We start from the raw sequence: 57,671 nt of genomic DNA on the forward strand, positions 1-57,671 counted from the left end.
TGGGTGATAAAATGAGCCCTTTTTATATGATTGATTACCAGCCGGAAACTTATTATGAACCGAGCGATAAGAAACGTGGGGTCAATGTACATCCACATCGTGGGATAGAACCGGTTACCATCGTTTATCAGGGCGCCGTAGCTCATGCAGACAGTGCCGGACATAGCGGAATCGTTGGCCCGGGTGATGTGCAATGGATGACGGCCGGAAAAGGAATTCTTCATAAGGAGTATTTTGAAAATGAATTTTCCCGCAAAGGAGGCAACCTGCAAATGATCCAGGTCTGGACGATTTTACCTAAGGCGAGTAAATTTGTGGAACCCAATTATCAGACGCTGCTGAAAAATGAGATTAAAAAAGTAACGTTGGAAAACGGCGAAGTCAGGGTGATCGCAGGAAGTTATCAGGGAACTGAAAGTCCGGTGCATACCTATAGCCCGATGAATCTTTTTGATGTAACCTTGAATCAGGATGGGGGAATGAAAATTGATTGTCCGGCCGAGGATAACATGGGGATTTTTATCCTGGAAGGGCAACTGAAACTGAATGATACCGAAGCGGGCAAAGAGCAGTTTGTATTGTTTGAAAATGAAGGTGATGTAGTAGAGATTCTGGCGACAGCGGATGCTAAATTTTTAGTGTTGAATGGAAAGCCACTTAATGAACCTGCAGTCCATAAAGGACCTTTTGTGATGAATACGATTGAAGAAATTGAACAGGCTTATGCTGATGTGGCAGCTGGTAAATTCGGATACCTGGAAGCAGAGGAAATCTAGGACCGAAACAATGCCAGCGTGATGATAATCGTCCCGATTTCCTGGTTCTTATGCAGGTATTCTTTGATAGAACGGATGGAAGTCACCATGTGGCTGTTTACCGTGGCTACCGTAATCCCAAGTATATCTGCTGCTTCCTGGTAGGATTTACCTTCCATCTTACAGAGTATAAATACTTTTCTGCGGGATTCAGAAAGCCGGGAAATCGCCTGCTGAATGATATCTGAAGTTTCTTTGCCAATAAGCGCTTCTTCTGTTTGCATGTAATAGTCTACGGCATTCAGGAGCAAACGTTCATGGAGGCGCTTATCTTTGGAAATCTTTCTAAAATAGTCGTAAACAAGGTTCTTAGCCACGGTATGCAGAAAAGAAACAAATGATTGTTCGGGCCTGATGTCCGCTCTCATTTTCCAGACCTTCAAAAACAAATCCTGCAGCAACTCATCAGCAACAAATTCATCTTTGACTACCCGGTTTATCTTTTGATATAGCATTTTGCTATAGGCCAGATACAACGCGTTAAAAGCGGGCTCATGACCTTGCCTCAATTGCAATAGCAAAGCCTGCAATTCTTCTGCTTCCAAAAATTTCATTGACGTTTGTATACTGATTTTCCCCTTATGCTAAATTACATATTTCGTGATAAAGCATTTTCAATGATATCGATTATTTTTCTATAAACCAGCTGCTCAGGAAAAATGCATTTATTTTAGATTTTAATTATCTGATTGTTAGCTTCTTATTAAATAATTGTAAATATTTCAAGAATCACATCAATGTATTTGTGCTTTGCTCCGTATTGGTTTATATAAGGACATCCCTAAAGGCCCTGTTAAATTATGGATCAATTGAAAGCACTTTTCGCAAAATATCTGGACGACCGTTGTACTACTGTTGAAATTAAGTTATTGATGCAGCACTTCAGTGAACTGAAAAATGAAGGCGAACTCAAAGCCTTGATTGCTGGAGAAATGGCTAAGGAGGGGATGGCTACGGATGTGATTGCTAAGGATGTGATGGTCAAAGATGGAATGGCCAAAGATCCAGATGAACAAAGCGCGGAAGCCATGCTTGATGAACGCATGTTGAGGATTTATGATCAGCTAAAACCAAAGCTCAGCCCTGTTCTACAAGCGCAAACGATCATCCGTCCGATCCGCAGTTATCTAAGGTATGCTGCCGCAGCGGCCGTAATCCTGATGGTTTCGGCAATGTTCTATTTTTACACAAACAATCATCAAAAGGATAAATATCTGAACCTAACTGCTCAGCATCAGGGCAATGATGTAAATCCTGGCGATAATAAAGCCGTTCTAACCCTGGCAGACGGCTCTGAAATCTCCTTAACGGATGCCGGAAATGGCGAACTGGCGAGTCAGTCGGGCATCACCATTACCAAAACCAGAGATGGAGAGCTGGTTTATGAAGTCGGAAAAGGGAATGCTGCCAACTCAAAACAATACAACACGATCAGTACACCTGCGGGAGGACAATACCAGATTAACCTTCCTGATGGAAGTAAAGTCTGGCTAAATGCGATGTCTTCTTTAAAGTACCCCACCGTGTTTGACGGAACCGACCGTAAAGTAATCCTTAGCGGAGAGGCTTATTTCGAGATTGCCAAAGATGCCTCCAGACCTTTTGTGGTCAGCTCCAACAGAGCTGGGCTTGCACAGGAAGTAACCGTTCTTGGTACACATTTCAACATTGACAGTTATGCCGACGAAGCCGCTATCAAAACTACTTTGCTGGAAGGTAGTGTTAAAGTGGCGACCGGAACGGCTTCCAAAATACTCAAACCAGGTCAGCAATCCGCTGTATCAAACCATATCCATGTCACTGAAGTAGATGTAAACCAGGTGCTCGACTGGAAAAACGGGAATTTTTACTTTTACGATGAAAACATCAGAACAGTGATGCGCAAACTGGCACGCTGGTATGACGTCGATGTCGTGTACCAGGGCAAAGTACCCAATTACGGCTTCGATGCAGAGATCTCCAGGACCAAAAAGCTCTCTGAGATCCTGAAAGGTTTTGAAACCACCGGACAAATTCACTTTAAAATTGAAGGAAGGAGGGTTACCGTTATGCAGTAAATCTACAAACGTGTTTTTCTACAACGGTAAATCAAAAAGAGGTCAGGAGTGCTTGGACCCACCCCTGACCAGATGATCTGATTTACTTAGAATAATGTTTCGCACACTATAATTAACTAGAACCAAACCAACGCCCTAAACCTAATCAGGGACCTAAAATTCAAATGTATGAAATTTTATGCGCTATTTAAACGCGGGTATTTTGCCTGCGTGGCCCAAACTATTTTGTGTATTATGGATGCGGTAATACAGCTGGCTCGTAATACAGATCAAAGAAAACTGATTATGCGAATCAACCTAACCGTAATCCTGTTAACCAGCTGCTTGCTCCAGGTAAGCGCCAGCAGTTATGCACAGAAAATAAACCTGACTAAAACCAATGTTTCCCTGACAGAGGTATTTAAAGAAATCAGAAAGCAAAGTGGCTATGATTTCATCTATGCCACACCACAGCTTAAACTGGCCAGAAAAGTAGATGTATTTGCCCGCAATGCTTCTTTGAACGAAGTGCTCGAGAAATGCTTTGCCAATCAGCCATTTACCTATGAGGTACAAAACAAAACCATCGTGATCCGTGAGCGGAACGACTTTACAGCAGTAAAGATCATCAGGGGAAAAGTCGTCGACAATGTCGATGGTAAACCATTGCCAGGCGTAACGGTACTCATTAAGGGGACAAAGAATGCTGTGCAAACTGATGAAAAAGGATTGTTTACCCTAAACGTTCCCGATGGTGCACAAACGCTTGTCGTCCGTTTTATCGGTTATAAAACACAGGAAATACCTTTGGCAAACTTCCTCCTGTTTAACATCCGCTTAGTCGAAGATCAGCAGTCGCTGAACGACGTTGTGGTGATGGGGGTATTTGAACGCCCGGTAGAAAATTTTACCGGTGCCGCCAGGACAATTGAAGGGCAGGAACTGAAAAGAGTCAATTCCAACAGTATCTTTTCTGCAATTGCCGCACTGGATCCCGCATTGCGATTGGTGCCGAACAATGTGATGGGTGGAAATATTAACCAGTTGCCTGAGATCCAGCTCAGAGGAGCCAATTCCCTGCCTAACCTGACAGGCGAGTTTGCGGACAACCCGAATGCACCTTTGTTCATCCTTGATGGTTTCCAGGTAGGTTCCCAAAGAATTTTTGACCTTGATATGAACATGATCAAATCGGTGACGATTTTAAAAGATGCTTCTGCAACTGCGATCTATGGTTCAAGGGGAGCAAATGGGGTTCTGGTGATTACCACGATCACCCCAAAGGCCGGAAAGATACAGGTGACGGTAAACAACGATTTCAGGTTAACCACACCGGATCTTTCTGTTTACAACCTGCTCAATGCCTCAGAAAAACTGGACTTTGAAAAAAGAGTCGGCTTTTACACCGCTACGCAGTCCAACCAGCAATTTACACTGGACGAGATTTACAACAGCAGGGCAAGGGCCATTGCCTCGGGAGTGAATACAGATTGGTTGTCCTTTCCGGTACAAACCGGAACGAGCAACAGGACTTCCGTATATGTAGAAGGTGGAGATGAGTTTATCCGCTATGGTCTGCAGATGACCGGGGATCTTCAGAAAGGCGTGATGAAAGGGCAGAACCGCAACAATTACTCCGGGCAGTTCGACCTGAGCTATAACGTGAAAAAACTGCGCTTCAGGAACTCCATCAGGCTGTTTCAAAATACATCCAATGAATCGCCTTATGGCGCTTTCTCTCAATATGCATTGATGAACCCTTACTGGAAACCTTTTGATGAAAATGGCAATCCGATAAAGATCATGGAAAGCAACAGCATCGGAACTTTTAGCAACCCGCTATACGATGCAAGCTTAAACACCATTAATAAATCACAGTATTTCGGGCTTTCCAATAACCTGCAGATCCGCTGGAACATCATGCCTGCACTTTATATGGAAAGCGCTTTTAGCTTAAATAAGCAAACCGGTTCTTCTGACCGCTTTTTCCCGGCGCAGCATTCGCAGTTTAACAATGAAAAGGATTTGAAACGAAAAGGTTCTTATGATGTTGGCAACAACAACTCCCTGGGCTTTGAAAATTTAACGACCTTCAATTATAACAAAAGCATTGGCAAGCATTTGATCTATTCTACTTTAGGACTCAATATTGCCAGCACTTCCAGCAATTTCTATAACATATCGACTGTAGGTTTTCCTTTTGATCAGTTAGACAACCTGTTGTTCGCCAGTCAGTATAAACCAGATGCACGCCCTACCGGAGATGAAAGCACGGTGAGAAGATTAGGGCTGCTGCTAAATGCCAATTATGCTTACGACAACCGTTATCTTGCTGATGTTTCTGTAAGGAGGGATGGTTCTTCTCAGTTTGGCGCCAATAAGCGTTATGGTACTTTCTGGTCTGCAGGTATGGGCTGGAATGTTCATAATGAACGTTTCTTTAAAGGGAATCCCAATGTGAACCGCCTTAAGTTAAGGGCCAGTTATGGTTCTTCAGGTTCCCTTAATATTCCTGCTTACCGTGCACAAACCCGCTATACCTTTGGCGTGGAAAATGTCTACGACGGAGACCTGGGTGCAAGCATCATGAGCCTGGGAAATACAGAACTGGGTTGGCAGGATGTACGTACTTTAAACCTCGGTTTGGATGTTACCCTGTTTAAGGAACGGTTGGATATGCGCTTCGAGCATTACAGAAGCCTGACCCACAATACCATTACCAATGTTTCACTCGCTCCCTCCAATGGTTTTGCAGACTATTCCGAAAACCTGGGCAAAATCCAGAATACCGGATACGAGTTGTTCGCCCGTTATAAGATCATCGATAACAAGCAAAAAGGCCTGATCTGGTCTGTTAATGTGGCAGCGGTAACCAACAAGAATATACTCAAAGAGCTGTCCAATAAACTGAAAGCCAGCAATACCAAAGCAAATGCAAGCAGCCTCCAGAAAACCCCAAATCTGATTCTGGAAGAAGGGCAGGCCATCAATACCCTTTTTGTGGTACGGTCGCTGGGCGTAGATCCAATAACGGGAGCAGAGGTATTGCTTAAAAAAGATGGAACCACCACTTTCACCTGGGCTGCGGCCGATAAGGTGGCTGTCGGGGTAACCGATCCGAAATGGAACGGTACGTTTGGTTCTAATCTGAACTACCGTGGGCTGGAAGTCAGTTTGATTTTTAGCTATCGTTTTGGCGGACAAATTTATAACCAGACACTGGTAGATAAAGTACAGGGTGCAGATACCAGGTTCAATGTAGACCGCAGGGCCTACGATCTGGGCTGGACGAAAGCTGGTGATGAATCCATGTTTACCAAATTCGGAACCAATCCCGTATCCACCAGACTCAGCTCCAGGTTTGTACAGGACGATAATTCCCTGAACCTGAACTCCGCGGCCATAGGCTATAATTTTCAAAAACACGCCTTTGTGAAGAAAATGGGACTGAGTAATTTATCATTTACGGCAAGTACCAATGATCTGTTTACCCTGAGTTCTGTTCAACTGGAACGGGGTACAAATAATCCATTTTCGCGGACATACTCCTTATCCGTAAGGGCAGGCTTTTAACATGAATCGTATTGACATGAAAACAAACATTAAAATATATGCTACACTGACCATGTTGCTATTGGTCCTGAGCACAGGATGTAAAAAATTCCTCGAGGTGGACCCTAAATCCACCATTGGTGAAGAGGAATTGTTTAACTCAGAAATCGGCTTTCAGCAGGCATTAACGGGAGTGTATTCGCAAATGGCAGGCAGAGAGTTATATGGGGATAACCTTACCATGGGATTCAGTAGTTTAATTGCACAAAATTATAGCGCTAGTTTAAGCGGTGTTTTTGCCTTTCCAACTACTGTAGCCCTTAACTTTAAAGGCAATGATGCGATTCCGCTGGTCTCCGGAATCTGGACAAAAGGTTACAATACCATTGCTGCGACAAACAATATCCTCGGAAAAATAGACGGCAAACAAAGCATTTTTACTGGTGATCATTTTGCGCTGGTAAAAGGCGAAGCCCTGGGCCTGCGTGCTTACCTGCATTTCGACCTGTTGCGTTTGTTCGGTGCAAACTTTGCCACCAATCCAACAAAAAAAGCCATTCCTTTTCGTACGGAATTGAATGCGTTGTCTAAAGTTCCTTCTACAGTGGATGAGGTTTCTGCTTTGATTTTGGCAGACCTGAAGACAGCCGAAACGCTGATGAAAGGCAAAGATCCCATTTCGACAGAAAAAAACAGACGCTTCCGTATGAACTATTATGCCATTAAAGCCCTTCAGGCCCGGGTATACCTATTCAGAGGTGATAAAGTTAATGCTGCTGCTGCTGCAACTGAAGTGGTTAATTCGGGCATATTTACCCTGATCGATCCTAAAAGTGTAGCTGCACCTGCTGCCAGTCGTAACCGTACCTTTTCAACGGAACAGGTCTTTGCCATCCGGGTAAAAGACATGAGGACCTGGGTAGAAACCGACAATGCTTACTTCAAGTCGGTTAGCGACAACAGGAAAAACCTGACCCGCATCCTGACTGATTTTCAGACGCTCTACGAAACCGGCTCAGGTGGCGGTACGGATATCCGTTTCGCAAACCTGATCGAGGCAGATGGATTGACCTATTTTTGTACCAAATATTGGCAGACCTGGCAAGGCACCGTTGAAAACGACCGCCTGGATCAGAACGTTTCTTTAATGCGCTTGTCTGAACTGTATTATATCCTCGCAGAAACTGCTGCAACACCAGACGAAGGCCTGATCTTCCTGAACAAGGTTCGGGAAAAACGGGTGATCCCGGTAATCGCCGCAGGCATCACTGCCCAACGTCTTAGCGATGAAATTACTAAAGAATACCAGAAGGATTTTTATGCGGAGGGGCAGCTGTTTTATTATTACAAGCGCAAAGTCGCCAACAGGATGCAGTTTTCAAGCAGGAACCTGACAGAGGCCAGTTACATTGTGCCGGTGCCGGACAATGAGCTCGAATTTAATCCCAATTACAACTAAAGCAAGAGGACATGAAATACCTATCAATCATATTGGTGATGCTGATCTTAGCATCCTGTAAAAAAGATCCGGAGGCCGTGTTTTCCGGAAAGGATGGCATTACTTTTTACTATAAATCAGGTGCAGAACAGGACAGTGTCAGTTATTCTTTCAAGTTTAACAAGGTGCCAAAAACCAGGGACACCATCTGGATTAAAATGCGCCTGGTGGGCAAGCTATCCCATCAGCCAAGGAAGATTAAGGTGCTTGCCGGACCGGGGAGCACCGCCAGCCTGGGCAGCCATTTTATACTGCCCGAAATTTCCCTTCCTGCTGATTCTTTCCGGGTGAAATATCCGCTGGTATTGCTCAGTAACGACGACTTAAACACTAAGACCGTTAGGCTCGTTCTGCAGATTGCGGACAGTGAAGATCTGGTGGTGGGCACCAAAGGACAGGCAGACATGACCACTGCAAATACCGTTCAGTTTAAGGTCAATTTTAGCAACCGCCTGATCAAACCGGATTATTGGAGTTACATCGCTTATTATATAGGAGAGTATAGTGCCGTAAGGTATCAGTTTATGATCGATGTTTTTGGGACGTCCGACTTCAGGCCGGATACCAAGGGAGGGGTCATCGGTTATGCCCAATGGGTAAACATCAAAGGGAAGCTAAGAAATGCATTGGATGCATATGTTAGTCAGCATGGGCCATTGTTAGACGAAAATGGCGCAAAAGTAGAATTTCCACTGTAAAAACGAACTTTATGCGAATCAAACAAATCATATTGGGAACCTGCATTTGCAGCCTGATGTTTGCCTGTAAAAAGGAAGACAATAAATACAATTATAATAAAGTCAATGAGTTGAACATCACCGGTCCGAAAGACGAGGTTCTGGTTGTTCAGCGGGATACCATTCGTATTAACCCTGTCATCATTGAATCTGAAGCGGGGAGTGGCCCGTATACTTATAAATGGGAAATTTACCGCTCCGCGGATTTGAACAGCTGGGAGATCACGCCCATTAACCCTGCTACCACTTCAACGGTTCTTTCTACGGAAAAGAATCTGAAGGTTCCGGCATTGGTTGCCCCGGGGACGTATCTGTTGCAATACACGGTAACAGATGCCAAAACAACTTTGCGTAAATCGGTCCGTTTTCCGCTTACCGTGAATGGTAAATATTATGAAGGCTGGCTGGTGATGGCTGATAAAGGCGGAAAGGCCGAGCTTTCTTTTGTGCGCCAGGACGGAACTGTTTTTCCTGATGTAATTGGTACTTCTAATCCCGGGCTTACCTTAACTGGTAAACCGCTGGCTGCATTTTCCGGTATTCAAAGCAAACTGGAAGATGTAAATGTATTTACCGATCAGGGAATGTACCGCTTCAGTGCCAATGACTTTACCTTTACCGGTAAATCTCCGGATCTTTTTGAAAGTCCGATCAGCCCGGTATCCAATCCTGCCTACGCGGTAAACAGCGTTAATTTTGACCAGTATGTAGTGAGCAATGGCAACGTATACGGGACTTTAGCACCCAATCAGGGGATTGCAAAGTATTCTGAGCGTTTTAACGGACCTTCAGGTTACTCGGTATTCCCTTATTTTATGAGTGGAAACCAGTTTTGGACCCTGTTTTACGACAACAATGGCAAGCGTTTTCTGCATGCCACGTATACCAGCAGGTCCTTTAGTACCTTTCCTGCAAATACGGAAACCGGGATCGCTTTTGACATGAGTAATGTAGGTAAAACGATGATCGGTGGCGATAGAGGCCCGAATACAGAGTATTTCCTGGTGATGAAAGACGAAAGCAGTTATTACCTCTGCTCGGTATTGCCCAATAATAAAAAACCTGCAGGTGTGATGGACAAAATGGACGCGGCAGCTGAAATTGATAAAGCGGTTCTTTTTGCCGCTTCAGGAGTGAATAAGCAATTGTATTATGCGGTTGCCAACAAAATTTACCTGTACGATGTGCTGGCCAAATCGGCGAGATTGGTTTACACTTTTCCTGTTGGCACACAAGTCAAAGATTTGAAAATGTTTAAAGGGCAGGAATGGGGCAAATCCAATCCATTGTACAATACGCGCCTGGTCGTGGCAACTTACAACGGAACCGAAGGCGAGCTTTATTACCTTGATCTTTTACCTATCGGCGATATCGCTAATGGTACCTATAGCAAGAAATTTGGCGGTTTTGGCAATATCCTTCAAATCAATTACCGTAATCCTAACCTGTAAATTATGAAAACCATTTTTTCAATTTTTCTGCTCTTGCTGAGCGGTGCTGTCATGGCACAGCAACCTTCAGCTGCAGCAGCTGCCCAATGGGACAAAATTCTTGGCGAAGCCAAAGCGCAACATAAAATCATTTTAATAGATTTCTCTACCTCCTGGTGTGGGCCATGTAAGGCCATGGATCAAAGGGTATTTCCAGACCAGGCAGTGGCTTCAACGCTTCAGCAACACTATCGCTTCATTAAGCTGGATGCTGAAACAGATGAACTGGGACGGGTTTTGGCGGCGAGATACATGGTTCGCAGTTATCCCAGCTTTCTGATTATTGATCCTTCATTGAAGGTATTGAGGAAAGAATCCGGTTATAAAGCTGCTGATAAATTGAATAGCTGGCTGCTGGATGCCACAACAAATCAGCAACAGAGAGTGCCAGGCTTTAGTCAGAAAAAATACCTGGATTTCCCTTCGTTCTACCTCTCGGCTTTTGGCGAAAAGAAAGACCGTAAGAAAGCGGATAGCAATGTGGTGCGCAGTTACCTTGACCAACAGAAAGACCTGACTGCCGAAAGTGCCTGGGCAGTCATGAATGCTTTTGAAATGCCGGAGAAATATTTTAAATACTTCATGGCCAATTATCCTGTTTATAAAAAGAAGTATGGCAAGTCTATTGAAGGTAAAATGGCCTACGGCCTTTTTCCTGAACTGCAAAAGGCGATCAATAGCAAAAGTACGGAGGCATTTGTAGCGGTATTAAACCGCATTCCCCAATTCTTTGACGAGGCGGGGGTACAGCAGTCTACCTATCTTTTTAATATTCCCCGGGAACCTGCTTTCTTTATCATGAAAGCCAACTTTTTAGATACAGCGAAAACCATTACTCCGGAGATCAGGATGGAGTCTGCTACAGGGATATTGATGGATGAGCATCTGCCTGCTGCAGTATATGAGAAGGCTGCAGGCTGGCTGCTTAATTATCCCGGAATAGAACAATCAAACGATATTTCTATACTCATGAGCCTGGCTTTGGTCTATCAGCGCAATGGAAATAAAGACAAAGCGCTGGCCTTTTTCCAAAAGGGCGAAAAGATTGGCGGAACTGAGGAAGGCAACAAAGAATTTATCAACTACTACAAAAAAAGATTAACCCTATAAACTATTGAAACCATCATGATCTTACAGATCACATAACGAAATGATTATTAAGATCATGATAGCTTCATAACCATAAAAAAACAATATATACTGATGAAAATGAAAAAACTATTGATCATAACTATGCTATCAATCCCGGTCATGGCGATGGCACAAAGCAATACCTATACCTTAAAAGGCAAATTTAAATCGGCCGCTGCCGGAGGTAAAGTTTACCTGAATTACTATAAAGATGGCGCAACAAAAAAAGACAGTGCTCTTGTTCAGAACGGTGTTTTTGAATTCAAAGGACCTTCTGATGGCCCTCAGCAGGTTTATATGACCTTTGTGAGCAAAGATAGCCCTGCGGATAAAAAATCGAGAGGCCGTGATTCGAGGTCGATGTACCTGGACAAAGGCCTGATCTTAATGAAGGTGACCGACTCTATAAAAACGGCGACGATCAGCGGCTCCGCGATCAATACGGATTATAAAAAATACACGGAGCTGCTAAAGGCATCGGAGACAGCAATCAGTGGCTTGAGAAAGGAATATTATGGCCTTAGCGCTGAGCAGAGAAAAGAAGCTGCTACAGTTAAGCTGATAGAAGACAAGATGGATAAAGCAGAGGCCGGTCAGAAAGAAGCCCTTGTAACTTACGTTAAACAAAATCCTGGTTCCTATTTCTGTTTTGAAGCCTTGCAAAAAGTAGCGGGTCCATATTTTGACATCAGTAAAGTAGAGCCTCTTTTTAACGGACTCCCAGCGGCTCAGCGCAATGCGAAGGAAGGTCAGGCTTTTGCAGCTTCTATTGCAGCCAACAAATCAACGGCAATTGGAAAAGCAGCACCTGATTTCACACACCTGGACATGGGAGATAAGCCTGTAAAGCTGTCTGATTTTAAAGGGAAGTATATCCTGTTGGATTTTTGGGCTTCCTGGTGCGGCCCTTGCCGTGCTGAAAACCCCAATGTATTAAAAGCTTACAATGCCTATAAAGACAAAAACTTCACCGTGCTGGGCGTATCTGTTGATCAGGAAAAAGATAAAGACAAATGGTTAAAAGCCATCAAAGACGATGGCATGCAATGGACGCAGCTGATCGATTCGGATCGCAGCAATAAAAAAAGAGCGGGAGATTTATATGCTATAAAAAGCATTCCATCCAATTTCCTGATCGACCCAAGCGGTAAGATCATTGCTAAAAACCTGAGGGGGGAAGCTTTGGAAAAGAAACTGGCAGAAGTGATTAAATAATCACATTTCCATAAATAAAATTTCTACAGATCATAAAAAAGACCAGCATTTGCTGGTCTTTTTAGGTTAACGTCCTTTTAGAAATTGGTGTTCACAATTAACTGGCTTCTGGTTGCGTCAATGAAATCCAGAGGGATGATTCCATATCTTCCATGAGCAGCGCTACTGAAATAAGTATTGATCTTCGGGTTAATAGAATTGGCTACGGTATTGATGTTCGGAATTCCGAAAATCCCTGGCTTATAGCCACTGCCATAATTCACATATAACTTTTTAACTGTGCTGTTTTTTGCCTCATTTAAAAGGCTTTCTACTTTTGTCCATTTTGCATTCAGGTCATCTACCTTGTAGTAATCCTGAATCTTCAGATTGGCTGCAGGATTGTTGATCTCAAAGGTCGTATTGTCTGCCCAGTTGGTGGCATCGATTCCTTTGGTATTTCCTGTGCTGAATCTTCTCAGAAGTTTGATCTTTCCACGTACAGCTCCTAATGTAGAAATGCTGTTTCCTAAATCCCATTTTGAAGCATTCTGCGCCACGTAGGCATCAAAGGTCTGCTCAAAGCTGCGGGTGTTATCAGAAGGGGTGTGTTCTTCTTTTACGCTCATGATGATCGTTTCGCTGGGGTTGCTGTTTAGAAAACTGATGCAGGCATTCAGGACATCATCAAAGTTTAAGTTCTGATAAATGGCGCCATGATGGATGGTGAAGCTGTTGCCAATGTGTCTGCAGCGGATGTCCAGATACCTTACTCCAGCGCTCAGCTGATCTGCGATACTTAAGTTCTGTGTTTTTGCTGTTCCGGAAATGGGTTCATTCCTGGCACCGGAATCATGCGTACCGGGAATGGATAGCTGGGCAAGGCTCATCGTGTCTGATAGTGCGCCCATCCAGTTGTTCATGGTAAAGCTGGCGACAGAAGGAAGGGCCATAGCAGATTTTTCCAATCTGATCTGCTGTGGTGCATTTTCGGAGGTTTGCTTTTTACAGGCGGTAAATGAAATGGCTGCGGCCAGGATTAACTGGACTTTTAAGGGATTGATGTTCATCGTGATTTAGGGTTTGATTTAAATATTAAGATAGGTAATTAATTGTTTCTGCTTAAGCGTTTTAGTATTTCAAAGAAACCTTCTTGCCATTAAAATGATGTTAATCAGTGATTAAGGTTTAATGCGGTTTTTATAGATGATGAAGGTCAGGCTAATTCGGATCACCAGGAGATTAATATCCCTGTTTGTATAAAATTTTATTAATTTGTATCATTACAATTACAAAGGCTAAATAAAAACTATGTCTGTATATGCTACAAACACTGATCAGGAACTGGCTATTCTTTTAAAAAAAGGAGAGCGGGGAGTATTTGCTTTTGTCTATAACAGGTATAAAGCCGACTTGTACCTCCATGCGCTTCGGATCATAAAAAACCAGGATGATGCTACTGATCTTGTTCAGGAAGTATTTACCAATTTGTGGGAAAAGCGAAAGAACTTTGTTTTAAGTACTACAATAGCAAATTATCTATATGGGGCGGTAAGAAACCGGGTGTTTAACTTTATTGAACACAGGAACATTACGGAAAGGTACGCGCGGTCGATGCAAAGCTTTTTCGAGAAAGGGGAGTTCTTTACTGATAATCTGATCAGGGAAAAGGAATTGGCAGTCATTATTGAAAGGGAAATTAATGCATTACCAAAAAAAATGCGTGAGGTATTTCTGATGAGTAGAAACACAGACCTTTCACACAAAGAAATTGGAGAAATCTTGGGTATCTCAGACACCACGGTAAAAAAACAGATAGTGAATGCCGTACGTCTGTTAAGGCTCAAAATAAACCTGTCTATCCTCTTTTATTATTTTTTTTAAATTTTTCTACTCCATTTTACACCTTCACCTGTCTGACGTTTTAAAGGGGGAATAATCGACCTCTTTAAACGATTATGAAAGAACTGGATGTAAAATCACTTATCGAAAAATACAACAATGGCACCTTGTCTGAAAAAGAGAAGGCAATGCTTGAAAGTTGGTATATTCATGAGATCAGTATCAATAAGGATTTCCATGGGCTTGAAGAAAACTTAAGCAAGCTGGATGATCGCATGGTCCAGCTTTTATATACGCCTATTAAACGCAGGTTATGGCCAAAATATGCGGGCATTGCAGCTATGCTGACATTATTTGCTTTTGGCATTTGGTTCTTTGCCCTTCGTTTGCCAGGTTCAAACCATAGACAGGCAGTAGCAGTTCAGAACGACGTTGCACCAGGGAAAAATACAGCGACGCTTAGCTTAAGCGATGGGGAGGTCATGCAGTTAAGTGAGGCTCACTCAGGTGTGATCATAGGCCAGGATAAACTGACCTATAATGATGGCAGTAAGGTAGGTGTAAGTGCAACCGGATCAATATCCCGCATGATGACCGCCGCTACCCCCCGCGGCGGCACCTATCAGTTTATCCTTCCCGATGGAAGTAAAGTCTGGTTAAACGCTGCATCATCAATCAAATTCCCATCAACTTTTAGCGGGGCAAAAACACGAAATATTGAACTGGTTGGTGAGGCCTATTTTGAAATTTCCAAGAATAAGTCTCAGCCCTTTATTGTAAACTCCAAGAATCAGATGGTAACCGTATTGGGTACTCATTTCAATATCAGCAGCTACACAGACGAAGTCCGGTCAAAAACCACGCTTCTGGAGGGAAGTATCAAAATAAACAATACCATGTTAGTTCCTGGACAACAGGCGACTGTGAATGGGACAAAAATTATAGTTGACAATGTGAACGTTGAAAAAGCTGCAGCCTGGAAAGATAACCGGTTTGTATTTGAAAATGATAACATCACTGCAGTGATGCAGGTATTGCAGCGTTGGTATGATGTGCAGGTTGTTTACGAAGGTAAGTTGCCGAAAGACTCCTTTGGAGGGATTATTTCCAGAAATGAACCGCTTTCAGAAGTATTAAAATATCTGGAGCTGACATCCAATGTCCGTTTTAAAATCGAAGGGAGGAGGATCCGTGTGATTAAATAATAAAAACACCTGAAAACAAAAAATGAGCTGTCAAAAAATCAGAAGTGCGGTCGTAACGCACTTCTGGTAAAGCCTGGCGGTTCTTAGTCAACAATCAACTTAAACTGGCAATGTATGCGTGTATATCTCGTCCATACATTGTGTAACCAAACCTGATGTAAATGTATCAAATTTATAACTCAAAAAAGCCTGCTTTTTATAAGATTCGATGTAAAATATTACATGTGAAGCGGTTAGCCCCGCTGATACTTATCGTAATTTTTATGCAGGTGAGTGCCAATGTATTTGCCCAAAAAATCAGCCTTTCAGGCAAAGGCGCGACCATAAAATCAATGCTCAATGACATTAGCAGGCAGAGTGGCTACAATGTAGTTTATAACGAGCAGGTACTAAAGCTTACAACGCCGGTAAATATACAGGTAAACAATGCGGAGCTGATAGATGTGCTGAATAAATTATTTGAAGGGCAGCCTGCGGGTTATGTCATCTATAACCGGGCCATCATTGTTAAACCAAAAACTGAAAAACAAGACATTCAGGATTTAAGGTCTGTTCCTTTAAATGATGCTGCCGGTTATGTAGTGGATGAGCAGGGAAAGCTCATTGAAGGCGCTTCGATAAGCCTCAAAAGAACAAAGAAAGCAGTCAGAACCGATGAAACAGGAATGTTTATGATTAAGGGAGTGATGGATAATGATGTGCTGATCATTTCCTGTATTGGCTATAAAACCCTTGAAATCACTTTGTTTCAAAGTCAGGTGGGCTTTCGTGTAGTTCTTGAAATAGAAGAACGTAGTATGAAGGAAGTAGTTATTACCGGAATGTACGAGCGGAAAAAGGAAAGTTTTTCGGGAAGTTCAGCTTCTTTCTCCGGACAACAACTAAGGGATGTTGGCAACCAGAATGTCATCCAGTCGTTAAAAACACTGGACCCTTCTTTTGTTGTTCTGGATAATGCGCTTAATGGCTCAAACCCCAATGCCCTGGGCAATATTGAGGTTCGGGGGAAAACAAGTGTTAACAGTAAGCGAAATGATTTCGGCGTACTAACCGATCAGATTGCTTCTGATCCGAATCAACCTTTGTTTATCCTTGATGGTTTTGAAGCGACTTTAAGGCAAGTAACAGATCTGGACATGAACCGTATCGCCAGCCTTACCATCCTGAAAGACGCGGCTTCTACTGCGCTTTATGGATCAAGATCAGCAAACGGGGTAATCGTGATCGAAACAATAAAGCCTAAAGCAGGTGCACTTACTTTTAATTATTCGGCTAATACTACTGTAGATGTAGCAGATCTTAGTAGTTATAACCTGATGAACGCGGAGCAGAAGCTTGAATTTGAACGTTTGGCAGGAAGATATGGAAATGGAAATTCAGCTTCATCTGGCACGCTGGATGCTCAAAGATTATATAACGAGCGGTTAAAGAGGGTTAAGCAAGGAGTTAATACTTATTGGCTTAATGTGCCCTTACGAACAGGTTTCACACAAAAGCATTCTATTTATACCAATGGTGGAAGTGAATCTTTTCAATTTGGTGCAGGGATTGATTATCAGGATATCAATGGGGTAATGAAAGGTTCTGGGCGTAAAAACTGGGGGGGACGTGCAGATATGAATTACCGGACGGGTAACCTGAATATTTCCAACCGTATTTATATCAACGGATTTAAATCGAAGGAATCTCCTTTTGGTAGTTTTAAAGATTATGCACAGCTTAATCCCTATTACCCGAAAGATTATGCAGATAAGTATTTTGAGCGTGGAACGGTATCGGCATCGGCTTACGAGGGAGGCGGTATCACAGAGAGTCGGAACCCGCTTTATAATGCCGCTTTGAATTCATTTAACTATAAAAAACAGACCAATATCCAGAATAATCTGGCCTTTAACTGGGACGTTAATTTTGCTTTTAGAATTTCAGGAGGACTGCAGTTATCCAAGATTTTTGGAAGCCGTGTAGATTTTGTTTCACCGGAAAACACAAAATTTGATGGGCTTCCTGCTTTGCAGAAAGGAAGCTATGTTAAAGTTGATGAAGAAAAGCTGTCTTACGATGGTAATCTTATGCTTTCTTACAATAAGGTTTTTAATGAAAAACACGTAGTTACGGTCAATTTAAGGGGGGACATTCGCAATGAAGAGGGGAGTGCGACCGGGTTTTCAGCTCAGGGCTTCCCCCAGGGAGTGCCTGGCAACCCGGTTTTTGCCCATAGTTACCAGACAAATTCCAAACCCATAGTGGAGATGTCAGCTACCAGCAGAAAGTTAAATGGTTTAATAAGTACAAACTACGTATATGACAATCGTTATTTTGTGGATGCAACCCTCAGACGGGACGGTTCTACTGCCTTTGGGACATTTAACAGGTATTCGACATTTTGGTCGGTTGGCGCAGGCTGGAGCCTGAAAAATGAAGCCTTCCTGGAAAATGCAGATTGGCTGAATATGCTGACGTTAAGAGCAAATACCGGCTCTACCGGAAATCAACAGCTGGGAAGTTTTGCTTCCACCACTATATACGAGTTGGAAAATAATACCAACCTCTTTGGACAAAGCCTCTACCATTCAGGTCTGGGAAATCCAGGTCTGAAGTGGCAAAAGACGCAGCAAAGTAATCTTGGGTTGGATTTTTCACTATTGAACAACAGGCTTTCAGGAACGTTCAACGGATATGAGAAGTTTACAGATCCACTAATCGTGAACATTGATTTGCCAGGGTCAAACGGGGTAGCCAATTACCCTATAAATGTGGGAAATCTGACCGTCAGAGGCTTTGAGGCCAGCCTGCGCTATGCGGTGATTAACAATATAGCAGCAAGAACACTGTGGACTATAGGCTTAACAGGTCAAACCTATAAAAGCAATTATGGTGGATTTGATAAACGGCTGGAAGGCCTGAATGAGCTTCAAAAGAAGAGCCGTTCAATCATCAGGTATCGTGATGGTTATAGTCCTGATGATATCTGGGCAGTACCCTCCCTCGGTATTGACCCTGGTACGGGGGAAGAGATGTTTCTGAAAAAAGACGGTTCCCATACTTTTGATTATGACCCTGAAGATGCCCGTGTAGTGGGCAGCTTAAGACCTAAGGCTGAGGGAATACTAAGTTCATCCCTAAGATTAAAAGGACTGATCCTTTCTGTAGCTCTGCGTTATTCGCTGGGTGCCTCAATTATAAATTCTGCCCTTTATGAAAAAGTAGAGAACATTAGTCTCCCATCATTGGCTTATAATCAGGACTTACGGGCGTTGCAAGACCGGTGGAAGCAACCAGGCGATCGGTCACAGTTTAAAGGGATAGGCCTTACCTCCAGGACAGAAATGTCATCACGCTTCGTGCAGAAGGAAAATGTAATTACAGGTGAGTCCTTTTCTGCAGGCTACGAATTCCAGTCGAGAACAAGCCCCTGGTTAAACAGGTTCGGATTCAGGAGTTTAAGGTTCACTGCATTTATGAATAATATGTTCCGTATATCTAATATCACTACGGAAAGAGGATTGGATTATCCGTTTGCGAATTCTGTTTCATTTAGTCTCAACGCTTCATTTTAAACTTATGAAAAAATATTTCTTTTTGATGTTTTGTTGCAGCATGGCATTGAGTGCCTGTAAGAAATTTCTGGATGTTCAGCCCCAGGACCGTTTCCTCTCTGAACAGGTATTTAAGGATGAAAAAACAATAAATGCTGCCTTAAACGGGATTTATCTGAATATGGCTAAATCTGATTTGTACGGAAGCCGCTTAAGTATGCGCGATCTTGACCTGATGGCGCAATACTATAATACAAGCAGTAATGCCAGCTATAGGCTGTATACATCCTATAATTATGCTGAATCGGGAATGCGTGCTGATTTTAGTAAAGTTTGGCAATCTGCTTACCGTGTAATTTTAAATGCCAATAGTTTTATCGGGCAACTGGAAAAAAGTCAGAATGTGATAGATGATTCCCGTAAGCATATTTTAATGGGAGAAGCTTATGCCATCAGGGCTTACCTGCATTTTGATATGCTCCGTTTGTTCGGACCGGTTTATGCCCGCGACTCATTAAAAAATGCCATTCCCTGCTTATTGGCAGTTACTGATCAGATCCAACCGATTTTACCTGCCAATAAAGTAATTGATAGTGTGCTGAAGGATCTAAACCTTGCTGCTGCATTGTTGCAGAATGATCCGGTAAGAAAAGAAGGTGTGGTGGTGCAAACGGATGCGGATCCTGGCAGTAATTTTTATAAGATGCGTAACCGGCGTTTCAACTACTATGCAGTTCAGGCAATAAAGGCCCGGGTATTGCTTTACCGGGGTAATAAAGCCGGAGCTTTGTCTCTTGCCAGAGCTGTAATCACTGAAGGGGGGAAATACTTCCCATGGTCGCCGGAGGCAGTCAGCCAGCCCAATACAGCTAATCCTGACCGGGTTTTTTCATCAGAAGTGTTGCTTGGATTTCAAAATATTGAGCTGTATAACCAGCAAAGAGATTTTTTTGCTGCCCCTTTACAAAACGATGTAATTTTAGCCCCTCTTCAGGATAGATTGGATGAAATCTATGAAAATCTTCCCAACGACTATCGCTTCAGGGTGAACTGGCGGGACGGTGGCAGCGCGGGGAAAACTTATAAAACCTTTGTGAAATATGAGGAGGTAACTGATCAGGCCAAGACATTCCGCAATTTTCAGAGCTTGTTCCGGCTCTCCGAACTTTATTATATCATCGCCGAGTGTGAGATAGACAACGATTTGGCTGTGAAGGCTTTAAATGTTTTGCGTTCCAGTCGTGGCCTGCCTGCTTTAATTTCAACTGCTAACGTGCCGGCAGAGCTATACAAAGAGTATCGTAAAGAATTCTGGGGTGAGGGACAGACATTTTTCTTTTTTAAACGCAAGATGCTAATGACTATCCCAAGTGGAAGTGTCAATGGCTTAACCGTAAATATGAGACTGGAAGATTATGTTGTGCCCCTGCCTTTAATTGAAACACAAAGCAGATAGATCAAACTTAAAGACATGAAGATGAAATACACTAACTATCTGATCATAACTGGAATTATCCTGATTACCGGTACCCATTTATCTTGTAAAAAGAGTGGCTTAATCGTTTACGAATCAGCCCGTAGTTTATATTTTGATGTGACCCCCAAAGAAGCCTTTTTAAATCCAGAGGGTGATCCTACGAAAACTACAGATTCTGTGATGGTACTTTTTTCCTTTATGGAGAATGCAGTGACAGAAACTGAGCTCAAAATCCCAATAAAAATGGCTGGTATACAAAGTGAGGTGCCACTTGCTTATACCATTGCCATAAATCCTGTCGGGAGTAGCGCAACAGATGGCGTTGATTTTGAGTTGCCGAAGCAGCTCCATTTCCCGTCCCGTCAAAGTGTCGACACACTTAGGATAAAGGTTAAACGTACCAAAGGTATGTTGCAAAAGGCCCTTACGCTGGCATTGGAACTTAAACCAAATGAGAATTTCGAGGTCGTGCTTAAGCCAAATATTTTAAAAACCAGGGCAACAAATGTGAGGTGTTATTTTAGTGATATCCTGTCTCCGCCACCTGGTTATGTAAGTACGGAAACTGTAAGTGGCGCTGATTTTTACTATGGTACATTTTCAAGAAAAAAATTATCAGTTATTACAACTGCTGCAGGTAATATCTTTCTACCCCCGCCTACAGAGCGTACAGTATACTATACTTTGCTTATGCGTGATCCATCCTTTCTGAGTTCGGTACTGAACAGCTATCTGCAAATGCAGAAGCTGACAGGAAATACAATTTATGAGGAAGATGGAACTGAAATGGCAGCTGGTCCTTTTTATAAAAAATAATGCAAATGTTATGAAGAATTTGTTGAAAATAAAGATCCTTTTTTGTTCAATCGTATTCCTGGCAGGTTCCTGTAAAAAAGATCCTGGCAACTATAAATATGACGACATCAATGAGGCGGTGGTGAAGTTGGATACATTGTATGTTGTAAATACAGGTGAAAGTCCACAGATATCGCCAACGATAAGCTATACCAAAGACCCAACCGGTGATGAGAGCCGGTATGCCTATCAATGGTTACTGATTCCGCAGGGAGAAACTACTAGTGTGGCACCTCGGTTAATGGACGATGACAAAGTGTTTGATACTCCTATAGAGCTACCTGTTGGGGTACATGAAATGCTTTACCGTATCACTGACAAGGAGACCGGAGTATGGAAAGAATTTCCATTCAAACTGCTGGTGACTATACCAACATATGAGGGCTGGCTGTTATTGTCAGAAATCGCGGGACAGCAGAGCAGGCTGGATATGATGAGCTATCAATTTAAGACAAAAACCTATACCCCGTTGATAAACGTCTTGGCAGCGATGAATTCAAACCTGGTACTAAGTGGCTTGCCCAATTTTATTTGTTATAATAAAATGAGCATTGGGGCTGGAGGCACGGGCCTTAAAGACAGGCTGATGATTGCCACAACTAATCAAGCTGCTTTTCTGGGAGCCGACCTATTCGATTATGGCGGCTTTTTCAATGATTTTGAATTTTATATGCCGGGGGAAGAAAAGGCGACGGATGCCGGGGCAAACCTGGAAGGCACAGAACAGTATGCTTACTTAACAGTTAAAAATAGCATCTACTATGCCGGAAGCTTTGCTCAAAACCCATTTTTTGTCAAAATAAATAAACTAAAAACTACAGGAACATTGTTCAAATCTGCAGCTGATGTTTCTTTCAATGCTCAGGATGCCATAGCTTTTGATGAAGACAATTCAAGGTTTGTTTGGAGCAATAGCGGTGATTTGGGTTTTTCTCTTTACGCGGATCCTAAATTGAACAACCTGGATAAAACCCTGTTGTTCATGGTCCGTACCACTTACAATGGGGGGGAAACATTTGCGATAATGAAAAATAAGGCAGACAACCGGGTTTTTCTCTACAGACTGACTTCAAAGGTGCTTAACGATATCAGAGAAATAACTGGTACTACATTGACCCAGGCAGAAAATATAGCCGTCAACAGTGAGTATGGGTACATTTTTTACAGTGTAGGTGCTAAGGTTTATGAATATGATTTTGGTCTTGGTCTGGCCGTAGAAATGGCTGATTATGGAACAAGGAAGATTAGCCTCTTGAAATTTCAGGACATACAAGCTGGCACTCCTATGAATGGAGCCAGGTATGCGGAGCTACGTAAACAATTGCTGGTTTGCAGTTATGAGGAAAGTAACCTGAATACTTCTGGCATAATGGATGTGTACAACGTACCTGGAATAAATGCTCCTCTGTCGAAGACCATTTCATTTACAGGGCTGGGTAAGGTCGTGTCGGTTACTTATAGAAGCAGGTAGCCGGATAGAAAGGATAATGAAGAACTGTAAAGTGTTAAATTAAATAAATTAGATAAATATGAAAATTCAGAAGATTTTATTACTAGTGTTGTTTTTTTCAAATGTGGCCTGCCGGGGACAAAAACCAGAGGTGATTACTTCAGGTGTGATTAATTACGAAGTCACCTGGGATCTGGAGAAGGTAAGAGAGGGGATGATAGATGACAGGCTTCCGGAGTTGAGGGCCAACAACAAAACTTTGGAGATCAACGACTTCAAAGCCTATTTTGCAGACGATATGGTTCGTGTGATGATAGAACCCAGGAGAGGAGATCATATCTTTTTTCCTTCTGCATATCAGTACAATGCAAAAACCGGAAAGGCGATTTTACACGCCTATAACGGAACAAGTGAACATGCCATGAAACCGTTTAAGAACAGAAGGGAAACGGGTAAAACAAAAAAAATATTAGGGTATGACTGCAAGGAAATTGTGGCTACTGTTGAGGAGCCGGATGATTTTGTTTTCTGGGAAGCTGCAGCACTTCCGGCTATAACACCACTTAATCCTACGTTACCCGGCTTTAGTTATAAAGGTGCGGTGCTGGAAGGGCGTTTTAAAGAGTCTATTTATAAAGCTATATCAATAGAGAAAGGCCTGAAAGATAAAGGCATATTCGAAAGGGGAGCTAAAGCACTGACTGGAGGTACTTCTGTCTCAATGAACGGTGGTCAGGATGTTTCTGGTGGTGGTGATATGACAAATGTAGATATTCGTCCTGACGGGAGTATTGTCGACAAAAACGGAAAGGTTCTTGGTAAAACCGGGCCTGGAAGTGATGTTAAAAAAGACGATAAGGGTATAAGTGGGTTTGCTGATATGGCTCCTGTCACTGGTCGGACTTCCGGTAATCCGGGCTGGGATGGGAAAGTTCCGCCGTCGTTTGAAGCCGTAGATATGAAAGGAAAGAAGGTGTCATTGGATCAGCTAAAAGGTAAAGTGGTCATGCTGAATTTTTGGTTTATTGCCTGCCATGGCTGCGTTTTGGAAATGCCTATGCTAAACGAACTTGTCGATGAATATAAAGGTAAAGATGTGGTATTTATTGGCATTACCGGATACGATAAAAAGGCGGCGGTAGAGCGGTTTTTAACAAAAAAGACTTTTAAATTTGATATTCTGGCTGATGCGGGAAGCATTGTGAAGGATTATAATGTTACGGTTTTTCCGCTGAGTATGATCATTGGAAAAGATGGTAAGGTCGTGTATTCGGTTATCAGCGAAGAAGATTCAAAGACTAAGTTAAAAATGCATATAGACAATAGTTTAAAAAATTAAATAATAACCATCTACCTATTAAAAGCGGTCGTATGCTAAACTGAAAATGGTTTAGCTGCGACCTTAATTAAACAGTTATGAAAAAACTATTGATTACAATCATGTTCCTGGCTCCGATAATAAGCCTCGCACAAGAAGGCGCTTATACTTTAACGGGCAAGTTTAAATCGGCTGGTACCAGCGGAAAAGTTTACCTGAATTACAATAAAGGTGCTGCCAGCAAAAAAGACAGTGCGATTGTTCAGAATGGCAGCTTTGAATTAAAAGGTACATCTACCGGTCCTCAACGTGTCTTTCTGACATTTGTAAGTAAAGATACACCAAATGGTAAGAAACTGAGTGGCGGTCCCGATACCAGATCTATGTATTTGGATAAGGGAACTATTTTAATGAACATTGTTGATTCTGTTAAAACGGCAGAAATCAGCGGCTCCGTGATCAATACGGATCATAAGAAATATACAGCAGTACTAAAAGCATCTGAGGCAACGATGGCCGGACTAAATAAGGAGTATTCCAGTCTTAGTACAGAAAAGAAAAATGATCCTGCTACGTTAAAAGGTATGGAAGAAAGGTGGGCTAAAGCAGAGGAACAACAAGGACAGGCACTAACGGCTTATGTTCAACAAAATCCCGATTCTTATTTTTCCTTTGAAGCTTTACACAAGGTAGCTGGTCCTTATTTTGAGGTCAGTAAAGTGGAGCCTCTTTTTAATATTCTTTCAGCAAGTCAGCGCAGTTCTAAGGAAGGTTTGGCCTTTGCTGCTTCAATAGCAGTGGCGAAAACAACTTCTGTCGGGGCAACAGCACCTGATTTTACCCATCCAGATACAGGAGATAAAGCAGTAAACCTGTCTGATTTTAGAGGGAAATATGTGCTGCTGGACTTTTGGGCTTCATGGTGTGGACCATGTCGTGCCGAAAATCCTAAAGTACTAAAAGCTTACCAGGCCTGGAAGGACAAAAATTTCACGGTATTAGGGGTGTCCATTGACCAGTCAAAAGATAAATGGTTAGAGGCGATCAATGAGGATGGGATGCCATGGACGCAACTGATTGACCAGGATCAAAGTAATAAAAAGCGTGCAGCAGAGTTGTATGCGGTAAAAAGTATTCCTGCCAATTTTTTAATTGATCCCAGTGGTAAGATCATCGCTAAAAATCTGAGAGGAGAAGCCCTGGAAAAGAAGCTTGCAGAGTTGGTAAAATAACTTCCTTATGAGCTAATTAATAATTGTTTTTTGTCAGGAGTGAAGGTAAAGGTCAGCAATAGCTGGCCTTTTACATTTATCTGTTTTTTGAAATGTCAGCAGCCAGTTTGAATTTCTTAATCTGGATTAAGTTTTTTCCGATCACTTCTTATCCTATATCAATGTGGGAGAAAAGATTGCTGGGTATCTTTGTATACAATAATTCAAACAGCAAATGGTTAGCGGAGCTTAGCAATGTATAAGCTTTGAAAAGCCGTAAATTGTTTGGGTGATGACCTAAAAAACAAGGAGAAACAAAATGAAAAAGTTAATTGAAAAAATCGTGACAAATTCTGGCAGACCACATATGGTTGGTGATGGATTCAGGGTATTTAATTATATCCCCGGAGCAGGTATTCCTCAGGAGAGAATAAGTCCGTTTTTACTTTTGGACTTTAATCCTGAATATGATTTCGGTCCTTCAAATCACATGAGGGGAGTGGGCGTCCATCCACATAAAGGTTTTGAAACGGTAACCATCGCCTATAAAGGAACGGTTGCACACCATGACAGTACCGGAGCCTCAGGAATCATCAATTCCGGAGACGTGCAATGGATGACCGCAGGAAATGGAATTTTGCATAAAGAATACCATGAAGAAGCCTTCTCAAAAAAAGGTGGCCCTTTTGAAATGGTGCAGTTATGGGTAAATCTTCCTAAAAAAGATAAATCCACAACGCCACATTATCAGGAGTTGACTGCTGCGGGAATGGGCAAAATCGAATTGGCGGATAATGCCGGTGTAGTCAATGTCATTGCAGGAAACTTTAATGGCGTTGCCGGACCTGCAGAAACGTATAGCCCGGTGAATTTATTCGATTTAAAATTGAATGAAGGCGGAGAGGTCATTACGACGATTCCGGCCGGACACAATACCGCATTATTGGTGGTTAATGGCAGCGTGGAAGTAAACGGAGAGATTGCCGGAGAACATAGCTTTGTCTTGTTCCGAAACGAAGGAGAGGAAATCCATATTAAAGCCAATCAGAAAAGTGTTATCTTGGTGTTGAGCGGGGAACCTTTGAATGAGCCTATCGTAAGTTACGGTCCCTTTGTAATGAATACTGAAGAAGAAATCAGTCAGGCTATCGTTGATTTCAATATGGGTAAATTTGGTGTATTAGCTGATTAATTAATATTTAAAGATATGAATGAGGAATATGAAGTACTTCCGCTGGTTAAGAACTCAGAGGAGAAACGTTTTGAACTGAAGGTAGGTGAGTATACTACATTTATCGACTATAAGGAGCATGATAAAAAGATCTGGCTGATCCATACAGAAGCTCCTGCCGAATTGCAGGGCAAAGGTGCGGCGACAGCGGTGATTGAGAAAACCCTGGCTTATCTTGAAGAAAACGGATATACACTTATTCCCATCTGTCCGCTGGTAGCAGCTTATCTGAAACGCCATCCGGAATGGAATAGAATTTTAGACCCAAGCGTTAGACCTCATTAAGGGGTTTAACACTTTAAATGAAACGCAGATGCCGGAGACTTTTGAAGTAACTCACAATAAAGAACAGCTCCAGTTTGAAGTCGCCCTGAACGGAGAGAAGGCGATCCTCTCTTATCGTTTGTATAAGAAAGATATTGCAATGATGCACACCACGGTGCCTAAAGAAATGGAAGGTAAAGGCATTGCTTCTGCGCTGGCAAGGTATGCTTTTCAGTATGCCGCTGATCAACATAAGCTGGTCATGGTTTATTGCCCTTTTGTTTCCGGTTTTATCAAGAAACATCCGGAATACCGTCAGCAGCTTGACCCGGAATATCACCGCAATAAATAAATGATACACCCATTGCCTCAACAGGCCTGATAAGTCTGCTGAGGCAATGTCATATAAAACGAATTGACGCGCTTATAAAAATGGAAAAAAAATATATTCTGACCGAACCTTTGGTGGCCAGCATTGCTGAGATAAAATACCAGACAAAAATAGAATGGCGAAATGGCGTATTGCTTTCGGATGAGCCGGTAAGTTTAGGTGGCCAGGACCTTGGGCCTGATCCTTACACCTTACTGCTGTCCTCACTGGCAAGTTGTACCCTGGCAACCCTTCGCATGTATATTGACCGTAAGGAATGGACCGTTCCCGAAATTACAGTGCAAGCAAACCTCTTCCAAAGAATTGTAGAAGGAAAATTGCTAACGACCATTGAAAGGGCCATCTTTTTCAATCAGCCGATGGAAGCTGAACAAAAAGACAGGTTGCTGAAAATCGCGCAATCCTGCCCGATTTCCAAAATTCTAAAGAACGAAGTGCAGATCATAGACGATGTTTTTTAGTCCCGGCTCTTCCAACTGTCACCCTCAAAATAAATAAATCTGCATTGTCTTTATGCAGATTTATTGTTGAAGATTTGTGTTGTCGATTAACAAGAAATAACATGAACGAGATTTTAAAGGGGGACCTGAATGACCTGGAATTGATTTTAAATCAGGTGAAAGCCGAAGGGCTGGAGTTTTTAAAAGGGATCAACGACAGGCGGACAAGCACTAACGCTGAGCCGATGGAGTACAGTAACCTGGAAGCACAAGGTTCAGGTGCGCTTGCTGCGCTCGCGGCATTTAAAACCCGTTTCGATGATCTGATTGTGGCGGCTACCGGCCCCAGGTATTGGGGTTTCGTGACCGGAGGATCAACTCCCGCAGCAATTGTGGGGGATTGGCTGGCTACGGTTTATGATCAGAATACCCAGACGGTTAAAGGACAGGGAGACATTTCCGCCAATATTGAATTGGAAACTATCCGGTTATTGCTGCAATTGCTGGGGCTTCCGGAAGATGCTTATCTTGGTGGTTTTGTAACCGGCGCAACGATGTCTAATTTTAGCTGCCTGGCTGTCGCCCGCCAATGGCTGGGCACGCAACAAGGTCAGGATATCGCTAAAACAGGAGTCTCCGGAACATTGAAGGTCTTATCGGCAATGCCACATTCTTCCGCAGTAAAGTCGCTGGCTTTATTGGGGCTTGGCAGTCAGAACCTGATCAAAGTAAAGGTGATGCCAGGCAATAGGGAGGCGATGGATATGAACGATCTGGAGCAACAGATTTTGGAATTAAATGGCGCTCCATTTATTCTGATTTCCAGTGGAGGAACGGTAAATACTGTAGATTTCGATGATTTTGAAGCGATCTCTAAATTAAGGGGCAGGTATAATTTCTGGTGGCATATCGACGCGGCTTTCGGTGCTTTTGCGGCCTGTGCCCCGGCATACGCGCATCTGTTAAAAGGATGGGAGCAGGCAGACAGCATCACGGTAGATTGTCATAAATGGTTAAATGTTCCTTATGAAAATGCTTTTTTCCTGGTTAAAAAAGAACATCGGTTATTGCAGATGGCCAGTTTCCAGAATTCCAATGCTCCTTATCTTGGAGACCCCCTGGACAACTTTAATTACCTGAATTTCCTGCCTGAAAATTCCAGGCGCTTAAAAGCTTTGCCGGCCTGGTTTTCCCTGAAAGCTTATGGATCTAAAGGATATCAGGATATTGTGGAAGGTTGCATTGCCAGGGCAAAAGAACTGGCGGCTTTTGTAGAAAATGGAGCGTCTTTTGAACTTTTGGCACCTGTTCGGTTAAACACGGTTTGTTTTACGTTAAAAGGGGAAGAACGTCAGGATCAGGTGTTCGAATTTCTAAGGATCCTAAATGATCAGGGAGTGGTCTTTATGACGCCAACTGTTTACGGAGGGCAGCACGCAATCAGGGCTGCTTTTGTGAACTGGAGAACTACAGCAGATGATGTGTTGATGGCGATTGAACAATTAAACCAGGCCTTAAAAAAGATTTAAGACCTGTTCCTATGGCTTTAATTTTCTGTTCTTGCAGACCAGATGCCATTTTCTTTTGTGGCGATGAGCAGGGCTTCACCTGTTCCTTCAACCTCATGCAGGAGCGTTCCGCCGGCAGTCCAGATGGCATTTCTTCCTGCAGCATCATAACCTCCGGAAGGAGCGCCATAGTTGGACAGGATTACGGTCAGCTGAAATTCTGAGGCATAACTTTTTAAGAAGGCCGCATCTGTTGCATAGCCGTTCTTACTGATCAGGGCACTTGGGAAATAAATGCTGCTCTTGCTTTCAAAGGCTTTTGCTGCATGTTCATGATGCGTGAGATCAGCACAGATGGCACAGAAAATTCTTTCCTCATTCAAATGGATGATGACGTCCTTTTGATTTGCCTGAGCGGTAAAAAAGGCATCTTCAGAACCCAGATGGAGAAATTGTTTGGTGTACAAGTCTGTTCTCCCATCCGGATAAAAGAGGAAAGAACCGATATGAAGACCTGAATCCGATCGTGCCGGTGCACCAACGATGATGATCATGTTATGTTGCCGGGCTGCCTGAGCCAAACCTTCCAGTCTTTGATCATTTAACGTAAATGCCAGTTCATCTGCCAGGTCCATCTCATAGCCTGTTAACGACAATTCAGGAAAGCAGATTAATCCTGCCTGATGTTGCGCTGCACGCGCAATCAGTTGCAGGTGACTATCGGTATTGGCGGCTACATCACCTCTTTTAGAAATGGATTGGGCAGCCGCTATAATGGTTTTATTATTCTTCATTTTGTTTCTTTAACCAGTCTTCTTTAGAGATCTCAAACCAATCACAGGCGATGCCTTCATGGTCAAATTGTTCGGTGATTTTAAGACCGGACTTTTGCAAGGCATGCCTTGATCCTGCATTTTCCCCATGTGCCATCGCGTAAACATGGCTTAATTTAAGTTCTTCAAAAGCATATTTTAATGCTGCTTTAGCCGATGCTGTGGCATAACCTTTTCCCCAATGTTGTTTAAGAAAGCGGTAACCTACTTCATAAAAATGAACGCGGTTATTGATTTCTGTTGTGATGAATTTTAAACCACCCCAACCTACAAATTCGTTACTTTCTTTATCGATTACTGCCCACCGGCCAATGCCGTTTTCTTCATATTGCTGTCTGATAAACCGGATGTTTTCCTCGCTTTCTGAAAGCTGCGTATAAGGCTTGTTTCCTAAATATAAATGGACTTCAGGATCGGAATCCATCTCAAACATTTTCTGACTGTCGGACAACAGAAGCTCCCGCATGATGATCCGGTCTGTTTCTGCAAAAATTTTCATATCTATTGTTTTTATGGCGCTACTGGCCAAAATCGGCATAATCTTCTGCAATTTCAATGGAGTGATGTTTTTTATTTGTAAATAAGTTTTTGTTTCTATAGTTTAAGGAAGAAAAATATTCTTAATATTGAGCGCTCAATCACTATGAAAATCAAGAAGATAACTACAGAACGTCTTTACTTAATTCCATTTACAATCCCCATTGCACAGGAAGTGCTGAATCAGCAGTACACAATTTTGTCGGATATGGGGCTGAATCTTAGTCAGGGTTGGCCCGATGAAGACATGATGGAAACCTTGCCCAGAATTGTAACCAACCTGGAATTGGTGGAAGAACCTTCAGGGTTTGAGTCCTGGTTAATCGTTGAAAAAGAAAGTAAGGCAATTATCGGAGATATCGGTTTTAAAGGGAAACCAGATCCGGAAGGATCAGTAGACCTTGGCTATGGGATTGTTGATGCCGCAAGGCGCAAAGGTTATGCCGTTGAAGCCGGAGCAGCACTCATCAAATGGGCATTTAAGCAACAGCAGGTGAAAGTGATTACCGCCCGCTGCATGCATGTAAATGAAGGTTCTACCAAAACCCTGGAGCGTCTTGGCTTTTATCAGAAAGTGATCAAAGAAGAGATGGTTCATTGGTTTCTGCTAAGGGAGCCAGGTTCAAAAACAATAAACGCGCTATCTCAGTTCAAGATATTGTTCCATTTTAAGCCATAAAAAAAGGCAATACCAGATTTGGTATTGCCTTTTTAGATTCAACTAATTTATATCGTTTTTGGTGTGTATACTTTGACTACACCATCTTTCTCACTGCTGACCACAAATAAACTCTTTTTGGTAGGGCTGTTTTTAGCGGAGATGAAAAGTACGCCTTCCGGTTCTACACCAGTTTTTAATATTTGATAAAAGACAGGAGCAGCAGGATTGGTCACATCATAAGTAGCGACTGAAGTAGCTCTTTCCATTCCAACGAAAGCCAGCTTTTTAGTGCCTACTGTTCCAATCGCTATGCCTTCCGGCTCTACACCTTTATCGTCACTTCTGTTGTCGTCGTAAAATCCTGCAGCGATGGCTTTTACTTCAAGTTCGTTTTTACTATCGAACACCTGAGTACCGCTATTGCCGTTCCATACGCTGAACGAGCGTGCACCAAAGGAATAAAGTGCATCAAAATCTCCGTCTCCATCGGTATCTCCCAAGGTTGTGGTGATGTTGAGTCTTCCCAATTGATCTTCTTTTTGCAATAAGCTGGCGGTAGGGAATGCCGTTGGATCGAGCTTTATATCTTTGATTCTTTTCGACTCCACAAAAGCACCGGTATATTCCCTTACATCACCTTCGTTGGCGGTGAACAAATAAGGTGTTCCTCCGGATTCCAGCAGTGCGATGGCATCAGGAAGGTACATGCCTTTCAATGGCCATTTTCCTAAGGTTGTCGAGCTGTTGTCTTTGTCGCTTGGATTGATCCCGTTTGCATCTGTATTGTAGTCTTTGAAGCCCAAAGGGAAGATATCCGTAACAGTTTTCGATGCAATGTTGATTTTAGCGATCGCATTGTTTTCCTGCAAAGTTACCCATGCAGTTTTTGAATCTTCAGAAATGGTGATGTATTCGGGTTCGATGTCTTTCAGAAAGTCTTTGCCAGGGCCAAAAATGCGGAATCCCTTTGCTGCCAATGCCTCTTGTTGTCCGGCAAATGCAGAGAAATTAATCGTGTTGACTGCATAGTTCTCATTTACTGAAATGATGGACACCGTGCCCACAGGATCTACCGTATAGTCTGCACTCGGTTCTCCTTCATTTGCTGTCAAAATGTATTTTCCATCAGGAGAAAAGGTGATCATGTCTGGAAGTGCGCCTACCGAAATCACTTTAATTTCGCTGTAATCACTCGTTTTAAAAACAGCTACTTTGCCATTTTCTGTTTTGTTGACCGCTTCAATGGCAGCGGCAAGTTTCCCATCGTACACGCTTAAACTGTTTACCAGACCGCCATAAGCTGCGATGCTGATGCTCCCGATCTTTGTCATGTTTTTCGGGTCTTTGAAGTCGATCACATCGATCCTGTTGTTGTTCGCGGTGTTGTTGACCACAAATAACCTGTTGGTGGTCGGATCAAAGGCGGTAATCTCTGCCGCTCCTTCATCACCAATATCAAGGCTGCCAATCTCTGCAAAGGTCGCAGGATCTTCGTTGACGATGATTTCCGGGGTTTCTTCTACCGTCTTAACGTTGTCTTTTTTACAACCCAGGAAGGCGAGTAACATTAAACCAAATAGTAAGTTTCTTTTCATAAAAGCAGGTTTTTTAGGTAAGGAAATGTGGCTTGTTTGTAAAATGTATGGTGGTTCCAATCAGACAAAAGTACCCTCCGGATGTTATCTGGTTTTAAGGTCTGGATTATGATATTGTTAACGATAGCGGGGCTGCTTAACCTAAATGACGTCATTGAAAAAACTTACCTGTTATTTTTCCATTCAAAGAACATGGGCATAAAAATTGTACTTCTCCAGACAAGGCTTTCAAGTTAATTTCAACAGGTATGAACAATGGTTACTCAAAAGATTTGGACGATTCTCTATACACAGGAGCAATGTTTCAGTCTTTTTTCAAAGACTCCCCTCAATCTGTAGTGATTAAGGCGAATACCCCTCACTTTACCATCCTGGCGGTCAGCGACCGTTTTGTAGAAATCTCACTGAAAAGCAGGGCTGAATTACTCGGAAAAAACCTGTTTGATGTTTTTCCTGACAATACGAAGGACCCCTCTGGAAAGGAACGTGCATTTACGGCCATTACAGAGGTGATGAAAACAAAAAAGAAAGTAGACCTTCCCATTTATAAATACGACATCTATTCCAGTGAAACCGGGAAGATGGAGCCCTTTTACTGGTCCAACTCGAATCAGCCGATATTCAACGAAGCAGGAGAGGTGAGCTATATCGTGAATACCACCAGCAATGTTACTGCTCAGGTAATGTTAAAGGAAATGGCCGCTACTTCCGAAGAAAACCTGGTTTTGCAGCAACAACGCTTGAACAAGATGTTTTTGAAGGCACCAATGGGGATGGCGTTGTACTCAAAAGACGATTTTGTGATCGAATATGCCAATGAAGCCATTTGTAAAATGTGGAACAAAGGTGCGCCGGAAGAGGTTCTTGGACATTCCATTTTTGACTTGATCCCTTCCTTACAGGAAGCCGGTTACCGGGAAATCTATAAGCAGGTGGTCGAGACCGGAATCCCTTACCTGAGCAAAGAATCCCCTGTTACCTACGACCGCAACGGGGTGATGGAGACGTACTATTTTGACCTGAACCTCGAACCTGTATACGGGCCGAAGAAAGAAATTACAGGGATGCTCTCCCTTGCAAATGAGGTCACAGAGCAAGTGTTGACCAGAAAAAATATAGAAAACGCAGAAGAAAGACTCCGCCTTGCTTCAGAAGCCACAGGCATCGGAAGCTGGGATTTGGACCTCCAAACTCGGGACATCATCTATTCTTCCAGTCTGGCCGACCTCTTTGGTTATCCGGGAGTCACTGACCTGAGTCATGAGCAACTTCGTGCCGTCATCCATCCTGAAGATACAGGCGCGGTAGAAGTCGCCTTTCAAACCGCATTGATTTCCGGGAAATATAACTATCAGGCCAGGATCATCCGCCCGGACAAGGTCATTTACTGGATTAAAGTGACGGGAAAAGTATTGTTCAGTAGGGAGGGTACACCGTTGAGGATGCTGGGAACAGTAATGGACATTACGGAAAGTAAACATGAGGAAATCCAGAAGAACGATTTTATTGCCATCGCCAGTCATGAGTTAAAAACGCCATTGACCTCTTTAAAGGCCTACGCGCAGTTGCTCAAAACGGGAAAAGGAGTGTCTGATCCTACCTTTGTAAGCAGTATCGGAACGAGGATAGAAGGTCAGATCAATAAAATGACTAAACTTGTCTACAGCTTTCTTGACCTCTCTAAAATAGAATCCAACAAAACAGAGCTGACAAAGGAGCTGATCAGCCTGAACCAGATCATTTCTGATGTGGCCAGCGATTACCTGTTCCAGGAGAAAAATCATCCTGTTACCTTTGAACCTGAAGAACTGCCTTTGATTTACGCAGACCGTCATAAGATTACACAAGTGATCGACAACCTGATCAGCAATGCGATTAAATATTCTCCTCAGGGAGGAAAGGTAATCGTTACCGCAAAACGACAAGACCAGGAGGTGTTGGTTTCCGTAGAAGATCATGGAATTGGAATCGACAACAACCATACGCAGAAGATCTTTGACCGCTTTTACCGGATTGACGACCTCCAGGTAAAGAATGCTTCCGGATTTGGCATCGGTTTATACCTTTGTGCAGACATCATTGCCCGGCACGAAGGCAAGATTGGCTTGCAAAGTGAACCTGGTGTAGGAAGTAATTTTTATTTCACTTTACCGGTTCAGCCTGGTCATTAAAAATATCAGTCGTTCCTTTCTCCTGATCCATCACGCTCATTTTTCCAATCTATTCCTTGCTGAGGATATAGGGAAAATGAATATTTCGATTCCTTAAAGAAAAATTAAATCGCTAGTTTTATAATGATGAAATCATAAGTATACTGCTTACAAACAGCAATGAACGTGCTTATGATCGCTTCATGACCATTAAACCGAGTTTACGAGCTCTTGAGAGCCATTGAACTGAGCTTGCGAACTCTTGAGAACCATTGAAAAGCAATAAAAAGGTCGAAAAAAATCAATAAAAAGATCGAAAAAAAACAAATATATTCTGATGAAAAACTATTTAGGAAGGATGATCGTACTGGTCAATGACTATGAGGCCGCGGCAAAATTTTATGAAAAGAACTTTGGCTTTCATCGCTTGTTTGATACGACTTCGCCTGAGGGAGAGCGCTACCTTCATTTGGGTACGAAAGGTGAAAATGTCCTGGGCATCTGGTTAATGCTGGCAACGGGTGAAGAGCAACAGCAAAAAGTTGGTCATCAGACCGGAGGTGCACCCTTAATGGTGATTTATACCTCCGATATCATAGAACTCTACCAGCAGCTGATCGTGAATAAAGTCCTGATCAGTAAGAAACCAATGCTGGGCGATAGTTTCCGCTTTCTTCATTGTCAGGACTTGTATGGCAACGAGATCGTTGTTGTAGAGCTGAACTGATTTTAACGGCTTTCCATAATAAAGACCGTCATGTTTTTTGGCCCATGGGCACCCAATACCAGAGATTGTTCAATATCTGCAGTCTTTGAAGGACCCGCAATGAACGTTCCGAAACCATAAACGGAATCGGCTACTTTTCCATACGCTTCATGCATATTGGAGTAAATGTCTTTTCTTTGAACCACAACGGCTAACTGCTGACAAATAAAAGGAACGACCCTTTGCTGCATTAATTCCTCTGTTACCCAGAGTGCCGCATTTTCTGCTACCCCAAAATGAGCTTTGATCAGGGCAATGTCTATGTCTTCATAGTTGTGCGGATCTTGTCCTTCCCATCCTGCTTCCGTAACTTCAGCAAGCTCCGGCAGGGTAGAAATGATTCTTTTCTGATCTGCAAAATGTGTCTTTATATAGTCCTGAATCTCTTCGTAGCTGCTTACAGGAACCGCGGTTCCGCCAATGTTGCCAAGCACCGTACTGAACATGGCTACAGGATCCGCATATTGCAGCGGAGCTGTTAAATCGGCAGGTAAGCTGGTTAATTCCGGTTGGTGTTCTTTGATGCGGGAAAGGATCTGGGCTCTGCTATTCATTGTTATTTTTCTTATACCATTCACTGAAAGACTGTTTTGGAGGCTCCGGCATGTCGCGTTGTTTATACCAGGCATTGAGCTTATTGTTGACCATAAACGGTGCATTTTTCATCACCCAACGGCCAGCTTTTCCCGCGGTTTTATAAAGCGAAGGATGGGATAAGGTGAAGTCCATTGCCTTCATGGCGATGGTTTTCCCGGTATCGGCATAACCTTCTTTCACGATGACTTGTCGCCATTTATAAAGTTGCTCATGGATGTTGATCTTTACGGGGCATACATTGGTGCAGGAACCACAAAGGGTAGAGGCAAAAGGTAAATCTGCATATTCCTTCATGTCCAGGTTAGGGGCAAGGATGGAACCAATCGGGCCGGCAATGGCGGTATGGTAACTGTGTCCGCCACTTCTGCGGTAAACCGGACAGGTATTCATACAGGCACCGCAACGGATACACTTCAGTGAATTGCGGAAATCTGCTCTTCCCAATTGTTTGGTCCGCCCATTGTCTACCAGGACCAGGTGCATTTCCTGTCCGGCTCTGGGTTTGTTAAAATGACTGGAATACGTGGTGATCGGTTGCCCGGTTGCACTTCTGGCAAGTAACCTTAAAAATACAGCTAAATGTTTTCTCTTAGGGATGATCTTTTCAATGCCCATGCAGGCAATGTGTACATCGGAAAGGTGTGCGCCCATATCTGCATTGCCTTCATTGGTACAAACGACAAATTCTCCCGTTTCAGCAACGGCGAAGTTGACACCGGTAATGGCTGCTTTCCGGGTCAGAAATTTCTCCCGAAGGTGAACCCTGGCAGCGGCAGTCAGAAACTGAGGGTCGGATTCTCCTTTAGGCGTACCCAGGTGTTCATGGAACAGTTCCCCGATTTCTTCTTTCTTTTTATGGATACAAGGCAGTACAATATGACTTGGCGGCTCTTCTGCGAGCTGAACGATGCGCTCTCCAAGGTCGGTATCAATGACTTCAATACCATTCTTTTGCAGGTGCTCATTCAGGTGGCATTCTTCCGTCAGCATGGATTTGCTTTTTACAATCCGCGTAACGTTTTGTGCTTTTAAAATAGAATGGACAATCTGGTTGTGTTCTTCGGCATCAGCGGCCCAATGTACGGTGATGCCGTTTTGTTGTGCTTTGGCCTCAAACTCCAGTAAGTAATCGTGGAGGTTGGACAATACATTGTCTTTTATTTGCGAAGCATTTTCGCGGAGTGCTTCCCATTCGGGAAGGGTATGGGCTGCTTTATCCCGTTTGGCGCGAACAAACCAAAGGGTTTCATCATGCCAGTCTACACGTGCTTCGTCTTCGTTAAATATATCGGCTAATCCTGCGTGGTCCTTTCTTCCTGTGTTCATCTTTTTAAACTTCTTCTGCGTTTAAGATTTCGGCGATATGTAAAACCTTCACCTGGCTGTTCTGGCGGCGTAAGATCCCCTCCATGTGCATCAGGCAGGACATATCTGCAGCGGTGATGTATTGGGCGCCATGGTTGACATGATCGGCCACGCGGTCTTTCCCCATTTTCACGGAGATGGCTTCTTCTGCCACGCAAAAGGTACCGCCAAAACCACAGCATTCATCCGGACGGCTCAATTCTACCAGTTCCAGGTCCTGCACCATTTGCAGCAATTGCATGGGTTTTGAAAATGGAGCGGCAACAAGTTCCGTCATCTGCGACATTTTTAATCCGCGCTGACCATGGCAGCTTTGGTGTACGCCTACCTTATGAGGGAAACGTGCAGTCAGCTTCTCGACCTTTAAGATATCGGTTAGAAATTCAGTCAGTTCATATACTTTTTTACGGACGTTTACCGCCTTTTCTTCCTCCTCATGACTGTGCAGGTGTTCCTTGACGTGTAAAACGCAGCTCCCGGAAGGAGAAACGATATAATCAAACTCCGCAAAGTTTTTAATGAAAAGGTCATTGCAACCACTGGTAAGGTGCTCAAATCCTGAGTTCGCCATCGGTTGCCCGCAACAAGTCTGATGAATGGGATAACTCACCTTAACACCTAATTTCTGCAGGAGTTTTAAAGTGGCAATTGCCGCATTCGGATAAAACTGATCAATGTAACAGGGGATAAAAAGGCCTACATGCATAGCTGGGAAATTCCTATAAAAACGGGAAGGTAGATCTTTTTATTGAATTATGAAAACCTTGGTAAAACGTTAATCCAATCATTCTGGCCCTGATCTTAGCAGGACAGGGATTTACATATTGTGCGTCAATTGCGCTTAATATATTGCCAAAATAATGAAGGAGATATTGTCACCTTTAAATTACTGAAAACGTTTTCATTTTATTGCAGAAATGATTAGCTTGCCTTTGTTTAGTTTCCAATAATTTCAATTCTATTAATGAATAAGGACAAAAAACCACAAGAGAACACGATTCTTGACATTGCGGAAGCTTTAAAGCTTTCTCCGGCAACAATTTCAAGAGCGCTGAATAACCATCCTCATGTAAAGGAGAAGACAAAGAATGATATTCTGAAGATGGCAGCTCAACTGGGGTATAGAAGAAATCAGATGGCTTCGGGATTAAGAAGCAATAAGACTCATACCGTCGGACTGATCGTTCCGCGCATTTCTATGTTTTTCCATGCGGAGGTCATCACGACGATTCAGAATAGCTTACACAAACATGGATACAACCTGATCATTTGTCAGTCTAACGACCTCCTGACGATGGAGCAGGAACTTGCAGAGATCTTATATTCTTCAAGAGTAGATGCATTGATCGTTGCCTGTACCTTACAAACCACGGATTTTAGCCATTTCAACAGATTGGTGGACAGCGGGATTCCGGTGATCTTTTATGATCGGGTTCCTTTAGATCCCTATAATGCGACTTTCATTAAAGGTGATGATTTCAGAGGCGGTTACCTGGCTACTTCACACCTGATCGAAACGGGGGGTAAAAGAATTGCGCATATTTCCGGAAAACTGACTTCTAACCTTTACCAGGACCGGACGGCAGGATACCGGAAAGCGATGGAGCAACACCAGCTTCCGATTAACGAAGACTGGGTGTTTCATCAGGAACTGACGCATGAAAATGCCAGGGAAGCAATGTCCAGGATGTTTGAAGGGCCGGTAGTTCCGGATGCGTTGTTTGCGGCGAATGATGTAACGGCTATTGCTGCTTTAGAATTTGCAAAAGAGAATGGGATTGTTGTTCCGGATGCGCTGAAAATGATCGGCTATTCCAATGATCCCAGAACCTCGATCATTTCTCCTTCCTTATCTACGATAGAACAACATCCGGACCTGGTAGGCAAAAAGATTGTGGAAGTGTTAATGGATTTACTGAAGAACGGACACGAAAACGCGGAGGTGAAGGCGAAGCCTTATGTCATCCCGGTAGACCTGATCAGAAGAATGTCCTCTTAAAGCGTTAATGAATACTGTGTTTAATATAAAATTTGAAATAAATAATTGATTATGCGGAAGCTTGTAGTTTTTTTTAGCTGTTTGATGATGAACAGTATGGTCTTGATGGCCCAGAAGGAAGAGGGAAAGATTGGAATGGGACAGTTGATTGATGAACAGTTTAAATTTGCAGAACAGCAATATAAAGTGCTGGCCAAAAATGTTCCGGCAGATGTGATGCCCCAGACCTATAATGCAAAGACGGATAAGGTCCAGACCAGTGATACCAAATGGTGGTGCAGTGGTTTTTTCCCTGGAACACTTTTATATATTTATGAATACACAAAGGATGCAGCAATTCTGAAAGAAGCGAATGCCCGATTGGGAATCCTTGAAAAGGAAAAGCATTATACCGGAAACCATGACCTTGGTTTCATGATGTATTGCAGTTTCGGAAATGCCTACCGCCTTTTCAAAAAGCCGGAAGATAAAGCGACAATTGATACGGCTGCGGCTTCTTTAACCACAAGGTATCGCCCTGCGGCGAAAGTGATCCAATCCTGGAATTCCGGTAAAAAATGGGGCGGACCAGTGATCATTGACAACATGATGAACCTGGAATTGCTGAGCTGGGTGAGCGACCATGGAGGAGATAAAAAATATAAAGAGATTGCCATTACGCATGCAAACTCTACCTTGAAAAACCATTTCCGCCCGGATTTCAGTTCTTATCACGTAGTAGATTATGACATGAAAACAGGGAAAGTGGTCAAGAAACAGACTGCTCAGGGGGCTGCTGATGAATCTGCATGGAGCAGAGGACAAAGCTGGGGACTATATGGTTACACGATGATGTACCGCTTTACCAAAGACAAACGTTACCTGTCCCAGGCAACGAAAATCGCCAAATTTATCCTGACCAATCCACACCTGCCGAAAGACCTGGTTCCTTACTGGGACTTCGATGCGCCGGAAATTCCGAATGCACTTCGTGATGCTTCTGCTGCTGCGGTAAATGCTTCTGCTTTATTGGAACTGGCGCAGTATTCGGATAAAAAAGACCGTAAAATGTATGTTGCTGTTGCCGAAAAGATGATCCGTGCACTTGCTTCGGATACTTACCGTGCTAAACTTGGAGAAAATGGTGGTTTTCTGTTGATGCATAGTGTGGGCTCCATTCCTCATAAATCAGAAATTGATGTGCCTTTAACCTATGCAGATTACTACTTCCTGGAAGCTTTACACCGTTATAAAAACTGGTATTTAAAATCCTAAGACGTTTAAAAAAAACGCCTGAAAATTCCGGGTGAGTTCCATCAACTACTGATGCCGGAGAAAGAACAATAAAACAATAACAAAATAAAAAAGAATAAGATGCAAACATATTTTGAAAGCCGGTTCGCACTGAGCCCTAATGAAGGAAAACAATTAGATACCCAGGCTTTACGCGATAACTTTTTGATGGAAAAGCTTTTTGAAGCGGATGCCATCCACCTGACTTTATCTCATTACGACCGCTATATTTTTGGTGGGGTGATGCCGGTAAATGAAACGGTATTACTTTCTAATCCGGAAAACCTGAAAGCAAATTATTTCCTGGAAAGAAGAGAACTGGGGATCATCAATGTGGGTGGAAAAGGAACCGTAGTTGCTGATGGAACGAGTTATGAAATCGATTTCAAAGAAGCCTTGTACTTAGGGAAAGGTACAAAGGAAGTGAGTTTCGCCTCGGCCGATGCCAGTACACCTGCAAAGTTCTACATCAATTCTGCACCTGCACACCATACTTATCCCTCAAAGAAAGTTTCAAAAGCAGAAGCGGAAGTGGTGGAGCTGGGATCTGCAGAAACGGCAAACCACAGGGTGATCAATAAACTGATCGTGAACAGTGTGTTGCCCACCTGCCAGCTGCAAATGGGAATGACGGAACTGAAAAGTGGCAGCGTATGGAACACCATGCCGGCACATACCCACGACCGCAGGATGGAAGTATACTTCTACTTTGAAGTGCCACAGGGACAAAGTGTTTGTCATTTTCTGGGGCAACCACAGGAAACGAGACACATCTGGATGCAAAATGAACAGGCGGTAATTTCGCCGAACTGGTCTGTACATTCGGGAGCAGGAACGAGCAATTACACCTTTATCTGGGGAATGGCCGGAGAGAACCTGGATTACGGAGATATGGACCACTGTGCCATCACCGAATTAAGATAAATCATATAAGGCTGCTCAGAATGTTCTGAGCAGCCTTATCAACTTAAACTGTAAGAACCAATGAAGAAAATAATCTTGTTTTTGTGTGCATGCGCAACCTTGCCTGTCGCGCTTTCTGCGCAAACAAAAAATGGCAAAGCGATCGTCAGCATCCAGAATACTTCTAAAATAAAAAGAACGGGGGCTGTAACGGCAGTAGCATGGAAAAGTATCCTTGCTAAATTCCCGGGCATCGATACCGGCAATTTTAAAGTGCTCAATGCAGCCAATAAAGAAGTCCCTTTTCAGTTGGTTTATCAGGGACAGACGGATCCTCAGCAATTGCTGGTCCAGCTGGATGTAGCGCCAAATGCCTCAGTTAAATTAGCTGTCGTTCCGGGAAAAGCGGCAAAAGCTGTTCAGAAAACTTTCGGACGTTACATTCCGGAACGTAAAGATGATTTTGCCTGGGAAAATGATAAAGTAGCTTTCAGAATGTATGGCAAAGCTTTGGAAGCTTCGCCAAAAGAAATGGCTTATGGGCTGGATATCTGGGGTAAACGTACCACCAGAATGATCCTCAACGAACGTTATAAAAGAGGGGAATACCATGTAGACCATGGAGATGGCAACGATTATTATCACGTAGGGCTGACTTTAGGCGGAGGTGATATTGCTCCTGTTGTCAAAGATAAAATCTATTACCCGTTAAATTACCGCAACTGGAAAATCCTGGATCAGGGACCTTTGCGCTTTACCTTTCAGCTGAGCTACGACAATTGGGATGTGGATGGGAAATCAGTAAAAGTGACCAAAACCATTTCTCTTGATGCCGGTTCTCATTTGAACAGGGTGGAAGCAAACTATGAATATGCCGGAACAGATGATTTACCGGTAGTGGTAGGGATCATCAAAAGAGCGGAACCTGGAAAGCTTTTATTGGACGAACAACAGGGAATCATGGGATACTGGGAGCCTCAGCATGGGGAAGATGGCATCACCGGAGTCGGTACCATCGTCGCTGATCCTAAGCTGAAAATGAAGGTGAGCAATGAACAATTACTGACCCAGACAAGCACAAAAAATGGGGCAGGGATCGTATATTACAATGGAACCGCATGGAACAAAGCAGGAGAAATCACCACTGCAGCTGCCTGGTTCGATTACCTGAATAATTTTAAACAAGCATTGGAACGGCCGCTAAAAGTAACTGTTCAATAAATTTAAATTCTTAAAATATAACAAATGTCAGTACTGGATTTATTTAATTTAAACGGCAAAATAGCCTTGGTTACCGGTTGTAAACGTGGAATTGGCAAAGCGATGGCCGAAGCACTTGCAGAAGCAGGAGCAGACATTATTGGCGTCTCTGCAAGCCTGGAACTGGAAAATAGTGCGGTTGAAAAATCTGTAAAAGCATTGGGAAGGAATTTCTCTGCTTATCAATGTGATTTCAACGACCGCAATTCTTTGAAAAGCTTTATTGAAACAGTGAAAGCGGCACATCCGGTGATTGATATCCTGGTAAACAATGCCGGAACGATCCTCAGACAACCAATTGCAGAACATTCAGACGAATATTGGGATGAAGTGATCGCGGTAAACCAAACTGCTCCCTTTATCCTGACCCGTGAAATCGGAAAAGAGATGATTTTGAGAGGCAGTGGAAAAGTGATCTTTACCGCTTCATTACTTACTTTTCAGGGCGGAATTACCGTTCCGGGATATGCAGCAAGTAAAGGCGCGATTGGTCAGCTGACGAAAGCCTTTGCCAATGAATGGGCATCAAAAGGGGTCAATGTAAATGCGATCGCACCGGGTTATATTTCTACCGACAATACCACTGCTTTAAGGGCAGATGAGAATAGAAGCCGCTCCATTATGGAACGCATTCCTGCCGGAAGATGGGGGGAAGCGGAGGACTTTAAAGGGCCTACTGTTTTCCTGGCTTCTGATGCTTCAAATTACATGCATGGTACAGTGATGACCGTGGATGGTGGATGGATGGGGAGATAAAACTATGAAAAAACCTTTACTGATCCTGGGATTACTTGCGCTGACGCTGTCGCTGAACGCGCAGGATAAAAAAGCGAACCGCCCGAATGTCATCATCATCAATATGGACGATATGGGCTATGGAGATACCGAACCTTATGGGATGACGGGTATTCCAACGCCCAATTTTAACAGGGCAGCAAAAGAAGGAATGCGCCTGACTCATTTTAATGCAGCACAGGCCGTTTGCAGTCCTTCCAGAGCTGCATTGTTAACCGGATGTTATCCAAACAGACTGAGCCTGGCCCATGCCTTAAATCCGGAAGCTAAAACAGCGTTAAGTACTTCGGAAGAAACGATCGCCTCTTTATTGAAAAAGGCAGGGTACAAAACAGGGATGCTGGGCAAATGGCACCTGGGTTCAAAAGCACCTTACCTGCCAACGCATTTCGGTTTTGACAGTTTTTACGGCCTCCCGTATTCTCATGATATGTGGCCGGTAGGATACGATGGAAAAGCGCTGGATTCCAGTACTTACAGAGGGAAGTATCCACGTTTGCCGCTTCTTGAAGGAGATAAAGTAGTGGCCTATAATGATAACCTGGAAGACCAGGGGAAACTTACAGGCACCCTGACAAAAAAAGCGGTTGATTTTATTACAGCGCATAAAAAAGAATCTTTTTTCCTATACCTCGCACAGCCGATGCCCCATGTTCCTTTAGCTGCATCTGCTGCATTTAAAGGAAAAAGTGAACAAGGACTGTTTGGAGATGTGGTGATGGAGCTGGATTGGTCGGTCGGACAGATCATGAAACGCCTGGATGAGCTTAAGTTATCGGAAAACACGATGCTGATCATTACCAGCGACAATGGCCCATGGTTAAACTATGGCGATCATGCGGGTTCTTCAGCTGGGTTAAGAGAGGGAAAAGGAACAGCATGGGATGGCGGAACAAGGGTGCCTTGTATCATCCGCTGGCCAGGGAAAATCGCTGCGGGAAGTGTCAATTCACAACTGATGGTCAACATCGATTTATTACCGACGATCGTTTCCATAACCAAGGCCAGTCTGCCAAAAAACAGGATCGATGGAATGGATTTCTCGGGACTGTTGACAGGGAAAACAGCCACAGGGCCAAGGGAAGTATTTTACTATTATTATGATGTCAATAACCTGAAAGCAGTCCGCTATAAAAACTGGAAACTGGTATTTCCGCATAATTCCAGAACCTATACCGTTGGTGTTCCTGGGAAAAACGGATACCCGGGCCCACAGCCTGACGTTCCTGTAAAAATGGCCTTGTATAACCTTTCCCACGATCCGGGCGAACAATATGATGTGCAGGCGAGTTTTCCCGAGATCCTGAAAAAGATCGAAGGATATGCAGAAGAAGCAAGACAAGATCTGGGGGATGACCTGACCAAACGTATTGGTGCGAACAGAAGACCTGCAGGAAAAGTAAATTAATTGGTATGATGAAATTGAAAATTAAAGCATGGTCGTTCAGCCTGCTAATCATGGCTTCCCGAATGGCATCTGCTCAGGACCATTGTCCGGTAATTCCGGCTCCGCTAACGGTGCTTAAAACCAATAGCCTTTTTGTACTGACTTCAAATACCCCAATTGTATCAGATCATGCGGCGTTTAAGCCCATCGCGCAATACCTGCAGGAAGAGTTGCTAAAAACACAGCAAATGACATTGAGCATGCAGCCCGCATCGGGTATGCCTGCCATCCGGTTTGTGCTTTCTTCCAAAAAGAAACTGCCTGCCGGAGCTTATAGCCTGGAGATCAATAAAGATGGGGTTACAATTGCTGCTAAAGAAAGCGCTGGTGCCTTTTACGGTGCTGTTTCTTTATTACAGGTGATCCGGCAAAGCAAAAGAACGAAAGGAAGTTTAAGCCTTTCTGGCTGGAACATGGAAGATCAGCCTGCCTATGGCTGGAGGGGTTTTATGCTGGACGAGTCCAGGCATTTCTTTGGCATGGAGAAGGTAAAATCTATCCTCGACTGGATGGCTTTCTATAAGCTGAATAAGTTCCACTGGCACCTGACTGATGAACCTGCATGGCGGATAGAGATCAAAAGATATCCGAAGCTGGCCCTGGTTGGAGGTCTTGGAAATTACACCAATGAGTTTGCGCCTGCACAGTATTATACCCAGGAACAAGTGAAAGAAGTGGTTGCTTATGCTGCAGCAAGGTTTATTACCGTGATTCCGGAAATAGACATGCCCGGGCATGCTACAGCAGCGAATAAGGCCTATCCGGAATTCAGTGGTGGTGGCGCTCCCGGACATCCGGAGTTTACGTTTAACCCCGGTAAAGAAGGAACATATACTTATCTGAGCAATATCCTGAAAGAAACCAATGTATTGTTTCCTTCGGCAATGGTTCATCTTGGGGGCGATGAGGTCAGTTATGGCAATCAGAAATGGGCTACTGATCCGGATATCCTATCCTTAATGAAGGATAAAAATCTTGCAGGAACAAAAGAAGTAGAAACTTATTTCATGAAGCGCATGGCTGATTCGCTATACCGTATGAATGCCAGGCTTCTCGTTTGGGATGAGATGACAGATGGGGATTTGCCAAAGGATAAGACCATTATTTTTTGGTGGAGACAGGATAAACCGGAGGTGCTGAAATCAGCTTTAAATAAAGGATATGAAACCGTTTTATGTCCGCGTTTACCTTTGTACTTTGATTTTGTCCAGGACAGCACACACCGCTACGGTCGGAAATGGAACAAGACTTATAACCCGTTGGAAAGTGTATATGCTTTTTCCGGGGATGATTACCAGTCGCAGGCCCTCCATAAAAATCAGATCTTAGGTATTCAGGCCAACCTGTGGACGGAAACGGTTCAGACGGAGCAAAGGCTGGATTATCTGCTTTTTCCAAGAATTGCAGCGCTTGCAGAAGCGGCATGGTCGCCTGGGAAAGGGAAAGATTTTTCGCAGTTTATGCAGCGCTTAAAAGGGCATTTAGCACTTTATGAAGCAGATGCGATTTACTATTATGATCCATTTCCAGCTCATAAATACCCGGAACCTGTAAAAGTGGGTAAAGGGATTAAACGTTTCAATACTGAATTGTAAAATGAACCTATCATGGCTTCATAACCGAAAAACCGAGTTTACGAGCTCTTGAGAACCATTGAACTGAGCTTGCGAACTCTTGAGAACCATTGAAAACCAATAAAAAGTTCGAAAAAAACTAATAAAACGATCGAAAAAAATCAAATTATATACTGATGAAAAGAAGAAACTTTTTTAAGATTGCCCCTTTAGCCGGATTATTTGGTTTTGTAAGTCCGGGGACGGCAATTGCTGCCATTCCTGAAACTTTCATGCCTGCAAAATCGGACCGGGAATATTGGGTATCGCTGATGATTCGCATTGCAGAACCAGTATTGAGCAACCTGAGCAAAGGCACATTAAAGAAAAATATGCCTTTAGAAAAACCTGAAGGTTATGGGAAGAAGGTGGAGGAAGTCACTTATTTGGAAGCATTGGGACGCACATTGGCCGGAATTTCCGGATGGCTGTCTTTACCTGCCGATCAAACCGCAGAAGGGCAAAAGAGGGCTGAGTTTGCCGAAATGGCGAGAAAGAGCATTCTAAATCTTGTTAATCCCGCTTCTCCAGATTATACCGATTTCGTAAAAAGGGGAGAATCCCAGTTATTAGTGGATGCTGCATTTCTCTCACATGCTTTTTTACGTGCGCCTTTGCAACTCTGGGAACCACTTCCGGAGGAAGGGAAAAAACAAGTGATCACTGCCCTTAAAAGCCTGCGCTGGATTAAACCAGGGCAAAATAACTGGTTGTTATTCTCTGCAATGGTAGAAATATTTTTATTGAAGGTTGGTGCAGAGTGGGAGCAGGAGCGGGTCACTTATGCCATTAATAAACATAAGGAATGGTACAAAGGAGATGGTTGGTATGGCGATGGAGAGAAGTTTCATTTTGATTATTACAATGGTTTTGTGATCCAGCCCATGCTGGTAGACATCCTTAAAATATTGGTGGAAAAAGGACTGGCGAAACAGGAGGAATATGAGCTGATGCTGAAAAGAATGCAGCGTTTTGCCGCCTGTCAGGAGCGCATGATCTCTCCGGAAGCGACCTATCCGGCAATAGGAAGGTCTGTCGTCTATCGCGTAGGGGCATTTCAGCCATTGGCGCAACTGGCATTGAACCGTCAGTTGCCAAAGATGATCAGTCCGGGGCAGGTTCGTTCAGCACTCACGGCAATCATGAAAAGACAATTTGAAATGAAAGGCACTTTTAGTAAAACGGGATGGTTACAGCTGGGCTTTTGCGGACATCAGCCGCAGGCTGCGGAAACCTATATCAGCACCGGAAGCTTGTATTTATGTAGTGTCGGATTTTTGCCTCTGGGATTACCTGCAGAAGATGTTTTCTGGACAAGCCAGACCGAAGACTGGTCAGGAAAAAAAGCATGGTCAGGTGGGCTTTATCCTGAAGATCATGCCGTAAACTTCTAAGATTGTTTTTATGGATAAAAGCGGGTAGTTTTCTGAATCTGTTCAGAAAACTACCCGCTTTTTTTATGAGGGACCTTCCGTTTTCTAATTCCGGACAAATCTCAGGCCGCACCCTTCTATGCAGGGAGGATTGATCTGTAAGGTCTTTGAAGTAAGTTTGTACCAGTAGACTTGTGGCGAAACGTAGTTTTGATAGAGTATCTCTATTCTTGTACTGTCAAGAATTCTGTATCTGAATACGTCCATGTAGAGCGCATCGCCTGCTAGTTTTCCATCTTTATCAAAGCTGAGGTACTTTGGTTCACCTGTTGCTTTGATGTATTTACCGCTTCCGTCTCCGGGGTCGTTCATCGTTTCCGTAAGTTTCCATTTGCCATAAATTTCAACAGGGGCTGATTCCTCCTTGTCCTTTTTACAAGAGAAGCATAGGCCCGAAATGGTGATGAACAGTACAAGTAATCCTTTTTTCATAGCTATATGTTTTTTCTTCCCTAAACGATGGTCATTGGATAACCGCTACAGTAAACTGATGTTATCTTTAGGTTAAGTTTTTTTAAATCAATTGTTTAGCCCTCCGGAAAGCGAAGGGCTGAATGATTATAAATTACTTTCAATTGCACCCACTTTTTCCCGGTACAGATCTGCCTCTCCATCCAGAAGAACCGCAATCACGGTTAAACTCTTATCCAGACGATCTTCAGGAACAGGAATATAAATGATTCCCGGAATGGCACTCCAATAGAGTTTATTGTAAATTTCCGGCTCCATCATGGTGCCTTCACCTACAATCCTGATTCTGGCGATTTTATTCTTGATTCCTTTTAAGGCAATTGGTCCTGTAGGCTTTCCTTCAACAAAAAGATAAACTGTTTTCTTGTCGGCAGACAGGGCACTGTTCCCTTGATAATGTCCTTCAGGAAGTCCTTTTCCTGTTTGAAACAAGCCTTCCGCATTTTTAGTGATCCAGTTGTATACCTCAGGGTTTAGTGTTTTCTTTTCCGTTTCAAATCCCAATCCATCTACAGCCAGTTTCGTGTTCAGGAAAGGATTCTTTCCATCCTGTAAAGCATTAGTGATGGCTGCGATTTGTTGTATCGCCGGATCTTTCGTTATGGCAGAAAGGTTTACTGTCGCTGTTGTTCTTCCTTCCAGTTTCAAGGCTTCATCAAACTGAAGGGCAAGGACAGTAACATCAGCATCAGCAGCATTGGTATTGATCTTTAAAGTCAGGTTTGTGCCATCTTTACCGATTTCTACATTGCTGTTACCGCCCACAACTTTGGCAGATTTAACTTTAGAAAGGATGCCTTTAAGGCGGAAGATCCCATCGTATGGTGTCCAGTCGGCATAAATGTATAATGTTTTATGATCTTTGGAAAGGCTCGTTTTTCCATTGAAATGTCCTGCCGGAATTCCTGCACGGGTTCCATAAATCGCTTCTCCATGTTTTTGCGTCCAGCGGGCCAGTCCTTTAAGTATTTTCACCTGTTGTTCAGGTAGGGTTCCATCTGGTTTAGGGCCGATATCAAGTAATAAATTTCCACCCATACTGATACAATCTACCAGAGTTCTGACGATCATATTCGGGGATTTGTACTTGTAATCGTAAGGCTGATAACCCCAGGAATCATTCATCGTATAGCACAGCTCCCAATAATCTCCGGCAGGCCGTACGACTGGAATTCCCTGTTCAGGAGTTTCATAATCGCCATGTCCGTTGAGTCTGGAATTGATGATGATGTTGGGATTATAGCTGCGCAATCCTTTGAGTACTCTTTGTGCCTGCCATTCTTCTCCTGAATGTTCCCAATCTCCGTCAAACCATAAAAGGTCTGGTTTGAAATTAGCAGAAAGTTCATCCAGTTGCTTGTGGTAATAGCTCAGGTATTTGTTCCAGCGTTTCGGTTCTTCTGCCAGTTTATATCTTTTATGTTCTCTTGTGAAGCCATCATAATCCGGATAACTCCAGTCGGGCAGGGAGAAATACAATCCCGTTTTTAATCCTGAAGCTTTTAAGGCTTTTACAAAGGGACTGATGAGGTCTTTTTTTGCAGCGCTATGTTTAATGGTCGTGGTTGCGTTAGGGGCTTTAGTGTCCCATAAAGAGACGCCATCGTGATGTTTGGTGGTAATGACCGAATATTTAGCCCCACTTTCTTTGATGAGCTTTACCCATTCTTCAGGTTGATAACTGGCGGCATTAAATCCATCCAGTTGTTTCATATAATTATCATGGTTGATGTAATTATTGAAAAATGCCCAGGATTCGGAAATTCCTTTTACCGAATAAATGCCCCAATGGATAAATATCCCCAGTTTGGCATCGGTAAACCATTCCATTTTTTTAGCATTGTTCTTGTCCTGTGCTTTGCTTTCCTGTGCTTTGTTCTCTGAAAAGAACACCAGCAGAAACAGAAAAGACAGTAAGGTCTTCTTGTTCATAGAATTGTGTGTAGGTTTCGTTTGTTAATGTTGTATTTGTGTGTGTGTGTGTGTGTGTGTGTGTGTGTGTGTGTGTGTGTGTGTGTTGGCTTATTTTTGTAAATAGGACTTCTGATAAGTTAAAGGGCTTTTTCCGGTGATGATTTTGAAATGTTTGTGGAAACTGGCGAAGTTATGGAAACCACTTTCATAGCAGATCTGCTTCACATTCATGCTGTCCTCAATCAGCAGTTTGCAGGCATGTCCAACCCTGATTTCGCTGATAAACTGGGTATAGGTCTTTCTCGTCCTTGATTTAAAATACCGGCAAAAGGAATTCGGACTGATATTGGCTACGGAGGCCATTTCCTCCATCTGGATCTTTCTTTTGAAATTGGCCAGGGAGTAATTGTAAATGGCATTGATCCTGTCGTTCTCAATTTCCTCGAAGTCATGGCGGAAACCAATGGAAGAAAGGAGGTGGTTTGGGGTACAGTTTTCAATGGCCAGTAACGCTTCCATCAATAGAATGATCCGTTTAGAGCCTTCAGAAAGTAAGATAGATTCAATCAGTTCTCCGATAGCCTTCTTGTTCTTGTCCGGAATTTGAATCCCTCTGTGTGCTTTTTCCAAAACTAGTTTCAGGGCCTTGTTTTCCGGAAGATTCAGAAAATGACTCCCCCAGAAATTTTCATTGAAATGCACAACAACTGTATCAGCATTGTTCTTTTCATCTTCATTAAAATAGCTGTCGTCGAACCTCCAGTAATGGGGGAGGTGTGCACCTACAAGAACCACATCGCCGGATCTGAAACGCTTAATGCTGTCTCCGATAAACTGAGTGCCATTGCCTTTTTTGAAATAGATCAGTTCAACCTCGGCATGGTAATGCCAGCGGTTGTTAATGTAAGGAACCTTATCTCTTCTTGCACTAAATGAATTCACAAGGTTGTTTGAAACTTTGAGTAGTTGTGGCTTCATGATATTTGGTTAGGTAACCATAAAAGTATAAAAATCTTTTAAAAATACCTTGTAATTTAACAATTACACTTAAATCTGCCAATATTGCTTAATGATTGCTGATTTTGCTGAATAATTCCTGTTTATGCTATTTCATAAAAACTGATAACTTTGGTTTAGCAACACCTAAACCGAATAAAAATGATCAAAAGACCCTGGAAAGCCTCAGTAATGGTTTTCCTGTTCCCCATCACCCTTTTTCCTGCTCTTGTTCCCGCGCAGGTAACGAAGTCAAAAGCTGCCCCGAATGTCATTTTCATCCTTACCGATGATCTTGGTTACGGTGATATTGGTGTTTTCTTTCAAAACCAGCGTCAGCAGAAAGCGAATAAAGCATTGCCTTTTCAATTGACACCACATCTGGATCAGATGGCTGCTTCAGGTGCTAAGTTTACACATCAGTATAGCAACGCACCTGTTTGTGCCCCGTCCCGTGCTTCCTTCATGACCGGAATGAACCAGGGTAATGCCAGTGTAAGAGATAACCAGTTTGACAAACAGCTGGAAAACAACCATACCATTGCCACGATGTTAAAAGCTGGTGGATATGCCACTGCAGCCATCGGGAAATGGGGTTTGCAGGGAGAAACAAAGGATGAACCCAACTGGCCGGCCCATCCCTCAAAAAGAGGTTTTGATCAGTTTTTCGGTTATATGAGGCATGCCGATGGCCACGAGCATTATCCTTACGAAGGATTATATCGCGGCAAAAAGCAGGTCTGGGACAATTATAACGATGTTGCCGCAACGCTGAGTAAATGTTATACCACAGATTTGTGGACCGCCTATGCGAAGAAATGGATCGTAACTCATGAACAGGGAAAAGAGGCGAAACAACCTTTCTTTATGTTTCTGGCGTATGATGCCCCTCATGCGGTACTGGAATTGCCAACTCAGGCCTATCCTAAAGGAGGTGGTTTGAAAGGCGGATTGCAATGGACGGACAGCAAAGGAAGCATGATCAATACCGCTTCCGGAGAGATCGATACTTATGTTCATCCTGATTATGCGAATGCCACCTATGATAATGATCAGAATGCCGCGACTCCTGAAATCGCCTGGCCGGATACTTATAAAAGGTATGCAACGGCAAACAGGAGGATCGACGATGCCATTGGCGATCTGACCCAATTGCTTAAAGACCTGAATATTGCAGAAAATACACTGGTCATTTTTACTTCGGATAACGGCCCTTCCATAGAATCCTACCTTCCAAAAGGATTTGCGCCTAACAGCCCTGAGTTTTTTGGAAGTTTTGGCCCTTTCGACGGGATCAAAAGAGACGTTTGGGAAGGTGGATTGAGAATGCCTACTCTGGCCAGCTGGCCGGGGCATATTGCTCCCGGAAAAACGATCAGCAGCCCCAGTATGTTGTCAGACTGGATGGCGACTTTCGCTGATGCGGCAAAGATCGCTGTTCCGGCAAGAACGGACGGGATATCGCTGCTACCTGTCCTTACCGGAAAGGGAAAACCCGAAGCCGGACAGGTGTATGTGGAATATAGTGAAGGAGGAAAAACGCCGGATTTTAAATCATTTGAAGAAAGCAGAAGAGGAAGGAAGCGCGGTCAAATGCAGATGATTCGTTTTGGGGATTTGGTTGGTGTTCGTTACCAGATCAAATCTGCAGCAGATGATTTTGAGATTTACAATGTCGTAACCGATCCTAAGGAGACAAAGAACCTGGCTGCTGATCCTGGCTATCAAAAGATCCAGGAAAAGATGAAGGCTAAAGTATTGCAGGGCAGGAGAATTGATGGGGAAGCTCCCCGTCCATATGATGGGGTGGCGATTCCTGCTTCGCCCATTTCCAAAGGGCTCAAGCCCGGTTTAAGCTGGCGCTTTTTTAAGGGTGATTTTCCATGGGTAGTTTCCGAAAAAGGAAAACTGGCGGAGAAAAAAGGGGTTACTGAGCGCTTAAAGCCGGTTTCTGTCAATATTAAGGAGGGAATGGTCCTGTATGAGGCTTATTTTAGCGCGCCAAAGGAAGGAAATTACACTTTCTCTCTTCAGACGAAAGGTAAAGCTTATGTCCGGTTACATGAGGCAGAGTTACTGGATGCCGATTTTGGATATGCGTCGGGTAAAGAAACTTTTACAACAGTGAGGTTGAAAGCGGGGTATCATCCGGTTAAAATTTATGCACTGCAAAAGTCCGGAAATCTGGGGGAATTGATGCTGAAATACAGAGAAGAGGGGACTGATTGGTCATTGTTAAGCAACAAAAACCTGTTTTACGTAAAATAAGTTGCTTCAAGCCTTGTATTTAGAGATTTAGATTACAAAAAAAAGTGTTTAAACTTTCATTTAATCAAAAAGTTAATTACATTTGGGCTTACCCTTTCGAGGGTATGTTTTTCATAGGTAGATGTAGGGTCGGAAATTTATTTTCGACCCTTTTTTGTATCCCGGGGTTCCGTACCTTTACCGGCGTTATGAATAAGAAGAAAATCATCGTTGCCATCACCGGAGCCAGTGGTTCCATTTACGCTAAATTACTCCTGGATAACCTGCTGAAGCTCTCCGACCAGATTGAAAAGGTGGGCGTCGTGATGTCCGACAATGCGAAGGAAGTCTGGCGCTTTGAGCTGGGCAATGAAGATTATGATCTTTACCCTTTCACTTTTTATCCGAAAATGGATTTTAATGCCCCCTTTGCGTCGGGCTCTGCAAAATTTGACACTATGATTATCATTCCATGTTCCATGGGAACACTGGGAAGAATCGCACATGGCATCTCCAATGACCTCATCAGCAGAGCGGCAGATGTGATCCTGAAAGAACGCCGGAAATTGATCGCCGTAGTGCGGGATACGCCTTTCAGCCTCATTCACATCAATAATATGAAGACGGTAACGGAAGCAGGAGGGATCATTTGTCCGGCAAGTCCTTCTTTTTACAGCCTGCCAAAGAGCATTGAAGAAGTGGCCCAAACGGTGGTAAGCCGTGTGATCGACCTGGCTGGGCTTACTATGGATAGTTACCGCTGGAATGAGGAATAATCTCATCTAAAAACTTATCTTTGCAAATTCTTAATGAACATTTATCAGGGCTAATGAAGAAGGTTGCGTTTTATACACTGGGTTGTAAGTTAAATTTTTCTGAAACTTCCACTATAGGCAGGTTGTTTACCGATGCCGGCTATGCAGTCGTGGATTTTACAGCGGCAGCAGATGTGTATGTGATCAATACCTGCTCCGTAACGGAACATGCCGATAAGAAATGTCGGAAGGTCGTTAAGGAAGCACTTAAATATGCACCTAATGCTTACATCACTATTGTAGGTTGTTATGCGCAGTTGAAACCGGTAGAAATCGCTGAGATTGAAGGTGTGGATATGGTATTGGGCGCAGCAGAAAAGTTCCGCATCGTGGAGTATATCTCTGACCTGACCAAACAGCCTAAAGCCGTTATTCATCAGCAGAACATTGAGAAAGTTAACCATAACTTTATTGCAGCCTATTCTATCGGCGACAGAACCCGGACTTTCTTAAAAGTTCAGGACGGTTGTGATTATCCATGTACTTATTGCACCATTCCTCTGGCACGTGGCGGAAGCCGTAGTGATACCATCGAAAATGTGGTGAACCGTGCAGCGCAAATCGCAGAAAGCGGTGTGAAAGAGATCGTATTGACCGGCGTTAACCTGGGCGATTTCGGAATCAGGGATGGCAACAGAGAAGATAAATTCTTCGACCTAGTTAAAGCACTGGATGAAGTAGAAGGAATTGAACGAATCAGGATTTCTTCGATAGAACCGAATTTGCTGAGCAATGAAATCATTGAGTTTGTAGCCCATTCCAAACGCTTTGTACCTCATTTCCATATTCCATTGCAATCCGGATCTAATAAGATCTTAGGATTGATGAAAAGACGTTACCAGAGAGAACTATATACAGAACGTGTAGCCACGATTAAAGCATTGATTCCAAATTGCTGTATCGGTGTGGATGTGATCGTTGGGTTTCCCGGCGAAACACATGAGGACTTTTTAGATACTTATCAGTTCTTAAATGAACTGGACATTTCCTATTTACACGTGTTTACTTATTCTGAGCGTGAGCAGACCGCTGCGGCAGAGATGAAGGGCCGTGTAGCAGGAAGCACCAGGGCAGACCGCAGTAAAATGTTGCACATCTTATCCGATAAAAAACGCAGGGCCTTTTATCAATCGCAGATTGGTACAGTAGGACAAGTGCTTTTTGAAGACGATCAGAAGGATGGCTTTATGCATGGTTTTACAAAAAACTATGTGAAAGTGAAAGCGAAATATGACCCGGTGATGGTAAATGAGATCAAAACAGTGAAATTGATCGAACTTACTGCTGACGGGGAGGTAGAAGTTGCAGAAACCGAAGAAGTTTTAGCGCATTAATCCTATATTCGCATAAAACTTTTTTATCCGTATGTTTCCAACCGTATCTCATTTTATCGAGTATCTCTTCGGCGTTCAGGTACCCCTTCCTTTTAATACATTTGGCGTTTTTGTGGCGCTGGCTTTTATCGCAGGCTACTGGGCTTTTACCCAGGAATTTAAACGTAAAGAGGCCCTGGGCCTTTTACATCCGATAAAAAAACTGATCACTGTTGGTAAACCGGCAACGACTATAGAACTGATCTATAACGGTATTTTCGGTTTCCTGATTGGCTATAAACTGGTCTATGCCTTATTAAATTATAAACTTTTTGTAAGTGATGCCCAAACGGTATTGCTATCTACCAAAGGAAGTCTGCTTGGCGGATTATTCTTTGCCGGTCTTTTTGCTTACTGGGATCATAAAGAAAAAAACAGGCATAAATTACCCGCACCTAAAACGGTGGAGGTGACACAACATCCTTACGAGCTGATGGGCAATATGATTGTCTGGGCGGCGGTATGGGGCTTTTTAGGTGCTAAAATATTCGATAACCTGGAGCATTGGGATACTTTTGTTCAGGACCCGATCGGAAGTTTGCTTTCTTTCAGCGGACTTACTTTTTACGGTGGATTGATCTGTGGTGGTGCCGCAGTATTGTACATCGCCAAAAAGAACAATGTAAAAGTATTACACATGCTGGATATTGGTGGTCCCGGAATGATGCTGGCATACAGTGTCGGCAGGATCGGATGCCATATGTCGGGCGATGGGGATTGGGGAATTACCAATCTTAACCCTAAACCTTTTAGCTGGCTTCCAGACTGGATGTGGGCCTATACTTATCCAAACAACGTAGCCAACGAAGGGAACCTTATTCCCGGTTGTGTCGGTAAATTTTGTCATGAGTTAGCTGCTCCGGTATATCCAACGCCTATTTATGAGGTGATTGTTTGCTTTATCTTATTCCTTATCCTCTGGAAGATCCGCGACCGGATTAAACTGCCAGGCATGATGTTCGGGATTTACCTGATGATGAATGGCCTGGAGCGTTTCTTTGTAGAACTGATCAGGGTGAATACCAAGTATAATGTTGCCGGAATCCGCTTTACACAGGCAGAAATGATATCCAGCATCTTATTCCTGTCTGGTTTGCTTCTGGTACTCTATTCGCTGAAGAATAAAGAAAAGCATGCAAATTATTAATATCCATTAGATTTGAATTACGAATTACTCTGTTCTAAAGTAATTGCCATCACGCGGCTGACAGGCAATTTTATCCGTAAGGAGTCCATGAATTTTGATGCAGATGCAATAGAATTCAAAGGACTGAACGACCTGGTATCCTATGTAGATAAAACTGCAGAGAAGCAATTGGTACGAAATTTAGCAAAGCTGATTCCGGGAGCGGGATTTACGACGGAGGAAGAAACGATCAACAGCAGGGGAGAAGTGTACAACTGGATCATAGACCCTTTAGACGGGACGACTAATTTTATCCATGGTA

The 57,671-nt window shown here is 43.2% G+C and carries 48 protein-coding genes (2 of these 48 running past the window's edge); 37 read left to right on the top strand and 11 right to left on the bottom strand.

From position 1 onward, the window contains the following. A protein-coding gene (locus tag BLQ87_RS06420; RefSeq protein ID WP_074605309.1) for a pirin family protein crosses the window boundary here: on the top strand, positions 1-776 show its 3' portion. 97 nt of this gene lie to the left of the window's left edge; the window shows 776 of its 873 coding nt (coding positions 98-873); its start codon lies beyond the left edge, outside the window; its stop codon occupies positions 774-776. On the opposite strand, the gene BLQ87_RS06425 is transcribed toward BLQ87_RS06420, so the two are convergent. Then, positions 773-1,369 carry an RNA polymerase sigma factor gene (locus tag BLQ87_RS06425; RefSeq protein WP_074605310.1) on the bottom strand — a complete coding sequence of 199 codons (597 nt, stop codon included), beginning with the start codon at positions 1,367-1,369 and terminating at the stop codon, positions 773-775. The two genes, BLQ87_RS06420 and BLQ87_RS06425, sit on opposite strands and share 4 nt — an antisense overlap. A gap of 246 nt (positions 1,370-1,615) precedes the next feature. On the opposite strand from BLQ87_RS06425, the gene BLQ87_RS06430 reads away from it, so the two are divergent. The 7 genes from BLQ87_RS06430 (at position 1,616) to BLQ87_RS06460 (ending at position 12,474) form a co-directional block, all read left to right on the top strand. Beyond that, positions 1,616-2,872 carry a FecR domain-containing protein gene (locus BLQ87_RS06430; RefSeq protein WP_074605311.1) on the top strand — a complete coding sequence of 419 codons (1,257 nt, stop codon included), beginning with the start codon at positions 1,616-1,618 and terminating at the stop codon, positions 2,870-2,872. Between the two features lie 285 nt (positions 2,873-3,157). Then, positions 3,158-6,424 carry a SusC/RagA family TonB-linked outer membrane protein gene (locus BLQ87_RS06435; protein WP_172664835.1) on the top strand — a complete coding sequence of 1,089 codons (3,267 nt, stop codon included), beginning with the start codon at positions 3,158-3,160 and terminating at the stop codon, positions 6,422-6,424. A gap of 16 nt (positions 6,425-6,440) precedes the next feature. Continuing rightward, positions 6,441-7,862 carry a RagB/SusD family nutrient uptake outer membrane protein gene (locus BLQ87_RS06440; protein ID WP_172664834.1) on the top strand — a complete coding sequence of 474 codons (1,422 nt, stop codon included), beginning with the start codon at positions 6,441-6,443 and terminating at the stop codon, positions 7,860-7,862. A gap of 11 nt (positions 7,863-7,873) precedes the next feature. Continuing rightward, positions 7,874-8,599 carry a DUF4843 domain-containing protein gene (locus tag BLQ87_RS06445; protein WP_074605313.1) on the top strand — a complete coding sequence of 242 codons (726 nt, stop codon included), beginning with the start codon at positions 7,874-7,876 and terminating at the stop codon, positions 8,597-8,599. A gap of 11 nt (positions 8,600-8,610) precedes the next feature. Beyond that, a complete protein-coding gene (locus tag BLQ87_RS06450; protein ID WP_083361722.1) occupies positions 8,611-10,089 on the top strand; it encodes a PKD-like family lipoprotein in 1,479 nt (492 codons plus the stop codon). Positions 10,090-10,092: 3 nt separating this feature from the next. Continuing rightward, positions 10,093-11,238, top strand: a complete 1,146-nt coding sequence (locus BLQ87_RS06455; protein ID WP_074605315.1) for a thioredoxin family protein — start codon at positions 10,093-10,095, stop codon at positions 11,236-11,238. Between the two features lie 99 nt (positions 11,239-11,337). Next, positions 11,338-12,474 (top strand): TlpA disulfide reductase family protein, encoded by a 1,137-nt coding sequence (locus BLQ87_RS06460; RefSeq protein WP_074605653.1) that lies wholly within the window; start codon positions 11,338-11,340, stop codon positions 12,472-12,474. A gap of 77 nt (positions 12,475-12,551) precedes the next feature. Here BLQ87_RS06460 and BLQ87_RS06465 read toward each other — a convergent pair whose 3' ends face one another. Further along, positions 12,552-13,523: a phosphatidylinositol-specific phospholipase C gene (locus BLQ87_RS06465; RefSeq protein ID WP_074605316.1), complete on the bottom strand. Its 972-nt coding sequence runs from the start codon at positions 13,521-13,523 to the stop codon at positions 12,552-12,554. A gap of 241 nt (positions 13,524-13,764) precedes the next feature. On the opposite strand from BLQ87_RS06465, the gene BLQ87_RS06470 reads away from it, so the two are divergent. The 13 genes from BLQ87_RS06470 (at position 13,765) to BLQ87_RS06530 (ending at position 29,202) form a co-directional block, all read left to right on the top strand. Beyond that, positions 13,765-14,337 (top strand): RNA polymerase sigma-70 factor, encoded by a 573-nt coding sequence (locus BLQ87_RS06470; protein WP_074605317.1) that lies wholly within the window; start codon positions 13,765-13,767, stop codon positions 14,335-14,337. A gap of 74 nt (positions 14,338-14,411) precedes the next feature. Next, positions 14,412-15,500: a FecR family protein gene (locus BLQ87_RS06475; protein WP_074605318.1), complete on the top strand. Its 1,089-nt coding sequence runs from the start codon at positions 14,412-14,414 to the stop codon at positions 15,498-15,500. A gap of 224 nt (positions 15,501-15,724) precedes the next feature. Further along, complete coding sequence (locus BLQ87_RS06480; RefSeq protein WP_172664833.1) at positions 15,725-19,057, top strand: SusC/RagA family TonB-linked outer membrane protein; 3,333 nt, start codon at positions 15,725-15,727, stop codon at positions 19,055-19,057. A gap of 4 nt (positions 19,058-19,061) precedes the next feature. Further along, a complete protein-coding gene (locus tag BLQ87_RS06485) occupies positions 19,062-20,492 on the top strand; it encodes a RagB/SusD family nutrient uptake outer membrane protein (RefSeq protein ID WP_083361724.1) in 1,431 nt (476 codons plus the stop codon). 15 nt (positions 20,493-20,507) lie between these two features. Further along, entirely contained in the window at positions 20,508-21,329 is an 822-nt protein-coding gene (locus tag BLQ87_RS06490; protein WP_074605321.1) for a DUF4843 domain-containing protein, read from the top strand. A 10-nt stretch (positions 21,330-21,339) separates the two neighbouring features. After that, positions 21,340-22,839 carry a PKD-like family lipoprotein gene (locus BLQ87_RS06495; RefSeq protein WP_172664831.1) on the top strand — a complete coding sequence of 500 codons (1,500 nt, stop codon included), beginning with the start codon at positions 21,340-21,342 and terminating at the stop codon, positions 22,837-22,839. Positions 22,840-22,897: 58 nt separating this feature from the next. Next, positions 22,898-24,157: a peroxiredoxin family protein gene (locus tag BLQ87_RS06500; protein WP_074605323.1), complete on the top strand. Its 1,260-nt coding sequence runs from the start codon at positions 22,898-22,900 to the stop codon at positions 24,155-24,157. Positions 24,158-24,234: 77 nt separating this feature from the next. Further along, on the top strand, positions 24,235-25,368 hold the full coding sequence (locus tag BLQ87_RS06505; RefSeq protein ID WP_074605324.1) for a TlpA disulfide reductase family protein: 1,134 nt from the start codon (positions 24,235-24,237) through the stop codon (positions 25,366-25,368). Positions 25,369-25,666: 298 nt separating this feature from the next. After that, positions 25,667-26,539: a pirin family protein gene (locus BLQ87_RS06510; protein ID WP_074605325.1), complete on the top strand. Its 873-nt coding sequence runs from the start codon at positions 25,667-25,669 to the stop codon at positions 26,537-26,539. Positions 26,540-26,554: 15 nt separating this feature from the next. Further along, positions 26,555-26,863 (top strand): GNAT family N-acetyltransferase, encoded by a 309-nt coding sequence (locus BLQ87_RS06515; RefSeq protein ID WP_074605326.1) that lies wholly within the window; start codon positions 26,555-26,557, stop codon positions 26,861-26,863. A 28-nt stretch (positions 26,864-26,891) separates the two neighbouring features. After that, a complete protein-coding gene (locus BLQ87_RS06520; RefSeq protein ID WP_074605327.1) occupies positions 26,892-27,194 on the top strand; it encodes a GNAT family N-acetyltransferase in 303 nt (100 codons plus the stop codon). Between the two features lie 80 nt (positions 27,195-27,274). Then, positions 27,275-27,694, top strand: coding sequence for an OsmC family protein (locus BLQ87_RS06525; RefSeq protein WP_074605328.1), 420 nt, complete (start codon positions 27,275-27,277; stop codon positions 27,692-27,694). Between the two features lie 101 nt (positions 27,695-27,795). Beyond that, entirely contained in the window at positions 27,796-29,202 is a 1,407-nt protein-coding gene (locus BLQ87_RS06530; protein WP_074605329.1) for a pyridoxal phosphate-dependent decarboxylase family protein, read from the top strand. 17 nt (positions 29,203-29,219) lie between these two features. Here the strand turns inward: BLQ87_RS06530 and BLQ87_RS06535 are convergent, their stop codons facing one another. Together BLQ87_RS06535 and BLQ87_RS06540 are read right to left on the bottom strand one after the other, a co-directional pair. Next, on the bottom strand, positions 29,220-29,975 hold the full coding sequence (locus BLQ87_RS06535) for a carbon-nitrogen hydrolase family protein (RefSeq protein ID WP_074605330.1): 756 nt from the start codon (positions 29,973-29,975) through the stop codon (positions 29,220-29,222). Further along, positions 29,965-30,513 (bottom strand): GNAT family N-acetyltransferase, encoded by a 549-nt coding sequence (locus BLQ87_RS06540; protein ID WP_074605654.1) that lies wholly within the window; start codon positions 30,511-30,513, stop codon positions 29,965-29,967. Before BLQ87_RS06540 ends, BLQ87_RS06535 begins: the two co-directional genes overlap by 11 nt. A 144-nt stretch (positions 30,514-30,657) precedes the next feature. Here BLQ87_RS06540 and BLQ87_RS06545 point away from each other — a divergent pair, with 144 nt between their 5' ends. After that, positions 30,658-31,230: a GNAT family N-acetyltransferase gene (locus BLQ87_RS06545; RefSeq protein ID WP_074605331.1), complete on the top strand. Its 573-nt coding sequence runs from the start codon at positions 30,658-30,660 to the stop codon at positions 31,228-31,230. A 47-nt stretch (positions 31,231-31,277) separates the two neighbouring features. On the opposite strand, the gene BLQ87_RS06550 is transcribed toward BLQ87_RS06545, so the two are convergent. Beyond that, complete coding sequence (locus BLQ87_RS06550) at positions 31,278-32,807, bottom strand: choice-of-anchor I family protein (RefSeq protein WP_074605332.1); 1,530 nt, start codon at positions 32,805-32,807, stop codon at positions 31,278-31,280. Positions 32,808-33,055: 248 nt separating this feature from the next. On the opposite strand from BLQ87_RS06550, the gene BLQ87_RS06555 reads away from it, so the two are divergent. Beyond that, the gene (locus BLQ87_RS06555; RefSeq protein ID WP_083361726.1) at positions 33,056-34,978 is read left to right on the top strand and encodes a PAS domain-containing sensor histidine kinase; all 1,923 of its coding nucleotides are present in this window, start codon (positions 33,056-33,058) and stop codon (positions 34,976-34,978) included. 316 nt (positions 34,979-35,294) lie between these two features. After that, positions 35,295-35,684, top strand: coding sequence for a VOC family protein (locus BLQ87_RS06560; RefSeq protein ID WP_074605334.1), 390 nt, complete (start codon positions 35,295-35,297; stop codon positions 35,682-35,684). A gap of 2 nt (positions 35,685-35,686) precedes the next feature. Here the strand turns inward: BLQ87_RS06560 and BLQ87_RS06565 are convergent, their stop codons facing one another. From BLQ87_RS06565 to BLQ87_RS06575, 3 genes are read right to left on the bottom strand one after another with little or no spacing between them, the layout of a single operon-like run. Beyond that, positions 35,687-36,277, bottom strand: coding sequence for a LutC/YkgG family protein (locus tag BLQ87_RS06565; RefSeq protein WP_074605335.1), 591 nt, complete (start codon positions 36,275-36,277; stop codon positions 35,687-35,689). Continuing rightward, the gene (locus BLQ87_RS06570; protein WP_074605336.1) at positions 36,270-37,646 is read right to left on the bottom strand and encodes a LutB/LldF family L-lactate oxidation iron-sulfur protein; all 1,377 of its coding nucleotides are present in this window, start codon (positions 37,644-37,646) and stop codon (positions 36,270-36,272) included. The genes BLQ87_RS06565 and BLQ87_RS06570 overlap by 8 nt, the downstream gene beginning before the upstream one ends. Before the next feature lie 4 nt (positions 37,647-37,650). Continuing rightward, the gene (locus tag BLQ87_RS06575) at positions 37,651-38,391 is read right to left on the bottom strand and encodes a (Fe-S)-binding protein (RefSeq protein ID WP_074605337.1); all 741 of its coding nucleotides are present in this window, start codon (positions 38,389-38,391) and stop codon (positions 37,651-37,653) included. Positions 38,392-38,649: 258 nt separating this feature from the next. On the opposite strand from BLQ87_RS06575, the gene BLQ87_RS06580 reads away from it, so the two are divergent. The 8 genes from BLQ87_RS06580 (at position 38,650) to BLQ87_RS06615 (ending at position 48,368) form a co-directional block, all read left to right on the top strand. Then, a complete protein-coding gene (locus tag BLQ87_RS06580; protein ID WP_074605338.1) occupies positions 38,650-39,684 on the top strand; it encodes a LacI family DNA-binding transcriptional regulator in 1,035 nt (344 codons plus the stop codon). Positions 39,685-39,735: 51 nt separating this feature from the next. Beyond that, on the top strand, positions 39,736-40,938 hold the full coding sequence (locus BLQ87_RS06585; protein WP_143010359.1) for a glycoside hydrolase family 88 protein: 1,203 nt from the start codon (positions 39,736-39,738) through the stop codon (positions 40,936-40,938). A 99-nt stretch (positions 40,939-41,037) separates the two neighbouring features. Next, positions 41,038-41,880, top strand: coding sequence for a 5-dehydro-4-deoxy-D-glucuronate isomerase (gene kduI, locus BLQ87_RS06590; protein ID WP_074605340.1), 843 nt, complete (start codon positions 41,038-41,040; stop codon positions 41,878-41,880). Positions 41,881-41,940: 60 nt separating this feature from the next. Next, positions 41,941-43,080, top strand: coding sequence for a DUF4861 family protein (locus tag BLQ87_RS06595; RefSeq protein ID WP_074605341.1), 1,140 nt, complete (start codon positions 41,941-41,943; stop codon positions 43,078-43,080). A gap of 24 nt (positions 43,081-43,104) precedes the next feature. Then, positions 43,105-43,875 carry an SDR family oxidoreductase gene (locus BLQ87_RS06600; protein ID WP_074605342.1) on the top strand — a complete coding sequence of 257 codons (771 nt, stop codon included), beginning with the start codon at positions 43,105-43,107 and terminating at the stop codon, positions 43,873-43,875. A gap of 4 nt (positions 43,876-43,879) precedes the next feature. Beyond that, positions 43,880-45,322 carry a sulfatase family protein gene (locus BLQ87_RS06605; protein WP_074605655.1) on the top strand — a complete coding sequence of 481 codons (1,443 nt, stop codon included), beginning with the start codon at positions 43,880-43,882 and terminating at the stop codon, positions 45,320-45,322. A gap of 5 nt (positions 45,323-45,327) precedes the next feature. Beyond that, positions 45,328-46,956, top strand: a complete 1,629-nt coding sequence (locus BLQ87_RS06610) for a beta-N-acetylhexosaminidase (RefSeq protein ID WP_245723804.1) — start codon at positions 45,328-45,330, stop codon at positions 46,954-46,956. Positions 46,957-47,111: 155 nt separating this feature from the next. After that, the gene (locus BLQ87_RS06615) at positions 47,112-48,368 is read left to right on the top strand and encodes a DUF2264 domain-containing protein (RefSeq protein WP_074605343.1); all 1,257 of its coding nucleotides are present in this window, start codon (positions 47,112-47,114) and stop codon (positions 48,366-48,368) included. Positions 48,369-48,452: 84 nt separating this feature from the next. Here the strand turns inward: BLQ87_RS06615 and BLQ87_RS06620 are convergent, their stop codons facing one another. From BLQ87_RS06620 to BLQ87_RS06630, 3 genes are all read right to left on the bottom strand, one after another. Continuing rightward, positions 48,453-48,839, bottom strand: coding sequence for a hypothetical protein (locus tag BLQ87_RS06620; RefSeq protein ID WP_074605344.1), 387 nt, complete (start codon positions 48,837-48,839; stop codon positions 48,453-48,455). Positions 48,840-48,965: 126 nt separating this feature from the next. Beyond that, positions 48,966-50,810 (bottom strand): alpha-L-fucosidase, encoded by a 1,845-nt coding sequence (locus BLQ87_RS06625; protein WP_074605345.1) that lies wholly within the window; start codon positions 50,808-50,810, stop codon positions 48,966-48,968. A gap of 90 nt (positions 50,811-50,900) precedes the next feature. After that, positions 50,901-51,770 (bottom strand): AraC family transcriptional regulator, encoded by an 870-nt coding sequence (locus tag BLQ87_RS06630; protein WP_074605346.1) that lies wholly within the window; start codon positions 51,768-51,770, stop codon positions 50,901-50,903. Positions 51,771-51,950: 180 nt separating this feature from the next. Here BLQ87_RS06630 and BLQ87_RS06635 point away from each other — a divergent pair, with 180 nt between their 5' ends. From BLQ87_RS06635 to BLQ87_RS06655, 5 genes are all read left to right on the top strand, one after another. After that, positions 51,951-54,056 (top strand): sulfatase-like hydrolase/transferase, encoded by a 2,106-nt coding sequence (locus BLQ87_RS06635; protein ID WP_074605347.1) that lies wholly within the window; start codon positions 51,951-51,953, stop codon positions 54,054-54,056. Between the two features lie 188 nt (positions 54,057-54,244). Next, entirely contained in the window at positions 54,245-54,811 is a 567-nt protein-coding gene (locus tag BLQ87_RS06640; protein WP_074605348.1) for a UbiX family flavin prenyltransferase, read from the top strand. Between the two features lie 53 nt (positions 54,812-54,864). Further along, a complete protein-coding gene (mtaB, locus tag BLQ87_RS06645; RefSeq protein ID WP_074605349.1) occupies positions 54,865-56,184 on the top strand; it encodes a tRNA (N(6)-L-threonylcarbamoyladenosine(37)-C(2))-methylthiotransferase MtaB in 1,320 nt (439 codons plus the stop codon). Between the two features lie 31 nt (positions 56,185-56,215). Further along, positions 56,216-57,370, top strand: a complete 1,155-nt coding sequence (locus BLQ87_RS06650; RefSeq protein ID WP_074605350.1) for a prolipoprotein diacylglyceryl transferase — start codon at positions 56,216-56,218, stop codon at positions 57,368-57,370. A gap of 12 nt (positions 57,371-57,382) precedes the next feature. Beyond that, a protein-coding gene (locus tag BLQ87_RS06655; protein ID WP_074605351.1) for an inositol monophosphatase family protein crosses the window boundary here: on the top strand, positions 57,383-57,671 show its 5' end (the start). The gene runs 506 nt beyond the window's last position; only the first 289 of its 795 coding nucleotides appear in the window; it begins with the start codon at positions 57,383-57,385; the stop codon falls past the right edge of the window.

Origin of the sequence: Pedobacter steynii (assembly GCF_900103665.1) — a bacterium.
Classification (GTDB): Bacteria; Bacteroidota; Bacteroidia; order Sphingobacteriales; family Sphingobacteriaceae; genus Pedobacter; species Pedobacter steynii.

Coding starts and splice junctions, on each gene's coding strand:
- BLQ87_RS06570 (WP_074605336.1), bottom strand. CDS start 37,646: ATGAACACAGGAAGAAAGGACCACGCAGGATTAGCCGATATATTTAAC.
- BLQ87_RS06515 (WP_074605326.1), top strand. CDS start 26,555: ATGAATGAGGAATATGAAGTACTTCCGCTGGTTAAGAACTCAGAGGAG.
- BLQ87_RS06525 (WP_074605328.1), top strand. CDS start 27,275: ATGGAAAAAAAATATATTCTGACCGAACCTTTGGTGGCCAGCATTGCT.
- BLQ87_RS06520 (WP_074605327.1), top strand. CDS start 26,892: ATGCCGGAGACTTTTGAAGTAACTCACAATAAAGAACAGCTCCAGTTT.
- BLQ87_RS06435 (WP_172664835.1), top strand. CDS start 3,158: ATGCGAATCAACCTAACCGTAATCCTGTTAACCAGCTGCTTGCTCCAG.
- BLQ87_RS06475 (WP_074605318.1), top strand. CDS start 14,412: ATGAAAGAACTGGATGTAAAATCACTTATCGAAAAATACAACAATGGC.
- BLQ87_RS06540 (WP_074605654.1), bottom strand. CDS start 30,513: ATGAAAATTTTTGCAGAAACAGACCGGATCATCATGCGGGAGCTTCTG.
- BLQ87_RS06485 (WP_083361724.1), top strand. CDS start 19,062: ATGAAAAAATATTTCTTTTTGATGTTTTGTTGCAGCATGGCATTGAGT.
- BLQ87_RS06565 (WP_074605335.1), bottom strand. CDS start 36,277: ATGAATAGCAGAGCCCAGATCCTTTCCCGCATCAAAGAACACCAACCG.
- BLQ87_RS06620 (WP_074605344.1), bottom strand. CDS start 48,839: ATGAAAAAAGGATTACTTGTACTGTTCATCACCATTTCGGGCCTATGC.
- BLQ87_RS06580 (WP_074605338.1), top strand. CDS start 38,650: ATGAATAAGGACAAAAAACCACAAGAGAACACGATTCTTGACATTGCG.
- BLQ87_RS06550 (WP_074605332.1), bottom strand. CDS start 32,807: ATGAAAAGAAACTTACTATTTGGTTTAATGTTACTCGCCTTCCTGGGT.
- BLQ87_RS06635 (WP_074605347.1), top strand. CDS start 51,951: ATGATCAAAAGACCCTGGAAAGCCTCAGTAATGGTTTTCCTGTTCCCC.
- BLQ87_RS06605 (WP_074605655.1), top strand. CDS start 43,880: ATGAAAAAACCTTTACTGATCCTGGGATTACTTGCGCTGACGCTGTCG.
- BLQ87_RS06625 (WP_074605345.1), bottom strand. CDS start 50,810: ATGAACAAGAAGACCTTACTGTCTTTTCTGTTTCTGCTGGTGTTCTTT.
- BLQ87_RS06505 (WP_074605324.1), top strand. CDS start 24,235: ATGAAAAAACTATTGATTACAATCATGTTCCTGGCTCCGATAATAAGC.
- BLQ87_RS06490 (WP_074605321.1), top strand. CDS start 20,508: ATGAAGATGAAATACACTAACTATCTGATCATAACTGGAATTATCCTG.
- BLQ87_RS06530 (WP_074605329.1), top strand. CDS start 27,796: ATGAACGAGATTTTAAAGGGGGACCTGAATGACCTGGAATTGATTTTA.
- BLQ87_RS06610 (WP_245723804.1), top strand. CDS start 45,328: ATGATGAAATTGAAAATTAAAGCATGGTCGTTCAGCCTGCTAATCATG.
- BLQ87_RS06445 (WP_074605313.1), top strand. CDS start 7,874: ATGAAATACCTATCAATCATATTGGTGATGCTGATCTTAGCATCCTGT.
- BLQ87_RS06500 (WP_074605323.1), top strand. CDS start 22,898: ATGAAAATTCAGAAGATTTTATTACTAGTGTTGTTTTTTTCAAATGTG.
- BLQ87_RS06535 (WP_074605330.1), bottom strand. CDS start 29,975: ATGAAGAATAATAAAACCATTATAGCGGCTGCCCAATCCATTTCTAAA.
- kduI (WP_074605340.1), top strand. CDS start 41,038: ATGCAAACATATTTTGAAAGCCGGTTCGCACTGAGCCCTAATGAAGGA.
- BLQ87_RS06455 (WP_074605315.1), top strand. CDS start 10,093: ATGAAAACCATTTTTTCAATTTTTCTGCTCTTGCTGAGCGGTGCTGTC.
- BLQ87_RS06450 (WP_083361722.1), top strand. CDS start 8,611: ATGCGAATCAAACAAATCATATTGGGAACCTGCATTTGCAGCCTGATG.
- BLQ87_RS06650 (WP_074605350.1), top strand. CDS start 56,216: ATGTTTCCAACCGTATCTCATTTTATCGAGTATCTCTTCGGCGTTCAG.
- BLQ87_RS06595 (WP_074605341.1), top strand. CDS start 41,941: ATGAAGAAAATAATCTTGTTTTTGTGTGCATGCGCAACCTTGCCTGTC.
- BLQ87_RS06440 (WP_172664834.1), top strand. CDS start 6,441: ATGAAAACAAACATTAAAATATATGCTACACTGACCATGTTGCTATTG.
- BLQ87_RS06575 (WP_074605337.1), bottom strand. CDS start 38,391: ATGCATGTAGGCCTTTTTATCCCCTGTTACATTGATCAGTTTTATCCG.
- BLQ87_RS06555 (WP_083361726.1), top strand. CDS start 33,056: ATGAACAATGGTTACTCAAAAGATTTGGACGATTCTCTATACACAGGA.
- mtaB (WP_074605349.1), top strand. CDS start 54,865: ATGAAGAAGGTTGCGTTTTATACACTGGGTTGTAAGTTAAATTTTTCT.
- BLQ87_RS06640 (WP_074605348.1), top strand. CDS start 54,245: ATGAATAAGAAGAAAATCATCGTTGCCATCACCGGAGCCAGTGGTTCC.
- BLQ87_RS06470 (WP_074605317.1), top strand. CDS start 13,765: ATGTCTGTATATGCTACAAACACTGATCAGGAACTGGCTATTCTTTTA.
- BLQ87_RS06460 (WP_074605653.1), top strand. CDS start 11,338: ATGAAAAAACTATTGATCATAACTATGCTATCAATCCCGGTCATGGCG.
- BLQ87_RS06545 (WP_074605331.1), top strand. CDS start 30,658: ATGAAAATCAAGAAGATAACTACAGAACGTCTTTACTTAATTCCATTT.
- BLQ87_RS06560 (WP_074605334.1), top strand. CDS start 35,295: ATGAAAAACTATTTAGGAAGGATGATCGTACTGGTCAATGACTATGAG.
- BLQ87_RS06630 (WP_074605346.1), bottom strand. CDS start 51,770: ATGAAGCCACAACTACTCAAAGTTTCAAACAACCTTGTGAATTCATTT.
- BLQ87_RS06425 (WP_074605310.1), bottom strand. CDS start 1,369: ATGAAATTTTTGGAAGCAGAAGAATTGCAGGCTTTGCTATTGCAATTG.
- BLQ87_RS06615 (WP_074605343.1), top strand. CDS start 47,112: ATGAAAAGAAGAAACTTTTTTAAGATTGCCCCTTTAGCCGGATTATTT.
- BLQ87_RS06495 (WP_172664831.1), top strand. CDS start 21,340: ATGAAGAATTTGTTGAAAATAAAGATCCTTTTTTGTTCAATCGTATTC.
- BLQ87_RS06465 (WP_074605316.1), bottom strand. CDS start 13,523: ATGAACATCAATCCCTTAAAAGTCCAGTTAATCCTGGCCGCAGCCATT.
- BLQ87_RS06585 (WP_143010359.1), top strand. CDS start 39,736: ATGCGGAAGCTTGTAGTTTTTTTTAGCTGTTTGATGATGAACAGTATG.
- BLQ87_RS06430 (WP_074605311.1), top strand. CDS start 1,616: ATGGATCAATTGAAAGCACTTTTCGCAAAATATCTGGACGACCGTTGT.
- BLQ87_RS06600 (WP_074605342.1), top strand. CDS start 43,105: ATGTCAGTACTGGATTTATTTAATTTAAACGGCAAAATAGCCTTGGTT.
- BLQ87_RS06510 (WP_074605325.1), top strand. CDS start 25,667: ATGAAAAAGTTAATTGAAAAAATCGTGACAAATTCTGGCAGACCACAT.